Below are 56,985 nucleotides of genomic sequence, written 5' to 3'. Positions count from 1 at the left end.
GCTGCAGCCACTCGATGATCTGTTCGGCCAGCGACTCGTCTTCCACGCTGGCGCCAGACAGGTTGATCGCGGCCAGACTCAGCCCGGCGCCCACCGGGTGCAGGCGATCGAAATTGGCCAGCGTGGTCTCCACCACCCAGCGGTCGATCGCGGGCATCAGACCATAGCGTTCGGCCGCCGACATGAATACGCCAGGCACCACCAGTTCACCGGATTCGTCGCGGAAGCGCAGCAACATTTCGACGCGCACGTCGCGCGCTCCGGTGGTCAAGGGCAGCTCGCGGATTTCCTGGTAGACCAGGACCAGACGCTGCCCATCGATGGCCCGGCGCAACCGGTGTACCCATTCCATCTCACCGCGGCGCTGCGCCGCGCCGTCGTCCCGCCGCGAATGGAACTGGACACGATTGCGACCCAGGTCCTTGGCCAGATAGCAGGCCGAGTCGGCATCGGCCAGCAGGTCTTTGGCGATCAGCCCGGGCAGGTCGATCAGCACTGCCCCGATGCTGGCGCTGATCGAGTAGCTGTAGTGCTCCCACAGGAACACATAGCCGTCGACGCAGCGGCGCAAACCTTCCGCGATCGCCACGGCCTCGTCACGATCTGCGAGATCGACGGCCAACACGCCGAATTCGTCGCCGCCCAGGCGCGCCAGCACGTGGCGCGTATCCAGCTGTCGACGCATGACGATGGCCAGCTGGGCCAGCAACTGGTCGCCGGCTGGATGACCGGAGGTGTCGTTGATCAGCTTGAACTGGTCCAGGTCGACGTACAGCACCATCGCCAGCCGGGAGCCTGGCTGCATCGCAAGCAGGGCCTCGTCCAGCCGACGCTCGAATTCGCGCCGGTTGACCAGACCGGTCAGGGCGTCGTGGCTGGCCTGATAGCTCAGCTTCTCGGTCAATTCGCGTTGCTCGGTGATGTCGGTAGCCACCATCAACAGTTTGCGCTGACCATCGAGCACCACATGGGCTATCGCCACGTCCGCCCAGAACCGGGTGCCGCTCTCGTGGTGCAACCAGGCCGTGGTTCGTTCGCTGGAGCGGACTTCCACGTCCCGCGGCAAGCGAGGCAGGTCCCGCTGCGCAAACAGGTCCGGCAGCCCGCGCTCGCCCACGCTTTCGCCCAGACGTTCGCGACAGGCCTGGTTGGCGTAGGTGATGCGCCCGCTGGCGGCATCGGCCAGCAGCACCAGTGCCGGCAGCAGGTCATTCAACGCGCGAAAGCGCTCCTCGCTCTCGCGATAGCGGCGGCTCATCTGGCTGCCGAGATCAAGCGCACGCTGACGCGTGCTGGCAATGGAGAACAGCAACAAGGCCAGCAGCACACTCGCCAGCAATCCGGTCAACAGGGCAGGGTCACGCCACTGGATACCGCCGGGTCCGCTGTCGAGCGGGTGCATCGCCACACTCCACACGCGTCCGCCGTAGTCCAGGCGACGCTCAAAGCGAAAATCCGACGATGACGGCACAAGCCCCGGATGCGAATCGAACAAGGCCCGATCGATACCCTCGGTGACATCGCTGACGCGCAAGTGCAGCGCATGCAGCGCCCCACCCGGCAGAGGGTTGCGGATCAGGTCGTCGATCCGGAACAGCAGCGCGAGCGAGCCGCTTGCACGGGCACGTCGCTCGCTGAGCGATTGCGGCGTGGTGCCGGGACTGTACGTCGCCAGCCGCAGCACCACGCCATCAACCGGTTCCCGCCCGGCAACCTGCGCGCTCAACGGATAAGGTGCCGACAGGGCCACCCGACCGCTGTCGCGCGATTGCACCAGGGCGGCCATGTTGCGGGGGTCCGCCTGCACGTCGAGGCCGATCAACCGCTCGTTGTCCCGCCGCGGTTCAACCCACCGGGTCAAGTAATGCTCGCCGCCGGCAAGCACTTCACGGCTGGCGTAAGTCAGTGCCTGCAGGCTGGGCAAACGGTTGCGCGGGCGCAGATTGGCGTAGAAGTCGCCGAACTCGGGCGCCGTTACCTGATCGGAGGTGAGAAACAGCGTCTGCGCGGCGCGCAGCAGCAGCTCGGCCGAATCGAGCTGGGTCTGCAAGGCCGCGTAGCTCTTGTCGGCCAGCTCGGCGTGCCTTTGCGCCTGTTCGGACTGCAGGCGCGCGCGTTGTTGCACATGCACCGCCGCCGTCAATACCAGTCCCAGCAGCAGCGCGGACAGGCTCCACAAGTATGCCATCAGCGGTCGCGGGGAAGGCCGCGCAACGGGTTGATCGACACCGCGGCGACCTTTCCACGCCGCTGGTGCGGAATCGTTGGAATCCTTCGATCGACGCAAGGGATTCACCGCGGCAGGGCTGTGAGCCTGAATCATACATGCCGAACCGTAAGCCGGCGTTGGCGTCGGCGCTGACGGCCAACCAAAGTCCGACAGACTGCTAGACCATCCCGCCGTTCACCCCGATCACCTGGCCATTGATATATGCCGCCGCATCGCCGCACAGGAAGGCGACCAGTGCCGCGACCTCTTCCGGTTTGCCGGCCCGTTGCGCCGGCACCATGTCGCGGATGCGTTCGGGCGGAAAGGCCGCGTCGGCCATGCGCCCCTCGATGACACCGGGCGCAACCACGTTGACGGTGATGCCGCGTGAGGCCATTTCGCGTGCCAGCGATTTGCTGGCACCGTGCAGCGCCGCCTTGGCCGCGGCGTAGTTGGTCTGCCCCCGGTTGCCGAGCAAGGCCGCGACCGAACTGACCGACACGATGCGCCCGAAGCGTTGCCGCGCCATCGGCAACAGCAGCGGCTGGGTCACGTTGAAAAAGCCGTGCAGGGAGACATCGATCACGCGGTGCCACTGGTCGGCACTCATGCCTGCCATCGGCGCGTCGTCGTGGATGCCCGCGTTGTTGATTACCGCGTGGATCGGGCCTTCATCGAGCAGCGCCTCCAGCGCCGCGCGTGTCACCTGCGCGTCACTGACATCAAAGGCGGTGGCCTGCGCGCTTCCGCCGGCTTCCCGGATCGCCTCGACCGTTGCCTCGGCACGATGCAGGCTGCGGTTCGCATGGACGATGACGTGATGACCGCTGGCGGCGAGCGCCAGGCTGATCGCGCCACCGAGTTCGCCGCTGCCGCCGGTAACCAGGGCACGACGGTGAGAAGGATTGACGGACATGCAGAAGACCTCGGTTCAGCAATGGCCGGCGGGCAGTGCCCGCCCCACGGCGCATATTGTAGGGCGGGCACCGCCCGCCGGCTCTTCGGCATCAATACAAGACGTAATCATGAACACCGGCTCACAAACGTGGATGAATCACCGCGGCACGCCCGCTGGCCAGCAGCCGGCCGCGGTGCTCGACACGGAATGCATACTGGGCGCCGCCATCGTCGGCGTAAAGGCATTCGGCATGGACGTCGAGTTGCCCATCCAGCCGATCGACGTATTCCTCGAACAACTGCACCTCGCGCAAGCTGACCAGGCGACCCGGCCGCACGCCGTCGACGCCGCGCGAACGCGCCAGCAGCCCGCCATGCACGGCCATCGCCTGCGCGCCGTATTCCGCCAGGTGCACCGCATGCAGGCCGTGTTCGCTGCGCAACGGGTTGTCGGCGCGCGCATGACCGGCGCTGACGGCGTGAATCGTGCGTTCGTCCCACGCCTGCACCGCATCGAGCAGACACATGCTGCCGGCGTGCGGAATCAAACAAACCCAATCAGTCTTCGGAAGCATGCGGCGCCATCAGGATCGACAAGCAGAAGTGGAAAGCCACGCCCAGGCTCACGGTAAGCCCGATCGCGCGCAGCACCGGAATGCTGGCCCACGCCAGCATGCCGAATACCAGCAACGCGGAGAGCACGCAGACGATGGTGGCGTGCAGGGTGCGGCGCTGTTCGGCTGGATTGCCGGTGTCGCGTTCGAAGAACAGCGCGTAATGCAGACCCAGCCCACCGGCGAGGATCAGCGCGACCAGATGGAACAGCGAGATCTCGATGCCGGCCACACGCTCCACCGCGAGCACCAGGAAGGTGGCCAGGGTCATCGGCGCCAGCACGTGCCAGGCACGACGCAGGCTGCGCAATGCCATCGTGATGGTCAGCACCAGCAGGAGGCTGGCGACCAGCAGCGCCTGCAGGATGCGCGTGCGGTAGGCGGCGACCAGCGATTCGGAAGCGGCCTTCAGGTCGAGCAAACGCACCTGGCCGCCACTTTCTGCACCCAACGCCTGCAAGGCTGGCACATCGTGCACGCCGCTGACCGTGCCCAGGCCAAGCCAGTGTCCGTCACGCTTGACCAGCATCGACGCGAGGCGCTGGCCCAGCGGCGTCTGCGCGTAGCGCTCCGGCGTGAGCGGCGGCAGCCTGCGCGCCGTTTCCACGTCGTCGACGAAAGGCTGGAACAGGTCGGCGCGGAACGGCAGGCCCTGCAAGGCCTGATGCAGTGCCTCTTCGAGCGTGCCGCGATCGGGCAGCTTCTGCTGTCGCTGGAGCTGCAGCGCGACCGTGGGCAGGTAACGTGACGGCAGTTCCACCGCGTCGACGGCGTGCTGCTTTTCCAGCGCGTCGACCTTGGGTTGCAGCTGTTGCGACAGCGCCAGCACGCCTTGCTCGGTCGGCGCTTCGAGGATCAGCAGGTAGCGCACGTCCGGTGCACCGAGCGCCTCGCGCAGGCGCGCGTCGTGCAGCAACATGTCCTGCGGCACCGGCGTGAGCGCGGCCAGGTTGTTCTGCCAGAACGGCCCCGGCGCCAGCGCCAGCATCATCACGATCGCCACCGACACCAGCAACGGAATCCAGCGCGGCCGCGGCAGCTGGTCGACCCATCGCCGCGCGGTGATCAGCCAGCCCATGTCGGCCACGTCGCGCACCCGCCGCGGCAGCAGGTGCGGCAGCAGGTAGCGCGTGCTGAAACCCGCCACCAGCAGGCCGACGATGGTGAACACCGCCAGCTGCTTCAGGCCGTTGACGCCGGAGGCGTAGAACGCGAGGTAGGCAATGCAGGCCGAGGCGATGGCGGTCAACAGCAACGGCCACAGATCACGCACGCTCTGCACCGCATCCTCACCCGCGCGCCGATGACTGAGCACGCGGATCGGGTACTCCTGGGCCACGCCGAGCAAGGTGAAGCCGAACGCCAGCGTGATGCCGTGGACTTCCGAAAATGCCACGGTCAATGCGGCGATGCCGGCCAGCGCGGCGCTGGCAATCGGCAGCGCCGACAACAGCAGGGAACTGATGCTGCGATACGCCAGCAGCAGGAGTGCGATGAAGCCGATGGTGGAAATGCGCCCGATCCAGTCCGCCTGGTGCCGCGTCTGCGCACCGATCACCACGCTGAAATAGCCCGGCCCGCTCAGATCGAGCCGGGCCCCGGCACTTCCCGGCAGCGCGTGGAAGGCCTGCCGGATACCATCGATCGCCTGCTCCTGCGGCCCCGGATCGAAGCCGGCCGCCACGGTCTGCACCAGCAGCAAGGCTTCATGGCGTGGCGTGAACCACACGCCATCGCGCAGCTCGGGCGATTTCGCCGGCGCCCAGCGCTCGGCCAGTTTCAACATCTCCAAGGTCGGGTCACGTGGCAGCAGACCCTTCAGCATGCTCGCCGCCGGCGAGGAGAGATCATCCAGCCGCTGCTGCAGCTGATCGCTCAGGTAGGCCTCATCCAGCGGCTGCGTATCCAGCGTGGGCGAGAGCAGGTAGCGATACGGCAACAACTGCGGATCGAGCGAGGCCAGGTCGAAACTGCCGTTGAGCACCTGGCTGTAGCGCGGGTCGTGCCGCAACGCCTTGAGCAGGCCCTGGCTCAGCGTGGCCAGCTGTGCATCGGAGGCGCCGGAGATGGACAGCAGCAGCAGCCGCGAACCCGGCCCGTCGCCGACCTGTTCCATCAACAAGCGCTGATCCGGGGTGGTCGGCGCCGGCATGAAACTGCGCAGGTCGGTGCTGATCTTCAGGCGCTGGCTGACTGTCCAGCCCAGCCCGGCCAGCACCAGCAACCACAGCACCAGCAGCGTGGCCCGCGCACCGCGATGCATGCTCAGTGCGTGCCCTGACACAAGGCCTGCAGCGCCTCGCGGGTGGGCTCGGCGGGCATTTTGGCCGCCAGCGGACCGAGCAGGTCGACCGCGAGATCGCCATCGGACTCCTGCATGTGCATGCAGCGCGACTGGTCACCGACGCCATCGATACGGATGCTGGCCACGGTTTTCGCGACGCGCGCATCGCGTGGCACCAGGGTCAGCGTCCACGCACCCGCGGGATCCCCGCTCTGCTGGATCTCGAAAGCCTGTCGCAATCGCGCGGCGTCGCCACTGAGCAGGGCCACGAAGCTGTCCAGCAAAACCTGCAACTGCGGCGCACGCTTCAACGAGAAGTGGCGTGGATGCTTGCCCTCGCGCTGCTGGGTCACCTCGCCCTCGGCAATGGTGGCGGTTTCCTGCCGCGGATGGTCGACGCGCCGCTGCAGCTTGTCGCCGCCAAGCCAGGACAGTTCGCCCGATACCACCAGCGGCCGGTCGAGCAGCTTGAGAAAGCGTGCCTCGGCAAACGCGGTGTGCGCGGGGGCCGGTTGGCCCAGCGAAGCAATCAACGCCTGCGCCGAGTATGTGGCGGCCGCGGGCTCAGACGCCGACGCGGTGGCCATCCACCACGGCAGCAGCAGGCTCAGCAGCAGGCGTTTCTTGCCAGAAATCATAGAAATTGAACCAGTTGTAGGGAGCGATCCGGATGTAGTGCTCCAGCCGTTGCGCATAACGCGCGATCAGCGCATCCAGGGTCGGCACCCGATCATGCCGCGGGATCTCCACCTTGTCGCTGAACGGCTCGAACACCAGTCGATAGCGATTGCCGCCCAGATACAGGCCGAAACACAGTACCACCGGCACCTGCAGCGTATGCGCCAGCAACCACGGGCTGACCGGAAACGGCGCCGGCGAACCGAGCAGGTCGGCGCGGCGCAGCACCTCGTGACCGCGACCGCGATCGGCCAGCATGGCCACCACGGCACCCTGCTGGCAAGCCTCGGCCATGGCCAGCGCAATGGACGTGCCATCCTGCGCGGCGTCGATCACGCAGGCGCCCACCTCGGGCGCCAGCGCTTCGAGCAGTTCGGTCATGGCCGGGGTTTTCTGCTTGTCCAGCACCACACGCAGCGGCATGCTCGGTCGCCGCGCACCGACCGCGCGCAGGGCCTCGAAACTGCCCTGATGCGAGCCGAACAACAACACGCCACGACCCTGGGCAATGCGCTCATCCAGCAGATCCAGCCCCTGCGTCTCGAACGCGAATGGCTGTTCGCCATGCGCCAGCAGGAAGACCCGGTCGAGAATCGTGGCAGCGAACGCATGGATGTGCTTGAGGACCTGCCAGCGCGTGGCAGGCCGGCCGAACACCCGCTGCAGATACTGTGCCGAGGCGCGCCGTTCCGGCCCGCGGCGCAGGTAGAAATAACCGGTGATCGGATACAGGCACAAGCGTGCCAGGCGGCGCCCGCCGTACAAGGCAATCGCGCGGATCAGCCAGATCGCGAAGCGGCCACCGCCTTCGGGTCGGCTCTGCCAATGTTCGTTTTCGCTCATGCCGCTCCCTCGACGATGCCGCGCGCCAGCACCGTGCCGTCGCACTCAACCTGGAAACCTACCCGCGTCGTATCGGCACGAATCGGGCTCAACTGTAACTGAGCCGATTGGCCCGGCAGCAGCGGTGCCATGAATTTCGCCTCCAGCACCCGGGCCAGGCGCTGGCCGCGCCATGCCCGCAAGGCCAGCGCGACCTGCTCCAGGATCAGCACGCCGGGCACCAGCGGCTGCCCCGGGAAATGACCCGGCAAAGACGGATGCGCCGCATCGAAATGCACGCGCTGCGAGAAGCCGCTCATGGCGCCACCGTGCTGTTGCCGCGCAACAACCGGGGCCAGTGCAGCGCCAGTTGCAGCAGCGCCTGGTGCAAGCCGGGATGGCTGAGGTGGCGCAAGCGCCAGCGGCGGTAGGCGTATTCCAGCGCAAACGCCACGCCGAGCAATACGTAGCACCCCAGATGCAGCCACAGCGCAGCCCAGTGCTCCGGTATCCGCAGCGGTGGCGTCACGCCGAAGCGCAGCAACAGACCGCTTTGCGACGCGCACAGCAGCAGTACACCGAGCACCACCGCCTGGCCCGCCAGCAACAGTGTCCAGAACCAGGTGAGCTGGCGGGCATAGCTCGCCACTCCGGGCAGGCGCAGGCGCTCCGCACCCTCGATCGCCACGATGAACCGCGCAATCAGCGGCTCGGCGCTGCCCAGCGTACGGCCAAACCAGCACGCCAGCAGTCCGTTGATCAGGATCGGCACCGCTTCCAGCAACAGGCCTGCCACACCGTAGCGTGCCAGCAGCCACACGCCGGCAAGCATGGCCAGCCACGCCAGCCAGGGCATCACGCGATGCGAAAGCAGCCGCGGCAGCATCACCGCGCTCAGCAACACCACCAGGGCCAGCAGCGGGAAGACCTGGCGATGCGTGATCGCGCCGACGATCGCCAGCACCGGGTAGGCAAGCAGCAACGGCACGGCATAGCGCCGAGCAGTGGTTGCATGGGTGGACGAGACCTCGCTCATGCCGGATTCCGCGCTACCTCGGTCGAAATCGCGAGATTGCCACGGAGCGCGCAACATGGCGTGACGGACCGCAGCTTGCCGCCGGGACGACCCGTCAGGCTCAGCCGGCGCGGTTCTGCTCGACATGTTCGGACAGGCTGCCCAGACTGGCGAAAATCTGCCGGTTGTCGGGGTTGTCCGAACGCAGCTGGAACCCGTAGTGCTTGGAAATCGCCAGGGCAATCTCCAGCGCATCGATCGAATCCAGTCCCAACTCGCCGCCAAAGAGGGGGGCGTCTGCATCGATCTGGGCCGGATCGACATCCTCGAGATTCAGACACTGCACGATAAGGGTTGCCAATTCGTGCTGCGCCGCTGTCTGTTCCGCCATGCTCGATTCCATACGCCAAGTACATTGCCTCCCCCCGGTGGCAGTGGCCGCGGAGTGTAACATAGCGCCCTTGTCGTTCCCGGTTGTTCGAGCATGATTCAGGGATGTGAAACCCCATTGATGGAAACGCAGCTGCGGCGGGCGCCGCAGGTGTCCTACCGCGCCGGCGAGCTGGCGGCCGTGCTGGACGAACCCGGCACCCTGGCCGTGTTCGGCTTTTCGGTGAGCGCACCGGCCAGCGAGGATCCGCGCCATCTGCAGGTGGCGCTGGACAGCTTCGACGACGCCGCGCCGCTGGAAGTGTGGCAGGTGGCCGGACCGGTCACCCATGGTTTCGATGGCGCCTTGCGCTGGTCGGCTGGCGGCGGCTGGCTGTTTGCCGCCATCGAGCTGGACGAGGATGAGCACGGCGGGCCCTGCGCCACGGCGAAACTGGCCTATGAAACACTGCATCGCTTCGTGGCCGGCCGGGATGCGCGGCACGTGCTGCGGATATGGAATTACATGGGCGCGATCAACAGGGGCGAGAACGACGCGGAGCGCTACAAGCTGTTTTGCGAAGGTCGTGCCGTGGGCATGGGGGATTTCTTTTCCGATGGATTCCCGGCCGCCACCGCGATCGGCCATCGCGGCGCCGAGCAACGCCTGCAGGTCTATCTGCTGGCCTGCGAGCAGCCCGGCGAACGGGTGGAGAACCCGCGCCAGATCAGTGCCTGGTGCTATCCACGACAGTATGGCCGGACCCCGCCCAGTTTCGCCCGCGCCATGGCCCTGCCGGCACGCGACGCTCTGGCCATTTCCGGCACGGCGGCGGTGGTGGGCCACGCCTCCGCCCACCACGACGACCTGGACGCGCAGCTCGAGGAAACCCTGACCAACCTGGACGCCCTGCTGGCCAGCGCCGACATGCGCGCCGGCTTCGACACCCACTCGCCGCTCAAGGTCTACCTGCGCCACGCCAGCGATGCCGCCCGCGTACGCGAAACGCTGTTCAAGCGCCTGCCGGGCGTACCCGTCCTGCTGTTGCACGGCGACATCTGCCGCCGCGAGTTGCTGGTGGAGATCGACGGCTGGCGCTACGTTTAGGGCTAGGCTGAACAAATCCCGTGAGTCAAAGCGCCCCCATCCGCCCTGTCGGGCACCTTCCCCCGCTGTGCGGAGGAAGGCAAAGCTGAGGGCTGCACGAAACAACCCTTCCCCCGTTTACGGGGGAAGGTGCCCGACAGGGCGGATGGGGGCAGCTCTTCAACGCAACGCTGAATGAGCCAACTCCCTGCGTGGTCGCCCGACGCGATGTCATGACTCTGCCCGCTACTGGATCAGCGGAACCTCAAGCACGAAACGAAACGCCGGATCCAACCTCATCAGGAATTTTTCGCCGCCGCTCCCAGGGAGTCCAGCAAGCCGATGGCCTGGGAACGAACGTAGGGATTCGACGTTTTCCCATGGTCGGCGCTTTGCTGAACCCGCACGGGCGAACGCATGAGCAGTTTGCCGGTAGCCGCTTCGAATACCGAGATCACGGCGCGGTAACCGACCGTTGGCGCGAAAGACTCACTGGCTTGCTGGTAAGACGTTGTCGAGTAGCCAGCCACGATCGTCGGCCGGTAGTCGATCGCCACCCGATAGGGCAACGCTCGTTCCGCGGTGCGTGCCGTGGCGGTGCTGGTAAATGCCGGATCATCCGGGTCCACGATATGCGCAACCACACCGTGCCCGCTGGCCCAACCGAGAAACGCGTTGCCGACGTTGATGCAATTGACGCTGTCACTGGTGCACGCCATGTACAGCGAGAAATGTGGGGTGCTGTCGGCGGCGAACAGATGCAGCGACTGCAACTGTTGCTGCTGGGCGCCACTCATCGCCGGGCCGGTACTGGCGCATCCGTGAAGCGCCATCAACAAAGTCACGATCAGACCATTCAACCATCTTTGCACCGCATGGCTCCTTGAGAGTCCCGGTCAAGTCGGGTGTGCGGCTCGGCGCGAGCGTGCCGACGCTTCCCGCCTGCCTCACTGCTTACTTCGGTTTCACCGGCCGCCGCCAGCCCTCGAACGTCTGCTGCCGCGCGCGCCCCAGGGTCAGCTGGCCGTCCGGCGCATCGCGGGTGATCACCGAGCCGGCGCCGATGGTGGCCTGCGCACCGATCGTCACCGGCGCCACCAACGCCGTGTTGGAACCGATGAACGCCCCGTCGCCAATGCGGGTGGGAAACTTGTTCACGCCGTCGTAGTTGCAGGTGATGGTGCCGGCACCGACGTTGACGCCACGACCGATCTCCGTGTCGCCCAGATAGGTGAGGTGGTTGGCCTTGCTGCCTTCGCCAATCCGGGTTTTCTTGGTTTCGACGAAGTTGCCGACATGCACGCCGGCGGCCAGTTCGGTGCCCGGCCGCAGACGCGCAAACGGGCCAATCGTGCACGGGCCGTGCGTCACCACGCCGTCGAGATCGCAGTGCGGCAGCAGCACCGTGCCGGCCGCCAGATTCACGTCCTTCAGTCGCGTGAACGGGCCGATGCGCACGTCGTCGCCGAGGACCACCTTGCCCTCCAGGATCACGTCGATATCCAGCTCGACATCGCGACCGGCCTCGACCGTGCCGCGTACATCCACGCGCAACGGATCGCTCATGCGCACGCCATCACGCAGCAGCGCATGCGTGATGCGCCGGCGCCAGGCGGCCTCCAGCTCGGCCAGTTGCAGCGGATCATTGGCGCCGGCCGCCTCGACCGGATCAGCACATTCCACGCTGAGCGCGCCGCGCCCCTCTTTGGCTGCCATGCGGAAGATGTCGGTGAGGTAGTACTCGCCCTGCGCGTTGTCGCGATCGAGCTGCCTGATCCAACCGCGCAGCGCCAACGCGTCGGCAGCGAGGATGCCGGTATTGACCAGCTTCACGGCGCGCTGCGTGATCTCGGCGTCCTTTTCCTCGACCACCTCGCGCACGCGGCCATTGCCGTCGCAGATCACCCGACCGTAGCCCTGCGGATCCTCCAGGCGCGTCGTCAGCAAGCTGAACTTGCCTTCATCGGCCTGCAGCAGTTGCTGCAAGGTCTCCACCCGGGTCAGCGGCACGTCGCCGTACAGCACCAGCACGCGCGCGGAGCGCGGGACCTCGGCGATAGCCTGCTCCACCGCATGCCCGGTACCCAGCCGCTCGGCCTGCAATACCCAGCGCAGGTCGGTCTGCTCGGCGAAGGCCGCCTGCACCTGCTCGCCGCAGTGCCCGTAGACGATGTGGATCGCAGCCGGCTGCAACGCCCGCGCGGTATCCAGCACATGGGCCAGCAGCGGCTTGCCGGCCAGCGGCATCAACACCTTGGCCCGGCTCGATTTCATCCGCGTACCGGCGCCTGCGGCCAGCACGATCACATGCAGGTTTGCATCACCCATGGCGGCCCCACTCTCCGTTCAATCAAATCCTGAAGAGGATACAGGTTGTGGCCCGATTCGGTGGTCGGCGGGAGCAGGTTTCAGGTTCTCCAGCCGGGGTTCGCGCGAGGAGCGTGGCCCGTGGGCATCCTCGACCAGACTCACCGCGGCTTTCCCCGCGTGGCACGCGAGGCGGAACGCGTAGATGCGCTGGAACGGCTCGCTGGTGCTGTCCACCACATGGCTGTTTCCGTCGACATCGGCTGCCCAATGGGTAACGTGCAGAGGATTGAAGCGCCAGCGCATGACTGCCGTGCGGGCGGCGAGAAAATACGCGTGCCAGTGGGTGGCAGCGGTTGCATCGACGCCGGCGCCCGAGACCTGATCGACACGTCCGGCCCGATTGACCCCCACCCGCACCCGCACCTCGACCGGGGCGGGACAGCTTGCCAGCAGCGCCGTCGGATAAACCGGCAGGATGCGCTCGACCGCGGTCCCACCGCTGGAGATGTCGCCCATCGGCAGTGACAGCCGGCTCATCGCCACCGATGCCTGTCCGCGCCCGGCGTCGTTCGGTCCAGCGGCCGATCCTGTCCGCGTGCCCGGCACAGCGCAGCCGGCCAGCAGCAACAGCGGCCCACACCACCACAGCAGCAAACGGGAAGGACACGCTGCCACCACAAGCCCTCCGACAGATCCGGCATCGCATGCTGCCGCAGCCGACCTGTGGCGACAAGACATGTGGTTCCCGCGCCGGCAGCAACATGCTCTCCGCGCGCACTCGGCGCGCCGGGCGGCACCGACCGCACACGAAACCACAACGCTACTCGTGCCAAGCTGCGCCTTGGCAGCGGGAGTACCAGTCGAGGTGAGGCATCATGAAAGGCATCACGATATTTGACCGACATGCCATCGTCGTGGTCTTGACCGCCGGGTTGAGCCTGGCCGGCGTTGGGCCAGTCTGGTCGGCGACATCCGCGGCGACGCAAACGCCCGCATCGGCTACGCCAGCGCCAGCGGCAAGGGTCTCGGTGACTTACGCGAATCCGGATGACTTCAGCGAGGTGCGCCAGTTCGGCCAGCAGGATCGCTTCAATGGCATCAATTACCTGGAGCCGTTGAAGGCCCACCTGATCAAGCAGGCGACGCGCATGCTGCCGCCGGGCGACCGGCTGGAAGTCACGATCACCGATATCAAGCTCGCCGGCGCGTACGAACCCTGGCACGGTGCCAACTTCAGGTATGTGCGCTTCATGAAGGACATCTATCCGCCGCGCATCGACCTCACGTTCAAGTTGATCGACAGCGACGGCAAGGTGCTGCGCGAGGGCCCGCGCAAGTTGCGCAATCTCGGCTACCTGTATGGCGGCGTGACGACCCCGGGCAATACCGACCCGTTGCGCTACGACAAGGCGCTGCTCGACAGCTGGCTGCGCCGCGGCCCGAACGAACTCTAGGAATCTGCCGGACCTGGCCTGGCCGGCCGGCGAATCCGGTCGTCAGTGCTTGAGGTTCTTGCGCAGGCGCTCCAGCGCCTGCAGCTGCGCCATGGCCTGGGTCAGGCGCGTCTGCGCCTCGGCCAGCTCGATGGCATCGCTGCGGTTGGCCAGCGCCTCGCGCGCTTCCTTCATCGCACGCTCGGCCGAGGCCTGATCCAGGTCGGCGGCGCGGGCGGCGGTGTCCGCCAGCACGGTCACGACCTGCGGCTGCACCTCGAGAATCCCACCGGACACGTAGAACTGCTGGCGCTCACCGCTTCCCAGCAGCACGTCGACGTGGCCGGGCTTCAGGCGGGTGATCAGCGGTGCATGGCGGGGCGTGATGCCCAGCTCGCCCAGCTCGCCGGTGGCCACGACCATGGTCGCGTCGCCGGAGAAGATCTCGGCTTCGGCACTGACGATGTCGACGCGAATGGTTGTCATGATTCTCTCTCGCTACGCTCGTTCGAACGGGATTGGGGAATGGGGATTCGGGATTCGGTAGAGCGGCAGGCCGCGATTCTGCCGAATCCCGACTCCCGTCTCCCGAATCCCGGAAGCCGGCTTACGCCGCCTTCTTCGCGCCCATTTCCTCGGCCTTCTTGATCGCCTCGTCGATGCCGCCAACCATGTAGAACGCCTGCTCCGGCAGATGGTCCACGTCGCCGTCGACGATCATCTTGAAGCCGCGGATGGTTTCGGCCAGCGACACGTACTTGCCCGGCGCGCCGGTGAACACTTCGGCCACGTGGAACGGCTGCGAGAAGAAGCGCTCGCACTTGCGCGCGCGGTACACGGCCTGCTTGTCTTCCTCGGACAGCTCGTCCATGCCCAGGATCGCGATGATGTCCTTGAGTTCCTTGTAGCGCTGCAGCGTGCCCTGCACGCGGCGGGCCACGTCGTAATGCTCGGCGCCGACCACCTGCGGGTCCAGCTGGCGGCTGGTCGAATCCAGCGGATCCACCGCCGGGTAGATGCCGCGCGAGGCGATGTCGCGCGACAGCGTCACGGTGGAGTCCAGATGCGCGAAGGTGGTCGCCGGCGACGGATCGGTCAAGTCATCGGCGGGCACGTAGACGGCCTGGATCGAGGTGATCGAGCCGGTCTTGGTCGAGGTGATGCGCTCCTGCAGCACGCCCATTTCCTCGGCCAGGGTCGGCTGGTAACCCACCGCCGACGGCATGCGGCCCAGCAGCGCGGACACCTCGGTACCGGCCAGGGTGTAGCGGTAGATGTTGTCGACGAAGAACAGCACGTCCTTGCCCTTGCCGCTCTCGTCCTTCTCGTCGCGGAAGTACTCGGCCATGGTCAGGCCGGTCAGCGCCACGCGCAGGCGGTTGCCCGGCGGCTCGTTCATCTGGCCGTAGACCATCGCCACCTTGGACTCGGGCAGGTTGTCGATCTTGACGACGCCCGCTTCCTGCATCTCGTGATAGAAGTCATTGCCTTCGCGGGTACGCTCACCGACGCCGGCGAACACCGACAGACCGGCGTGCTGGGTGGCGATGTTGTTGATCAGCTCGAGCATGTTCACGGTCTTGCCCACGCCGGCGCCGCCGAACAGGCCGACCTTGCCGCCCTTGGCGAACGGGCAGACCAGGTCGATCACCTTGATGCCGGTTTCCAGCAGGTCGTTGGACGCGGCCTGCTCGTCGTAGCTCGGCGCCTCGCGGTGGATGACCCAGTGATCCTTGGCCTCGATCGGGCCGACCTCGTCGATCGGGTTGCCCAGCACGTCCATGATCCGGCCCAGCGTGGCCTTGCCGACCGGAACCTTGATGCCTTCGCCGGTGTTGCGGGCTTCCAGACCGCGCTTCAGGCCCTCGGTGGTGCCGAGCGCGATCGCGCGCACGATGCCGTCGCCGAGCTGCTGCTGCACTTCCAGCGTGATGTCGGTGCCGTCGATCTTGAGTGCGTCGTACACCTGCGGCACCTGGTCACGCGCAAACTCCACGTCGACGACCGCACCGATGATCTGAACAACTTTGCCCTGGCTCATTTTGTAACTCCGAAGACTCTGAATTTTTTCATCTCGATTTCCGCACACGCGGAAATCTGTTGTCGTTCTTGCAGGAGCGCACCCTGTGCGCGAAGCTCCTGGATGGATCGGAGCGAAAAGCATCGCGCACAGGGTGCGCTCCTACATGTATCCATGGAGCTAGACCGCCGCGGCACCGCCGACGATCTCGGAAATTTCCTGGGTGATCGCTGCCTGGCGCGCCTTGTTGTAGGTCAGCGTCAGCGTGTCGATCACCTTGTTCGCATTGTCGGACGCGGCCTTCATGGCCACCATGCGGGCGGCGTGCTCGCTGGCGAGGTTTTCCAGCGCGGCCTGGTAGACCACCGACTCGATGTAGCGGCCGAGCACGTGTTCCAGCACGGTCTGCGCGTCCGGCTCGTAGAGGTAGTCCCAGTCGTGCCCGACTTCCAGCTTGACGCCAGCGTAGGCGGACTCGCCCGCTTCCTGGTGCGCCTCCATTTCCGCCGCCACCAACGGCAGCGGCAGCAGCGCGTCGATCGTCGGCTTCTGCGTCATCGTGTTGACGAAGTCGCTGTAGGCAAGAAACACCCGATCCAGCCCGTTGGCCGTATAGGCGTCCATCATCACCTTGATCACGCCGACCAGCTGCTCCAGCTTGGGCTTCTCGCCCAGATGGCTGACCGTGCCGACCAGGTTCACGCCCTTGATCCGGCGGAAGAACGAGATCGCCTTCTGGCCGATCGCCACCACGTCCACCTGCACGCCCTGCTTCTGCCACTCGGCGATCGCCGGCAACAGCTTGCGGAACATGTTGGAATTGAGGCCACCGCACAGCCCGCGATCGGTCGACACCACGATGTAGCCGACCCGCGCCACGTTCTCGCGCTCGGTCAGGAACGGATGGCTGAAGTCGGTGCTGGCCTGCGCCACGTGCGCGATCACCTTGCGCATCAGGCGCGCATACGGGCGCGAGGACTTCATCAGGTCCTGCGCACGACGGATCTTGGCCGCCGAGACCATTTCGAGCGCGCGCGTGACCTTGCGCATGTTCTGCGTGCTCTTGATCTTGGTTTTGATTTCGCGTCCGCTGGCCATGCTTTACTCGCTCGCTTTGCTCACTCGTGGGATTCGGGATGAAGGGATTGGGGATTCGTCAGAGCGGGAGCGCGCTACGCTTTTGCGCCTTTGCGAATCCCGAATCCCGAATGCCAAATCCCGGCTCCACTACCAACTACCGGTCTTCTTGTACTCGTCCAGCGAGGCCTTGAAGGTGGCTTCGATGTCGTTGTCCCAGGCGCCGGTGGCCACGATCTTCTTCATCAGTTCCGCGTGGTTCTGGTGCATGAAGGCGTGCAGGCCCTTCTCGAACGGCAGCACTTTGTTGACCGGCAGGTCGTCGAGGTAGCCCTTCTCGGCGGCATACACGGACAGCGCCAGTTCGGCGATCGACAGCGGCGTGTACTGCGCCTGCTTCATCAGCTCGGTGACGCGCTGGCCGCGGTCCAGCTGGGCGCGCGTGGCCGGGTCCAGGTCCGAGGCGAACTGCGCGAACGCCGCCAGTTCGCGGAACTGCGCCAGCGCCAGCTTCACGCCGCCGGAGAGCTTCTTCACGATCTTGGTCTGCGCCGAACCACCCACGCGCGACACCGAGATACCGGCGTTCACGGCAGGACGGATACCGGCGTTGAACAGGTCGGTTTCGAGGAAGATCTGACCGTCGGTGATCGAGATCACGTTGGTCGGCACGAACGCCGAAACGTCGCCGCCCTGGGTCTCGATGATCGGCAGCGCGGTCAGCGAGCCGGTCTTGCCCTTCACTTCGCCGTTGGTGAACTTCTCGACGTAGGCCTCGGACACGCGGGAAGCGCGCTCGAGCAGACGCGAGTGGAGATAGAACACGTCACCGGGATACGCTTCACGGCCCGGCGGACGCTTCAGCAGCAGCGAGATCTGGCGGTAGGCCACGGCCTGCTTGGACAGATCGTCATAGACGATCAGCGCGTCCTGGCCACGGTCGCGGAAGTACTCGCCCATCGCGCAACCCGAATACGGTGCCACGTACTGCAGCGCGGCCGACTCGGAAGCCGAAGCCACCACCACGATGGTGTTCGCCAGCGCGCCGTTCTCTTCGAGCTTGCGCACCACGTTGGCGATCGACGAGCGCTTCTGGCCGATCGCGACGTAGATGCACTTAATGCCGGAATCCTTCTGCGCGATGATCGCGTCGATCGCCAGCGCGGTCTTGCCGGTCTGGCGGTCGCCGATGATCAGCTCGCGCTGGCCGCGGCCGACCGGGATCATCGCGTCGACCGACTTGTAACCGGTCTGCAGCGGCTGGTCGACCGACTTGCGCCAGATCACGCCCGGCGCCACCTTTTCGACCGGCGCGGTGAGCTTGGCGTTGATCGGACCCTTGCCGTCGATCGGGTTGCCCAGCGCGTCAACCACGCGGCCGAGCAGCTCCGGACCGATCGGCACTTCCAGGATGCGGCCGGTGGTCTTGGCGGTATCGCCTTCGCGCAGATGCTGGTACTCGCCCAGCACCACCGCGCCGACCGAGTCGCGCTCCAGGTTCAGCGCCAGTGCAAACGCGTTGCCCGGCAGCTCGATCATTTCGCCCTGCATCGCATCGGCCAGGCCATGGATGCGCACGATGCCATCGGACACGCTGATGATCGTGCCCTCGTTGCGTGCTTCGGCGCCAAGCTTGAACTGCTCGATGCGGCTCTTGATCAGTTCGCTGATCTCGGACGGATTCAGTGTGGTGCTGGACATGGTGTTATCCCAAGATTGAATGCTTTTTCACTACGCGAAGTTTTTCGCGTGAAACTAATTCACCAGCGCGCCGGCCAGCTTGGCCAGGCGCCCGCGGGCGGAACCGTCGATCACTTCGCTGCCGGTATCGATCACCGCGCCCGCCAGCAGCGAGGCGTCGACCTGGGTTTCCAGTTCGATCTCGCGCTTGAAACGGCGCTTCAGCGAAGCCTTCAGCTGCTCGGTCTGGGCGGCGTCCAACGCCATCGCGCTGGTCACCTTGACCAGCAGCTGCGACTCGGACTCGCGCTTGAAGTTCTCGTACAGCTCGGCCACTTCCGGCAGCAGGGCCAGACGCCGCTGCTCGGCCATTTCCGTGAGGAAGTGCCCGAACGGCGCATCCGCCGCGATACCCGCCGGCAGATGCAGGGCAACAAGCTGCTCCGGCACCACCCGCGGATCGTTGCCGAGACCGGCGACGCGCGGATCGGCCGCCACTGCAGCGGCAAAGGCCAACGCCTGCGACCACGCTTCCAGCGAACCGGCGGCGTGCGCCACTTCAAAAGCGGCGCGGGCGTAGGGACGAGCGAGGGTGATTGCCTGGGCCATCGATCAGATCTCGGCCGCGAGCTGGTCGAGCAGCGCCTTGTGGGTGGAGGCATCCACCTCGCGCTGCACGATCTTGCTGGCGCCGGCCACGGCCAGCGAGCCGACCTGGTCGCGCAGCTGGTCGCGTGCGCGCTGCGCCATCGAGGCAATATCGTCCTGCGCCGAAGCCTTCAGCCGGTTGATCTCGCTGACTGCGTCGCCGCGGGCCTTCTCGATGATCTGGTTGGCCTGCTGCTGGGCCTTGTCGATGATCTCCGAAGCCTGCACGCGGGCCTGCTTGATCTCGGCCGCCACCTTGGAGTCGGCGTCCTTCAGCTCGGCATGCGCGCGCTCGGCGGCATTCAGGCCTTCGGCGATCTTGATCTGGCGCTCTTCGATGGCCTTGTTGAGATGAGGCCAGATGAAGTGCACACAGAACCAGATCAGGATGGCGAACGAAATCATTTCGCCAATCAAGGTCGCGTTGAAATCCATCGCTGCGTTACCTGCAAATACGGGTTGAACCGAACCCGGGCATCAAGACACCCGGGTCGAACCGGCGGCGCCGCAGCGCCGCCACGAGGCTTACGCGCCTGCCAGCTTCGACAGCAGCGGGTTCGCCACGGCGAAGTACATGGCCAGCGCCACGCCGATCAGGAACGCGGCGTCGATCAGGCCGGCCAGCAGGAACATGCGGCCCTGCAGCAGCGGCACCAGCTCGGGCTGACGGGCAGCGGCTTCAAGGAACTTGGAGCCCATGACGCCGATACCGATACAGGCACCGAGGGCGCCCAGGCCGATGATCAGGCCCAGCGCAATGGCGGTGAAGGACTGGACTTGAGCAATTTGAGTGATGAGTTCCACGACGGTCTCCTGAGAAAATCAAACTTGAGTAGGCAAAACGGATTGAAACAAGGGGTTCGACAACAGCCAATCAGTGGTGATCGTGCGCCATCGAGATGTACACGATCGTCAGCACCATGAAGATGAACGCCTGGATCGAAATGATCAGGATGTGGAAGATGCCCCACACCGTGTAACCGATGATGCCGGCGCCGTACAGCGCCCAGCCGGCCAAACCGGCACCAGCGCTGAACAGACCGGCGATCAGCATGAACACCAGCTCGCCAGCGTACATGTTGCCGAACAGTCGCATCGCCAGGCTCACCGGCTTGGACAGCAGCTCGACCACGTTGAGCAGGAAGTTGGGGAGCCACAGCGCCGGATGCTTGCCGAACGGCGCGGTGAACAGCTCACCCATGTAGCCGCCGAAGCCCTTGGCCTTGAAGCTGTAGAAAATGATCAGCGCGAACACTGTCAGCGACATCGCGAACGTCATGTTGATGTCGGCGGTGGGCACGGCGCGGAAGTGGCCGATGCCGAACATTTCGGTGATCCACGGCAGCAGATCCACCGGCAGCAGATCCATCGCGTTCATCAGGAACACCCAGATGAACACGGTCAGCGCCAGCGGACCCAGCACGCGACGGTCGCCATGGAACACGTCCTTGACCTGGCCATCGACGAATTCGAGGATGATCTCGACAAAGGCCTGCCCCTTGCTCGGCACACCGGCCGTGGCCTTGCGCGCCTTGAGCCAGAACCACAGGCAGAAAAACACACCCAGCGCCAGCGACACGGTGATCGAGTCGACATGCACCGCCCAGAACCCGCCCTGGCTGGTGTGTGGGGTCAAGTGCTGCAGGTGATGCTGGATGTATTCGGTAAGCCCGCCCGACTCGCTTGCCATGCTTCAACCCTTGAATCTGAACGCCAACAGATAGACCGCGTAAGCAGCCACCAACCCCGTGATGGCGGCCAGTGGCGGCAATTCGAATTGGAACAGAATCATGACCAGCCCACCGACGATCACGATCCATTTCAGGAACATGCCCGTCAGCAACCGACCCAGCGCCAAACCTGCGCCGCCAATGTCGCTGAACATCCGCACCGTCATCACCGCGGTACCCAGCGCCACCAACACCGCGCCCGCCGCGGCTGACACCGCTTCACGACGCCCCAGCGCAAGGAAAACGCCACCCGCCAACGCCGCCACAGCGAACTGCAGCAACACGATGCGCAAGGCGAGGCGCCGACCCGAGGCCAGGTTGTTGAGCAAGTGACGTCTCCGCGCGGCCCGTATCAGGCGGCACCGTTTCAGTCACCCGCCACGATCCAATCCGCAAAAGTATATCAGTGTGCCAATTGCGCGGACAAGCTGCGAAACCGGCAAATTGCCGCATCTCGTTGGCAAACCCGAGGTTTCTGCCGGGCACCCACCAGCGCTCGCGCCGCACGATCTTGCGACGCTGCACACAAGCAGGGCCGGACACATGTGCCCAGCCCTGCTTGTGTTACGACATTTCGCGATGAACCAGCGAAATTACTTGGCGGCAGCCTTCTTCTTGGCGGAAACCGGCGCGGTCACCGCGTCGTTCGCGGCCTGGCGCTGCTCCTGCACGAGCGCATTCAGCGACTCGGCGGTCTTCTGGGTGATGGCCAGCACTTCCTGCGACACCGCCACAACGTGCTCTGCATTGGCGCGGCTCAGCTCGCTGCCACGCTCCCACAAGCCACGAAGGCCGTTGACGTCGCGGGTCTCCATCGCCTCGGCGATGAACTCGGCCGACACCTTGGAGCTCTGCTCGAGCGCCTGAAGCTGCAGGTCAGCGACCTTCTCCAGACCCTTCAGGGCCAGGGACTGCGCCTTGAACGCGCTATCGGTGAACTGCTTGGTGAAAGCGAACATCTGGTTGTTGATCTGCTGATTCATGGCTTGGCTCCTCGTGGAGGATTGGGTAGTTGCAGCTACTCTACCAAGGCCAGTGTTGCATTGCAACATGGAATTTCAAAAAAGATCAGACCATTCGGAAACTGTTCAGTCAAAACATGCATTTGCGCGAACGCGGCCTCTAACGCAGCGCGTCACAAACTCGCCTTGCTGCAGCTCGCTCCCGACGTGCAGGTCTCATGCACCACCACCTTGTCCAGGCCCGCAAGCCGCGGCTCCAGACGTTGCCAGATCCAGCGCGCCAGCGTCTCGCTGGTCGGATTCTCCAGCCCCTCGATGTCATTGAGGTAGTGGTGGTCCAGTTGGTCATACAGCGGCTGGAACGCCGTTTTCAGATCCGCGAAATCCATCACCCAACCCAGCCGAGGATCCGGCTCGCCGCTGACGTGGATCTCGACACGGAAGGAATGACCATGCAGCCGTGCGCACTTGTGGCCTTCCGGCACGTTGGGCAGGCGGTGGGCGGCTTCGAGGGTGAAGGATTTGAAGATGTGCATGGCGACATTCTATAGGGGCGACCTGCCTGACTGCCGTTTTCCGTGGCAGACCGGCTGCCGCCACAAACGCAATCAGACAGATTCGCGATGACGAAGGGCCGCGCCAAATCATGTCGCGACTCTCGGCGGCAGGCCCCGCTTCCAGGTGTTTCTGCCGTGTCCCAACCGCTTGAAAGAGTCGTGGATCGTCACAGCCAAGGCGCTAATCAGCCGACCAGTTGTCAGCCAGCAATTCGGCCTGCGCGATGACCTTCTCGATCGCCTCCGCCTGCTTGTCCGGCGGGTATTTGTGCTTGGCCAGCAGCACCTTGATCATCGCCATCATGCGCGCACGGGAATCCTTGCGATTTTGCCAGTTGATCGTGGCCGACCGGCGCAGCTTGTCGGTCAGCTCCAGCGCCAGCGCACGCAGCACCGGGTGGCCAAGCTCGCGCACGGCGGACTCGTTCTCGATCAATGCCTGATAGAACGCGAACTCTTCGTCCGTCATGCCGTCAGGCGGACGAGCGGCATTGATCTCCTTCGCCAGTTTGATCAGCTCTTCAATAACCTCGACCGTAGTCAGACCACGGTTCTGGTATTTGGTGATCGCTTCTTCCAGCTTCTTGGTGAACTCCTTGCCCTGCATCGCATTCTTCTGACCACGTGCCTTGACCTGATCGGCCAGCAGCCGCTCCAGCAGTTCCGCCGCGAGATTCTTGGTTGGCATCTCGCGAATCTGCTTGAGGAACTCCTCGTCCAGTAGCGAAATATCTGCCTTGCCCAGGCCGAGCGTGGCGAAGATGTCATGGACACCATCGACCAGCACGCCTTTGGCAACCAGTTGCCGCAGCGCGGCCTCCTTTTCCAGCCGCGAGCGGCCTTCGCCGGCGCGGGTCAGCTTGATCAGACAAACTCGCACGGCCTGGAAAAAGGCAATTTCCTCGCGTACGGCCATGGCTTCGGGGCGTGTGCCGGCCAGAGCCTGCGCGGTCGTCAATCGGGCGACCATATCCATGTAGCTGCGCACACCAAGGTTGCGGCCCTTCTCGTCCACTTCCGGATTGAACTTGAGAATGTGCTCCATGGCGGGTCCCAGCAGCGCCAATGCCCGCTTGGGATCGCTGGAGCCGCTGTAGTCGAAGCCATGGAAGAACTCCTTGCGAATCACGTCCAGCGTATCGAGCAGCACATGCAACGCCGCGCCGGAGGTATCCACCGGTTCGCGATCCGCCCCGGCATCCTTGGTGTACTGCTTGATCGCCTTCTTGAGCTCCTCGCCGACGCCGATGTAGTCCACGATCAAGCCACCGGGCTTGTCTTTCCAGATGCGGTTGGTACGTGCAATGGCTTGCATCAGCCCGTGGCCTTGCATCGGCTTGTCCACGTACAACGTGTGCACCGGCGGCGCGTCGAATCCGGTCAACCACATGTCACGCACGATCACCATTTCCAGCGGATCGCCGGCGTCCTTGAAGCGCTTCTCCAGCAGCTTGCGCTGTGGCTTGTCTGTTCGATGTGGCTGGAAGTGCTGCGGGTCGGCAGACGTACCGGTCATCACGATCTTGATGCGGCCGGCATTGATGTCATCGCTGTGCCATTCCGGGCGCAGCTTGACGATGGCGTCGTACAGCCGAATCGCGGCCTCGCGGGAGATCGCCACGATCATCGCCTTGCCCGCCACCGATTCGGTGCGCGCTTCCCAATGCGCAACCAGGTCGGCGGCCAGCACCTCCAGCCTGCCCTCAGCCATGGCCAACGCCTCCAGCCGGGTCAGTCGGCTGACGGTCTTGTTCTGCTGGCTTTCGTCTTCGTCCTCGGTCACTTCGAGGAACTCGTCCATCAAGGCCTGCTTTTCGGCCTCGTTGAAGCGCAGCTCAATGATCCGCGACTCGTAGCTGACCGGCACTACCGCCTGATCTTCCTGGGCGGCGATCATGTCGTACACATCGACATAGGTGCCAAACACCGCCTCGGTGTCACGGTCATCCAGGCTGATCGGCGTGCCCGTCATGCCCAGATAGATCGCGTTCGGCAGCGCATCGCGCATGTACTTGGCCAGGCCAAAGCGCGTCTTGCCGGTCTGCGTGTTGAGGTCGGCCTTGAAGCCGTACTGCGTGCGGTGCGCCTCGTCGGCAATCACGATCACGTTGGAGCGCTCGCACAACACCGGTACCTTGGTCTGGCCGGACTCGGGAGCGAACTTGTTGATAGTGGTGAAGAAGATTCCGCCGGCCTGAACCTGCGACAGCTTGTTGCGCAGATCATCGCGGCTGTCCGCCTGTTCCGGCGTGGCACGCAGTGACCACGCGCAGTCCGCAAACGTCTCGTAGAGCTGGCCATCCAGATCGTTGCGATCGGTGACCAGCACGACCGTCGGATTACGAAACTCGGGACGGTCGCGCAGCGCCATCACGTAGAACAACGCCAGCAGCGACTTGCCGGAGCCCTGGGTAAACCAGATCACGCCGCCCTTGCCATCCTTGCGATGCAGCAGCGCATCGGCGGCGCGCGCCACCGCCTTTTGCACGCCGTGGTACTGGTGCCATTGCGCGATGATCTTGAAGCCGGCCCCACCATCGGCGCCCCCAAACGCGACGAAGCCGTGCAAGAAGGTCAGCAAGGTCGACGGATCGAACAGGCCGAGAATCAGCACATCCAGTTCCAAACGTCCCTTGGCCACCTTCTCGCCGCCCAGCAAACGCCAGCGCGAATAGCGGCCGAGGTCCGCCGTCAACGATCCATACCGCGCCACGGTGCCGTCGGAAATCACATTCATCAGGTTGAAGTAGAACAACTGCGGGATGTCGGCCTTGTAGGTCTGGATCTGGTTCCAGGCCGCTTCGACGTCGGCATGCAGATCCGCCGGATTCTTCAGCTCGATCACCACCAGCGGCAGGCCGTTCACGAACAGAATCACGTCCGGCCGCCGCACTTTCAAACCCTGCACGGTGAATTGCTGCACGGCAAGTAAGTCATTGCTGCCAGCGAAGTCGATTACCCGCGCACGCAGCACCGTGCGGGTGCCATCGTGTTCTATGCGTTGCACCGGCACGCCATTGCGCAACCAGTCGTAGACTTCCTTGTTGCCGTCCACCAGAGACTGCGCGCCGTAGTCAGCGAGCTTGGAAACCACGTCATCCACCTCTGTGATGGAGAGGGCGGGGTTCAATTGCACCACCGCTTGGTGCAACCGCGGCACAAGCACGACGTCGGCATAACGGCTGCGTGCTTCCTGGTCACCACCGGGCGACACATCATCACCATGCAGGCAGGTCCAGCCCAGGCCAGCAAGCCATTCGAGGCACGCCGATTCCAGATGGTCTTCTTTCACGTGTTTCCCCTGTGTGCCACGCCGTCCCTTTGCAGACTTCCCAGCGTTTCCTCAAGCTTGCGGTAGTCAGCTTCGCGCTTTTTGTCCGAGCGCGCATTCAAATTGTCCAGCTTGCGCCGAATGGCCGGCAAGGTGGCGGCCTGCGGCAAGCCGATCAAGGTGAAATCCGGCGCCTCGCGCTCCACCGACAACAAGAAGCGGCAACTGGTGTCATCCAGCAGCACCGCCATTTTCCGTAACAGGCGGCCGCGTATTGCCAGTAGTTGATCGGCGCTGGTTGGTGTGGCGGTCATCCCGCGGAAGTGGGCAGCAAATATCTCAGCAAAGCCCTGCGGCTCGCCGGGCGCCAGCATATCAGCGGCAGGCTTGGGACTGGAGGTCAGGTAGACGAGGAAGGTTCGCCACAGCTCGGCGTCGAGCTGATCTTGCTCAAGCAAGGGCCCCATATCGAACAGGTCGCGCGGGTGTTGCCGCGACACCGTGGCCGCCAGCTTGCCTGCGTACAGATCCGCAGAATGCAGCACCTGCGCTTGCGCAAACCCAAACTCGTCTTCCACCGCCGGCTGCACAGTCATCGTCCGCACCGGGTGGACAGCGCCACGCATCACCGGTGACGTTTCGATCTGCACACGCGCGCGACCGCGACTGGCAATGATCCGGTTGACTGGCGCTCCCTGTGCCGCCGAGGTCTGTACTTGCAGGCGTAGCGGCGCCGCACGAAGCGCATCCGCGAGCGTGCTCAAGCCCTCGGCAATCAGCCTGCTGTCTTCGGCAAACTCGCCGCATGACAACCAGGTCAGGTCGATATCGACCGACAAGCGCGGCAAGTCACGCTCGAACAGATTGATTGCCGTGCCGCCCTTGAGCGCGAACCGTGGCTCAAGCGCCAGGACCGGCAGCATCTCCACCAGCAAGGCCACCCGCTCCGCGTAGCGCCTATCCCAGTTGCTCATCGAGATCTGCCGGCAGCGTTATCTGATAGGTCGGATGCAGGCGGCCACCGGGCACCAGGGCGCGCTTGCCGCTGCCCAGATTCACACCTTCAAGATCAACTCGCGACAGCCAGGCGTGATGATGCCGTTCGGCCAACGCGAGAAACAAGCGCTTGGCCTTGATACTCCGGCACTCCCGCAACAACGCACGAAGCAATCCGGGACGCAACGTGGCGAGTCCCTGCATCAGCGCATCGGCCTCGTACACCAGCGCCGCCGAAGGCGGCTCGTCGCACAGTTCCAGGAGCGCGCGTTCGGGCATCGCCATCACCACCGGCTTGGTGTCGGCAGCGATCGTCATGCGTTTCAGTCCGCGCTTCTGCAGCACGTCGTCCGGCACGGTGACGAAATCATTGTCGCAAACGGCAAACGGGCCGGTGCCGCGGTAGTCGAAATGTTCGGGCAAGGCCAGCTTGCCAACCCAACCAGGCGGCTTGGTCGCGCCATACACCGTCACCGTCGCGGCCTCGCCCAGACGAAGGGAGTGTTCATGGCCTTGCCAGGAAAGCGCGAACCGCCCGCCCACATGCACGGCCAAGGCCTCTGTCAACTGCAACGTGTTCACCACCCCGTCCCAACGCAACACGCCACCCGCACGTTGATATACCCCGCGTGCCGGCGATACCAGCCAGCCACTGGCGACGTAGCGGGCTACCAGGTTGCGGGCATAACCGTGTTCGCCCAGCCAAGCGCTGGTGACCAAGGCGGTATCACCCAACAGACCCAGGAGTCGGTTTACCTTTGTGGCGTTTTGCTCACTCATGGTGAGCAAAATAGTGTTTTCATAAACCAAGTGCAAGGCGATCAAGGTTTACCAACCAAAGGAAATGCTCACTTATGGTGAGCTTCCTTCCCGCCAGGTAAACCAACGCTCTAGGAAGAGCTCATCATCTGAAGCCGCTCCCCCCGTCGCTAGAGAGTGAGTGCGTTTGCCCTTGACTGATAGCCGCTGGATCCCGGCTCTCTATTCAACAGCGCGACCCACGCGATGATCACACCACGATCAAACTTCCTAATATGCATGATCATATTGACAACGCGCAGAACGACGAGTAGCGTTCTCTCAACGTCCTAACAAGCATATGCAACTAATGAAACGAACAGAACTCACACACGCCGCATCCTCCGCCGCCGATGGCTTGATCGAGGCCGTCGAAACGGTCCTTGCCATCCTAAAGGGCGAGGCTGGTGCTCCAGACCTCAAGACGCTCCTTCAGGACCTTGCCCTCTACGCATGGTCTGGTGTCACGCATGAGGACCCCAACTGGCTGGACGAATCGCTGCACGCGGCCTGTGTGCCCGTCGAACTGCTTCGCGGCAATCTGATGGATCCCATGGGTACAGATCTCATGACCAAAGATGCCATCGACTTCATCAATCGATTGGTGCACGCCGCTCACGCGCGGAAATCGATCGATGACGGGGGGCAGGTCACCATCGAATGGCTGGCCGCGCTGGCCAAAGTTTCCGAACGCACCATCCGCTCAGCCACAAATGCCAGCAACCCCAATGCCATACCAATCATCAAGGACGGCCACTGGACCTTGATCGAAGCCGCCCATGCGCTGCAATGGCTTTCCCGGCGAAACGACTTTGTTCCAACCGAGTCCCCGGACAACGGTCCCCGATCCGACGATCTGCAGCGAGCGTTGCCGCCAGGTGACGTGTGGCAAAAATGGCGTCACAGCCGGAATCTGACGGCGGAAGATTTAGGCGCTGCTCTGGGTTGGAGCGTAGAGCAAGCGACCCTGTACAGCAGGATCGAGGCCGGAAACTTTGACGATGGCAGCCTGACCTTGTCGCCTCAATTCTGGCGCGAACTGGCCGCCCATCTTGGCTCCAAGGAGCCGGACGACGTGGCTGCGGCCACCTATCGATCGCTGGCTGCTGCCTACGCCAACTGGCGGTTGCAAAGCGACCTTCCACCGCACCACTGAATCGCCGTCTGTTCAACGTGACCAGACTTGCCGTCTTGCGGCAGGTAGCGGCCCCGCTTTGCCCGCTCTGCGGCCACCCGATCAAGACACCGAGGAAAACCTCCATGAATATCGCCATCGCTCCTGTCCAGACAACGTTTACGCCACCGCGCTTCTCCCACCGGCTGGCACGCGGTCTGCGCAGGGAGCTATTTCGCGAATTCCATGATCGCGATCGTGAGTGGCAAGCACTCACCCCAACGATCTCCCTGGTGACAACCGCCAAACTTGCAACCCGCGAACGCATACGAAGCCTGCGTCGTCTGGTACCACGCATGCGCACGTCTCTTGCGGCATTTCACCAGTACAGCTGCCGTAACACGCTGCTCGCTACCGGTACGAGCGTACGGCCTGTCAAGCAAACCGGTGCTGGCGAGGAAACCGAGGACGCCCTGCGGATCAGTGATGTCCATGTGCGTGTCGATGGTGGGTGGGCGGGCTTCTCCAACAAGCCCGTGGCATTGCTCAGTCAGCATGCGATCGAACGACTCTTTGAACGACTGGCCACAACAAACCACGCTGAGATACGAGCCGAATTGGCAAGCGCCCTCGCTTGGTTCGATCTGCTTCATTCGGCATGTCAATCGCTTTCGGAGCGAGCCCGGCCCATGCAGTTCGCCGTCCCCACCGAAACCGGCGCCTTCCTCGGACAGTGCTGCCACGCCAGCGGTCTGCTGCAAATCAGGACCTGGGTGGCCACGGGCAGCAACAACCGCATTGACCGCACCTTGGCCGCGCTGCACGCGTGGCGCGCAACACCAACCAGCAACATCGCGAATACCTTCCGTTCACTGCTTGCGCAGCCGTGTAATCAATGGATGGGCCAGCCTTATTTCCGCGGCTACTGATCATTCTCAAAACAGAAAAGGAGCAAACCATGAGCGACACATCTTCTCATCTGCTGAGCGTATGGGCGTTCGACAAGGAGGGCCACAAAGTCCATCCCTACAAGGGCAAGTCGGGTTCCAAAAAGGGCTTGTATAACGTCAATTTCACCAATGACACCAAAAAGTTCCAGGGCATGAGCGAGGACGAGTTGCTTCAGGCAATCAAGCAAGGCAAGTTCCGCGAGCGCGGCACCGTTCGCATGTGTCGCGTGACGGCAACCAGCGGCTCAAACGCCTTCGCCCCCGCCATGTACGAAGGCAAGCGAGTCAAGGACTTCTGAACCCTGATATCGCACCAAACGCAGCCATTGGCCACCCCGACGTGCTCAGCGCCGGACAAATTGAGGTCTGATTTTCCACTTCAGAAACAGGGGCTCCATCCATGAACAACGACTTTGAGCACTTTCGAAACACCATTCGCGATAATCCACAGATCGATCCACACGACCATCGTCTACTGATCGAGCGGCACGATCAATTCACCTGCTGCTACGCCCCATTCGAGCACGTCAACTCGAATGCCCGAATCGTACTGCTCGGGATCACTCCCGGCGCACAACAGGCCCGCAATGCGATCAATGCATTGCGTGCGGCGATGCGCACCAAAATCAGCGCGGAAAGGGCGCTTGAGCAAGCCAAGCAGAGCGCCAGCTTCTCCGGCCCCATGCGCAGCAATCTCGTGGCCATGCTTGATCGCATCGGCATGCAGCAATCGCTCGGCATCGAGACCTGCGCCCGCCTGTTCGACAATCGCGCTGACCTGGTGCACTTCACCTCGGCGTTGCGTTACCCCGTATTTCTTGATGGCAAGGACTACTCCGGCTCGCCACCAATACTCGCCACTCCTGTGCTGCGAAGCATGACCCAGCGTTGGCTCGGTGTGGAAATCGCACAGCTCAGGGACGCTTTCTGGATTCCCTTGGGCAAGGAGCCCGCAGCCGTATTGGCAGACTGCGTCTCCCGCGGCCAGCTTGAAGAAGACCGCGTATTGGCAGGTATGCCGCATCCTTCCGGCGCCAACGCCGAGCGAATCGCATATTTTCTGGGTACCAAGAATCGGGAAGATCTTTCGGCCAAAACCAATCCGGGACAGCTTGACGCCGCCCGTGAGCGGCTGGTTCGCTCGGTCACTCCGCACTGGACACTTCCCTGTCCCACTCAGACGGCACAACAGACCGTCATGCCAGCTACGCCATCCGCGCCAATTCCCAATACAACGACAACGCCATCAACCGCAAGGGTCATCAAGGGTGCTGGCTCGCTTAGGTCGCAGACCGTCGCTCAGGCCGAGGCCCTGATTGCTGCCCAAATGCCGCGTATCAAAGCGGGCAACAAGAAGGTCGCAGGCTTCGAAACCAGCAAGGGTCGACACCTCGCCATCCAGCGGGATGTCCAGGGCATCAACGTCTGGGCGGAAGACTTGCACCCGCCGAGCGCAATCGCATCTTTCGAGCGCTACCCCGCGGATCGACGACGCCACTCCAATCTGGACGCACAAGCACCGCGCGTGGGTAATGATCGTGATGCCCGTTTGTGGAAGATTGCCAACCCTGACGACCTAGTTGCTTTACTCCACTGGTACGATCAGGCTTGATGCTGCGTTGCACAAATATTCATTGCAGGGTAATGATTCCCTCTGTATCATCCAGTCCAGCTCATCAACCATGTGTTGAAGGAGTAACGAGGCCGTCCTTCGGGGCGGCTTCAGCTTTTTCGGGCCTTCCAAAACGCCTCGTACGCTTTGCGGCGCTTCCTGCGCTGATGTTCGTGCTCCACGACGAAAGCGGTCCATGGCAGCACGAAATCACCTCGATCGGCCACGACGACGACGTAGCTGAAGTCCGGCGTGGCGAGCAAATACCTCTCCTCGCGGTCCCGCATCTCTTTCCACCAGATCAATCGGCAGTCACTAGTTCCTGGCTGGGCTTGATCGAACTCGTCCATCATCGGTCGGGGCCATCCGATCCGCTCGCACCGTCTGAAATCCGGTAAGCGATCCGCTTCCGCTCTGCCGTCGGAAATCATGTGCCAAAACGTTGCGCTTCTCCCGTCGTATTCGGGATGGCGCTTCAGACCAACCCGCTTGTTGGGCCAATGTGGCAATGAGTCGACAAAGTCGGCAACGAATTGACGATGCACCCGTTCGATATAGCTGAACCAATCGCCTTGCGAATCCTCAAGCAACAACAATTCGGGCAACCAGTTGTCACTCATGCGCTGACCCCGAACGACCGCCCGTGCCACAGGAAAAGGTTGAACTTGGGTTCACGCAACAGCGTGGAGCGTGTCAACGCATAGCCAGTTCGCTGCTTGATTCGCGCAATCAAAGCATCCTTGCCGGCATTCCCTGAAAGCCCACGATTGACGTATCCCACCGCGCCCATCAGCAAGTCAGCCAACTGGATCTGTTCCACGGCATGCGACTCAATGACCTGCACGCGCTCGATCACTTGTCGATCGAAATCAAGCACGCTGCTACACAGCACCTCATGCAGCTTGGTGACCTTTTGGGCGCTGCGCGTATCTTTCTTGTCCAGGTAGATTCGGAAACATGCGTCGGGCCGGATCACGTGTTGCACCAACTGGTACATCATCTTGTAGTACCAGTCGTCGTGGTCTTGGCCGAAGGCGTCGTGCTGAAGGCCGGTCTTGTCTGCGACAACGGCGCGAAAGCTCAGATCATCGTCATCGAAGAAATAGTCCAGCCAGTCCATGTAGAACGCGACCTGGCCCTGGGACACCTTGTTCCACTTCACCTCGAAGCCTTCCGCCATGCCATGTCTGCGCTTGATTTCACGCAGGCGGACAGCGATCTCGCGTGTCTTGCCCAACGGACAGGCAACCAGACCGAGCACCATCAACGGCTTGCCGTCGTTGGGCAGGTGGCAACTTTCGTCGCAATAGAGGTTGACGGTTTCACTCATGCGATGACGTCCTCAAGGGCTTCCTCGGCGTCGGGCAGGCGCAGCTTGCCGGAGATCAGGCGGGGGAGAAGGGTGTCGCGGAGTCGAGCGAGCGACTGAGCGATCGAACGGTTTTGCTGAACCCGCTTCAGCAAGGGCCCCACGAATGTTCCGAAAGCTTGCGTCAAGGCAACGGGAGGAATGATCGTAGGAATTGACTTCAGATGGTCGGGCTTGACGCGCTGGTGGCTATTTGATGTACCGGTCACCAGCTGCTTCATGGCTGTGTTGAACGGCACCGAGACGGCAAGACAGAACACGTATTCAGGCGTTATGCCTCGGGCTGGGGTCCACACCAGAAACTCCGTCGAGCAAACGGCATTCGCGTGGACTTTGCCGGTGAACCAGATGCGTGGGATATGCGGGTTGAGCTTAGAAATGAGTATCGCGTCGTTGGGCACCGGCGTCTTGTTACTCTTGATGGCCTCGCCCAACTCGTGCACTGGCATCAGGCCCGCGTCGAATGCAGGCAGGCTGTAGTGTTCGTGCTCGGTCTCCGGCGATTTCAGTGGGGACACGCTGCCTTTCGACTGAAGGGCGATATCGGCAAAGGTGCCTACATTCCACCCCTTTGGAATCAACCCCAGATCCGACTCCTCGAACTCGTTGGGGAACAGGGCGGCAGTGGTCGCGTCCATGCCTTCCGGCTCGCGGCCTTCGGCCTTGGCGCGCACGGGGTCGAAGTCCACGAACCAGGACTTGAACAAGGCTTGCGCGATGGCTTCGAGGGTGGTGTTGGTTTGGCGCAGGAGGTCGATGCGGTCGTCGAGCGCGTCCAACAACCCGCAGATGCCTCGCCGAATCGACTCCGGCGGCATAGGAATATGCATCGCCCGAAGGTCTTTCAAATTGACCGTTGTTTGAACCGTCGTATTAGCTGCGACACCCATCCGATGCTGCGCGAGGGGGGAGCGTAGGAAATGCGCGATCCAACGAGCAAGCGCAATCGAGCGAGGGCGGATCAGCGCCACGGCGCGAGCAATGTTCCAGCCTGCCAACTCGGAAGGGACAACGGCTACCTGACCGACCGATCCGACGACCGTGATCAGGACATCATTTGCGCGAATGCGCGTTCGCTCGTACTTCCGCTCAACGTCGTGCGAAATTCGCATGACGTCACAGAGATTCAATGTGTGACCGCTGAAATTATTAACCCGTATCATCGGCACGCCGTCCGGAACCGCAGCGCCGGGCTGAACTACGCCATACGTGACGTTGGCGGAGGTCAACTCCGAGAGTGGAACTTCATCCCAGGCGACCTCGGTGAAGGCGTCAGAACAATCACACCCCATAACCCAACGCCCCCAACTTCTCCCGAATCACCGCATCCAGCTCGCCGCCCTTGGCCATCTGCTCCGCCAACAGCGCCGTCAGCCGCTCCATCTTCTCGGCAAACGCCTCGTCGTCATCATCTTCGACCACGGCACCAACGTAGCGCCCCGGAGTCAGCACGTAGCCGTGCTTTTCCACTTCGTCCAGCGCGGCGGAATGGCAGAAGCCGGGTTCGTCGGCATAATCGGCGCCGTCGCTGAAGTCGGTGCCGCGCCAGCGGTGGTAGGTCTGGCTGAGACGCTCAAGATCCTCGTCGGTGAACTCGACCTGGGTACGCGAGATGCGGCCGCTGACCGCCTTGCGCGCGTCGATGAACAGGATCTGCCCGCGGCGGTCGATTTTGCCGTTTTCACCCGCCGCCTTGTTGCGCGACAGGAACCACAGGCACACCGGAATCTGCGTGTTGGAGAACAGTTGGCCGGGCAGCGCGACCATGCACTCGACCACGTCCTTGCGCACCATGTCGGTGCGGATCTGGCCTTCGCCGGATTGCTGCGAACTCATGGAGCCGTTGGCCAGCACGATACCGGCGCGGCCGCGCGAGGACAGTCGCGCCAGCATGTGTTGCAGCCAGGCGAAGTTGGCGTTGCCCTTGGGCGGGATGCCGTGAACCCAGCGCGGATCGTCGGTGAGCTTGTCGCCGTCCCAGTCGGAGATGTTGAACGGCGGATTGGCCAGAATGTAATCGGCGCGCAGGGTCTTGTGCTGGTCGTTGGTGAAGCTGGAGCCGTAGCTCTGGCCGAGGTCACCGTCGATGCCGTGCACGGCAAGGTTCATCAGGCACAGGCGGCGCGTCTGCGCCATCAGCTCCTGGCCGTAGATCGCCAGGTCGCCCTTCTTGCCCAACGTCTTCTGGTGCGCGTCCTTGAACTTGGCCGACTGCACGAACATGCCGCCGGAGCCGCAGGCGGGATCGTAGATCTTGCCCTTGAACGGGGCGAGGATTTCCACCAGCAGCTTGACCACGTTCTTGGGCGTGTAGAACTCGCCAGCCTTGGCACCCTCGTTCATGGCGAACTGGCCGAGGAAGTATTCGTACACCTCGCCGAACACGTCACGACTTCCGTGCCGCGCCGGGTCGAAGCTGAGCCGCGCGATCAACCCCATCAGATCGCCCAGCTTGCCCGGTTCCAGCGCGAGGCGCGAAAACTCGCGGTACAAAACGCCTTTCAGCGTCGGGTTCTCGGCCTCGATCTCGCCCATCGCTCGATCCAACCGCTGAGCCAGATCCGGCGCGGTGGCCTGCGCCAGCAAGACGTCGAAGCGCGCCGTGCGCGGCACCCAGAACACGTTGTCCTGGTCGTAGAAGGTCTTGTCGTCGACGAAGGCGGCCTCGCTGTCCTTGCGGATGGCCGCGTCGCCAATGAAGTATTCCGAGGCCGGGTCAGCGATGCGATGGCGGATCACCTCTCCTTGCGCCTGGAACATGTCCGACACGTACTTCAGGAACACCATGCCCAGCACGGGGTACTTGTACTCCGCCGCTGACACCGACCCGCGCAGCTTGTTGGCCGTGTCCCACAGCGTCTTCTTGAATTCTTCGTTGGTCATGCCTGCCCCTGATTCATCCCGGTACTTTACTTCCGGTTGGACGCCGGCGCAGGCCATGGGCGCGGATCACCACCAGGCTGACCGCCAGCCCGCAACCATGCGCGCACGGAATGCGCCCTTCAGACGGGTTGGAGGAATTTCTGGAGACTACGGAACGCGCGAGAGGGCGTTTGGTGGCTATGGGTGGACTCGAACCACCGACCCCAGCATTATGAGTGCTGTGCTCTAACCAGCTGAGCTACATAGCCATCGGGAACCCGCCGCGGGGCGATCGGGGACGATCGCGGACGGGGCGCGGAAGTGTAGTGGGCTGGGCGTTTTGGTTCAAGTGGATGGCTTGCTGCCTGGGGCTTGCCGTGGTTGAATCGGGGACGAGGCTACGCGGCCGTTTTGGCCGCAAAGTCACGGGGTTAAGCCCCAGGAGACGACATGATTGATGTAGATGGCTACCGTCCGAACGTGGGCATCGTGCTGCTGAACGCAGACGGCCAGCTGTTCTGGGCGCGCCGGGTCAATCGTGATGGCTGGCAGTTTCCGCAGGGTGGCATGCGCACGGACGAGACGCCGCTGGAGGCGATGTACCGCGAGCTGGAGGAGGAAACGGGGCTGGCGGCGCACCATGTGGAAGTGATCACCTCCACCCATGGCTGGTTGCGCTATCGGCTGCCCGAGCGCTATGTGCGCCGGCACCAGCGGCCGACCTGCATTGGCCAGAAGCAGGTGTGGTTCCTGCTCAAGCTGGTCGGCGGCGAGGAGGCGCTGAAGCTGGACGCCAACGAGAAGCCGGAGTTCGACATCTGGCGCTGGGTGGATTTCTGGTACCCCGCCGCGCATGTGGTCAACTTCAAGCGGGATGTGTACGAACGGGCGCTGCGCAATTTTGCGCCGCTGGTCGAGGAGCTGTTCGGCGTGGAAATCGGCACCACGCCGCCGCGTGGCGAGTCCGGCCCGTTGCCGCCCGGCCCGGGTGACGGGCGCGCCGCTGCCTGAACGGACGGCAGCGGTCGAAAAACCGATTGTTGACAATCATTCGCATTCGCGTTCTTATACGCGCCATGTATATCTGCATGTGCAACGCCGTCACCGACCATGACATCCGCCGCGAAGCGGCCGATGGCGTGCAGACGTTTGCGGAATTGCAGGCACGCACGGGTTGCGGCGATTGCTGCGGCTGCTGCCAGGACGAGGCACGCGCGACGCTGGAACAGGCCAGGAAACAGGTGGTTTGCCAGTTGCCGATGGTTGTGGCCTGAGTTGATTCCCTGAAGGCCGGCGGGCGGAGCCCGCCCTACGGTCTTTCGCCGTCGCGTAGGGCGGGCTCTGCCCGCCGCTTTGGCGGCCGCGTTCGGCCTGAATGCGAGGGACACCCCCAGCGCCGATCAGACCCGCGCCAACCACGGCCTTTCGACCCCGCGCCACGACAAAACGTCACCATTCTCATTCCGCCGGCCGCCGCGCGGAGTTTGTATAGTGGACTGTCTGTCGTGAAGGAGAAACGCCATGAAAGGTGATGCCAAGGTCATCGAGTTCCTCAACAAGGTGCTCTACAACGAGCTGACCGCGATCAACCAGTATTTCCTGCACGCGCGCATGTACAAGGATTGGGGCTACACCGAGCTGGCCGAGCACGAGTACGCGGAGTCGATCGACGAGATGAAGCACGCTGATCGCCTGATCGAGCGCATCCTGTTCCTGGACGGCTTGCCGAACCTGCAGCATCTGGGCAAGTTGCGCATCGGCGAGAACCCGGTGGAATGCCTGCAGGGTGATCTGGACCTGGAGCTGGCCGCCACCAAGGACCTGCGCGAGGCGATCGCCCATAGCGAAGGCATTGCCGACTACATCAGTCGTGACTTGTTCAAGCACATCCTGCACGACGAGGAAGAGCACATCGACTGGCTGGAAACCCAGTTCAACCTGATCAAGGACATTGGCGCCGAGCGTTACCTGCAGAGCAAGATGCAGAGCTGACCGCGCGTCACGTTCCGCGCACGCCGCCACGCCGGATCCGCACCGGCGTGCGCCCGTTCCTTGACGCTTTCGTCACGCGCGGGCTATACCTTGCCTTTTGCCGGAACGCTCATCCATGGGTTCACGACCACCACCTCGCTTCGTGGTGCGAAGGCACGACGACGTCGGCAATCGCTGGCGCCGCCTGTGGTGGGGGTTGGCGTGGCTGGGCAGCCTGGTCGCGGTCGGCGTGCTGGTGTTTTTCCTGAGCAGTCGCGTCGCCCCGACGGTGGTCGACCACAAGCAGCAGCGCGCGCTGCAGGCTGAAGTGAACGATCTGAAGCAGCAGGTGGAGAACCTGCAGCGTGCCGGCCAGGTCAACGAAGTCGCCACCAAGGCGCTGCGCGGCACGCTGGCGCAGCGCGAGAAGGAGCTCAGCGCCCTGCGCGCCGACCTGGGTTTCTATTCGCGGCTGGTGGCCGGCAATGGCCAGCGCCAGGGACTGAAGCTGCAGGAAGTGAAGCTGCAACCGATCAACGGTTCGCGCGGCTGGACGCTGTTTCTCAGCCTGACCCAGAACGCCAGGCGCGGTGGCGAAATCAACGGCCATGTCACGGTAAGCGTGGAAGGCATGCGCAAGGACAAGGTGGTCACGCTCGACTGGCCGGCGCTGGGCGATGGCGCCCAGAAGGACGGCTTGCCGTTCCGTTTCACCTATTTCGAGCAGTTGCAGGGCACGATCCTGCTGCCGGCGGATTTCCAGCCCACGCGACTGCGCATCAAGATCCAGCCGGAGGGCGGCGAAGCGGTCAGCCGCGCCGTGGCCTGGAGTGCCGCGCTGAGCGGCAACATCACTACCGCCGAGGGAGACCGAGATGCTCAACCGTAGACGCAGCGACCGCAAGAACGGCAGTTCCGAAACCAGCCTGATCGCCCGTGGCACGGTCATCCGCGGCGACCTGCGCTTTACCGGCGCGCTGCATCTGGATGGGCGCATCGAAGGCGCCGTGCTGGCCGAGGGCGACGATGCCATGTTCACCCTGAGCGAGCACGGCGAGGTGCAGGGCGAAGTCCATGTGCCGCAGGCAGTCATCAACGGCCACATCACCGGCGACGTGCATGTGAGCGTACGGCTGGAACTGGCGCCGATGGCGCGGATTGACGGCGACCTGCGCTACCACACGCTGGAAATGGCCGCCGGCGCCCAGGTCAACGGGCGCATTTCGCGCCAGCTTGAAGGAGAACAGCGCGCACTGACCGGCCCCGATACCGGTGTGGTCGATGCAGACAGTGAGGCAGCGCCCGGCTGACGCGGTATGCTTGCACTCACCTGCCACGCCCCCATCTAGATAGCCATGGAAACCATCGTCGCAATCCCCGATTACCGCAGCAGCGGCGCCCCGCTCGAATTCACCGCGGCCGCCGCGCACAAGGTGCATGAGCTGATTGCCGAGGAAGGCAATCCGGAGCTGAAACTGCGCGTGTACATCAGCGGCGGTGGCTGCTCCGGTTTCCAGTACGGCTTCACCTTCGATGAAGCGCAAGCCGACGACGACCTGGCGATCGAGCGCGAAGGCGTCACCTTGCTGTGCGATCCGCTCTCCCTGCAATACCTCACCGGCGCGCAGATCGACTACGCCGAGAATCTCAGCGGTGCGCAGTTCGTGATCAGCAACCCGAACGCGAAGACCACCTGCGGCTGCGGCTCCTCGTTCACCGCCTGAGTACGGCGCCATGGACCAGGCCAGGCTGCCCCGCCCCAACACCTTTGCCGGGCTGAGCCTGGTATTGGACCGCACCGCCGAACACCGCGACGACGGCACCTGGATCGCCGCGCAGGCGAACGCCGGGAATGCGCGCTACCTGCTGCTGGATGCCGCCGGCGATGCGTTCCTGCGCACGGACGGCGAGGCGCTGCGCTGGCTCGATGCCGGTGAACGCGAGCAGTGGTTTGCCGACGCACCCGTCAGTCTGCTCGGCATCGCGCATGACCGGCCGCACTTCCTGCTGGTGGCAAACGACCCCGCACGCATCGGCGTGCTGGAAGGCGCACTCGACGCGCGGCGGGTGAGCCTGCGCCATGCCGGCCTGCTGCTCGGCGCGGATGAAGCGGGCCTGTTTGCCTACGCCAAGGGGCTCGCCCACTGGCAACGCGAGACCCGTTTCTGCGCGCACTGCGGCTCGCCGCTGCAGCTGATTTCTGCCGGGCACCGCGCGCAGTGCACCAATTCCGATTGCGCGCGCCTGCATTTCCCGCGCACCGATGCGGCGGTGATCATGCTGGTGGAGCACGACGGCGCCTGCCTGCTCGGCCGTCAGCCCGGCTGGCCACCCCATCGCTATTCCACGCTGGCCGGCTTCGTCGAGCCGGGCGAGGCGCTCGAGGATGCGGTGCGACGCGAGGTCGCCGAGGAATCCGGCGTGATCGTCGACGAGGTGCATTACCACTCCTCGCAACCGTGGCCGATGCCCGCCTCGCTGATGGTCGGCTTCATTGCCACGGCGGTGTCGCGACAGATCCACATGCGCGACCATGAGCTCGAGGAGGCGCGCTGGTTCACGCCCGAGCAGATCGTGGAGGGGATTGCCGACGGCAGTTTCGCGCCCTCCTCGGCGCTGTCGGTGTCGTACCAATTGCTGGCGCACTGGTTGCAACTGCGTGCGGGGCTGGACCTGGGCACGCTGGTGCGCTGAGCGATTCACCATGCAATGGGGCAAGACCGAGTTCATCACCGCGCAACGGATGGAGCAGCAGCGCTAACGTCATCACCGCGGCCGCGGGGATGGCGCCTGCGAAGCGATCGGCGGCTCGCATACAATGGCATCACTGTCCGAGAGTTTCGCTGCCATGGCCATTCGTCTGCTTGTCGTCCTGATCGCCCTGGGTCTGTTGCATGTGGCTCCGCAACTGGCCAGCTGGCGCGGCGACGGCCTGTTCAGGCGATGGGTACGCCAGTTGTCCGATACCAGCGGTGCGGGGCGCGTGCTGCTGGCACTGCTGCCACCGCTGGCGATCTGTGCGCTGCTGGCATGGCTGTTCGGTCATACCTTGCTGGGCGAACTGCCGCGACTGCTGTTCGGTCTGGTCGTACTGCTGTACTGCATTGGCCCGCGCGAGTTCGAGCGCGACCTCGAAACCATCCTGGCCGCGCCCGATGACGTGAGGCGCGAAGCGGCTGCACAAGCGCTGGCGGATGATGGCAGCACGGTGGTCTGGAACGCACCGGCGCTGGGCGAGGCAATTGTCTACGCCGCGTTGCGCCGACGCTTCGCGGTGCTGTTGTGGTTCTTTCTGCTCGGCCCGGTCGGCGCGCTGTTGTACCGACTGGCGCAGACGCTGGGTCGGGACGACGCGCTAATACTCGATGTCGACAGCCAGCGGGTCGCCACCCATGTCGCCAACGCACTGGACTGGCTACCGGCGCAGTTGCTCACCTTCACCCTGGCCGTGGTCGGCCATTGGGACGCGGTGATCGACGCCTGGCGACGCTGGCACATCCAGGCCTCACCGACCAGTTGGTACGAACGTGGCCCGGGCTTTCTCGGCGCCGCCGCGCAGGCTGACGTTTTGACCGACATCGAAGCGGGCGATGGTTACGCCGAGGAACACAGCGACCCGCTGGACGAACTGCGTCGCCTGCGCGGGGCGCTGCTGCGTGCGTTGCTGGCGTGGCTCAGCGTGGTGGCGTTGCTGGTGATCGGCGGCTGGGCCGGCTGACCGGGGTAGTTCGCGGCTGATCGGCAAGGTCTGGCTCCGCGGTAGGGCGGGCTCTGCCCGCCATATGGTCGGCGCGCGACACAACCACAAAGCGGCGGGCATAGCCCGCCCTACGGCGATGCTGTGTGCGTGATTGGTGGTTGGCGGCCGGGTGGGTTGACCGAGGAGATTCCCGCCTAAGCGGCAAGGTCCGGCTCCGCGGTAGGGCGGGCTCTGCCCGCCGAAGGGTCGGCGCACGACACGGCCACGAGCGGCGGGCATAGCCCGCCCTACGGCGATGCTGTGTGCGTGGTTGGTGGTTGGCGGCCGGGTGAATTGACCGAGGAGGTTCGCGGCTGATCGGCAAGGTCCGGCTCCGCGCTAGGGCGGGCTCTGCCCGCCTTATGGTCGGCGCACGACACGGCCACGAGCGGCGGGCATAGCCCGCCCTACGGCGATGCTGTGTGCGTGATTGGTGGTTGGCGGCCGGGTGGGTTGACCGAGGAGGTTCCCGGCTGGTCGGCAAGGTCCGGCTCCGCGGTAGGGCGGGCTCTGCCCGCCATATGGTCGGCGCACGACACAACCACAAAGCGGCGGGCGGAGCCCGCCCTACGGCGTGTGCCTTGTCGAACGTTGGCGGCTGATCAGCAGGGTCCGGGCTCCGAGGTAGCGCGGGCTCTGCCCGCCACACGACGCAACCACAAACGGCGGGCATAGCCCGCCCTGCATGCTTGGGTTGCGTTGGTGCGGAGGATTCGGGTTGCGGCGTGGTTTACGGTCGGTCGCCGCGCAGTTCGCGTACGCGGGCCTCCAGGCTTGCGGCGGTGGCCTGCTGCGCAGACACGGGCATGTCGACGACCAGTTCGACGCGGGCGCGGAATCGACGTGGCAAGCGCGAGCGGTGCAGCATCGAATCGCGTCGGCTCCAGACGCTGCCCCACAGTCCACGCAGCGCCATGGGTATCACCGGCACCGGACGCCGCGCCAGGATCTGTTCCACCCCCGGCCGGAATGTGGAGATTTCGCCATCAGACGTCAGTCCGCCTTCAGGAAAGATGCACACCAGCTCGCCATCGGCCAGCGCGACATCGATCGCGTCCCAGGCTTGCTGCAGCACCTCGGGGTTTTCCTTGTGCCCGGCTATCGGGATTGCCTTGGCGGTGCGGAACACGAAACTCAGCAGCGGCGTGTTGAAGATTTTGTAATACATCACGAAGCGCGCCGGGCGGCGCAGGTTGGCCATCAGCAGCAGTGCGTCCATGAAGCTGACGTGGTTGCACACCAGCACCGCCGGGCCCTCCTCGGGCAGGTGCTGCATGCCGTCGACGCGAACCCGGTACAGCGTGTTCACCAGCACCCAGGTGATGAAGCGCATCAGGAATTCGGGCACCAGGGTGAAGATGTACGCCGCCACCAGCACGTTGAGCAACGCCGCCGCCAGGAAGATCTGCGCCGCATCCAGCCCCAGCGCGCCCAGGCCCATCCCGAAGCCGGCGGCCAGCACGATCAAGAGGGCGTTGATGATGTTGTTGCCGGCAATCACCCGCGACAGTCGCTCGCTCGGCGTGCGCGACTGCACGAAGGCGAACAGCGGCACCACGTAGAAACCGGCGAACACGCCGATCGCGGTGAGATCCATCACCACGCGCCAGCTGCCGGCGCCATGCAGGAAGGCCAGCCAGTCCTGCCCGCGCGCCGCCGCCATGCCATGCCGGGCCAGGTAGAGATCGATGCCGAACGCGGTAAGGCCGAACGCGCCCATCGGCACCAGACCGATCTCCACCCGCTTGCCCGACAACTTCTCGCACAACAGCGCGCCGACGCCGGTGCCGATCGAGAACAGGGTCAGCACCAGGGTGTTGACCGAGCCGTCACCGCCCAGCGTCTCGCGCGTGTAGATCGGCAACTGCGCGATCAGCACGGTGCCGAAGAACCAGAACCAGGAGATGCCCAGCACGGCGTTGAACACGGCGCGGTCGGCGCGGGTGATGCCGAGCACGCGGGCCGTTTCGCTGAACATGTTCCAGTTGAATTTCAGGTCCGGCGCGGTGGCCGGAGCAAGGGGAATACGCCGGCTCGCGAGATAGCCGGCAGTCGCCACCGCGATGGTGGCTCCGGCGGCCAGCAGCGGCCCGACGCCAGCTACCAGCATCAGCGAGTTGCCGACGATCATGCCGATCAGCATGGCCATCTGCGTGCCCATCTCGACCAGACCGTTGCCGCCGACCAGCTCCTCGCGCTTCAGCGCCTGCGGCAGGATGGCGTATTTGATCGGGCCGAACATGGTCGAGTGCATGCCCATCATGAACAACACGATCAGCAGCAGCGAGGTGTGATGGGTGTAGAAACCGTACGCGGCCAGCAGCATCGCCGCGATTTCGAACAGCTTCACGTAACGGATGATGCGACTCTTCTCGTACTTCTCGGCCAGCTGGCCGGCGGTGGCGGAGAACAGGAAAAACGGAATGATGAACAGCGCCGGCGCCAGGTTGGTGTAGATCCCCACGGTGCGATCGTCCAGCCCCATCTGGAACGCCACCAGCATCACCAGTGCATTGCGGAAGGCGTTGTCGTTGAACGCACCCAGTGCCTGGGTCCAGAAGAAGGGCGCGAAGCGCCGTTTGCCAAGCAATCCGAACTGGCTCATGCGATGTCCTGTGATGGTCCCCCGGCCCGTTACGGCCGGCGGCGCCAGCGTGAAGGTAGCAGCAGGGCGCGACCGGAACAAAGCCGGGCAATCCGCGGAAACTCTGCGGCGCCGACGGTGTCAGAGCGGTGTCGTCAACCTGTTGTCGGGCAAGGCCGTTACTGCAGAACAGCCGCGCGGAAGCGTCGCGTCGAGGCCGGCCCGGGGCTTGCACAGTTGGCACAATGGCGGCGACAGGCGCAAAATGCTGCGTGGACGGAACGGCTCCCATCGTGGTGACGCCCCGTTTTCGCAATATGTTGCGCCGCGGCGCGGTTTCTGACTCCCAGTACACGGCCATTCTCATGAGCATGCAGCAACCCTCCCCCCAAAGCAGTGGCAGCACCTTCTCGGATCGCATCCGCCTGTTGATCCAGCGCGTCGGCAGTGCCACCGAGATCGCCCGCATGTGCGGATTTTCCGAAGGCGTCGTGCGCAGTTGGCGCGACGGCAACACCGACCCCTCCCGCGCCCGCTGCGTTACCCTGGCGCGCACGCTCGGCATCTCGCTGGTGTGGCTGGTGGCGGGTGAAGGGGCGATCCAGATGGATCCGTCCACCAATCTGGTCGACGAGCAGTACAGCAGCGAAGTGGTGCGGTCGCACGGGCCGCGTACCAAGCTGGATTCGGTCAAATCGGGTACGGTGACCCGGATGCCGTTGACGACCCACGCCAACGGCCTGGATCCGCAGCGATTGAATACCGCGATGCAGATGCTGCAATCGGAACTGGAGCTGACGGACAGTCCGCTGACCCTGGCCGATAACACCGACCTGCTCACCGAACTTTATGAAATCCTCGGTCCGGGCGGCGTCAATGTGGATTCCAGCGCGATGATGGCATTCAATCGCCACCTGGCCGAACGCGTGAAGAACAGCCGCCGCAACGCCTGATCGCGACTCGAGCCATGCAGTGAAAACGGCAGCCAGATGGCTGCCGTTTCTGTTTCGGCGTAGCGGTGTTCAGAGCAGGGCGATATCGGCGACGGTGCTGAACTGGGACTTCAACTGGTTCAGCAGCGCCAGCCGGTTGGCACGCACGGCGGGGTTGTCCGCATTCACCAACACGCTGTCGAAGAACGTATCCACCGGCTGCTGCAGCTGCGCGAGCCGCGCCAGCACCGCCGCATAGTCGTTGGTGGCCAGCGCCTCGGCGCTGTCAAGCTGGGCCGCCGCCAAGGCTTGGGCCAGATCGCGCTCGGCATCGGCTTCGAAGTGGGCCGGATCGACCGTGCGGCCAATCGGCGGCGCGCCCGCTTCCTCGGCCTGCTTGCGCAGGATGTTGGCCACGCGCTTGTTGGCCGCCGCGAGGCTGGCCGCTTCCGGGCAACGACCGAATTCGACGACGGCGCGCAGTCGTCGGTCGAAATCGGCCAGACCGGTTGGCTGCACGGCGAGCACGGCTTCGAAATGCGCGTGGGCGAAGCCCTGCTCGGCGTAATAGCCGCGCAGGCGGTCGAGCACGAATTCGACTAGTTCATCGACCAGGATCGCGCGGCGCTCGCCGGCGTTCAGGCTGGGTCGTTTGCCGTCCTTGCCCGGCTTGAGCCCGGCCGCCAGGGCGTCCTCCGGCAGCAGCTCCAGCGCCTCGACGAAACTGCCGCGCAAATCCAGATCCATCCCGCCCTCGATCAGGGTGCGGGCCAGCCCCAGCGCCGCGCGGCGCAGCGCGAACGGATCCTTGTTGCCGCCCGGCTTCATGCCGATGGCGAAGATGCCGGCCAGGGTATCCAGCCGTTCGGCCACGGACAGCACCTGGCCCAGCTTGTCCGCGGCGATGCGGTCGCCGCCGAAACGCGGCTGGTAGTGACTGTCGAGCGCCTCGGCCACCGCCTCCGACTCGCCGTCGTGACGGGCGTAGTAGCGGCCCATCACGCCCTGGAGTTCGGGGAATTCACCGACCATGCGGGTCAGCAGGTCGCACTTGGCCAGACTGGCCGCCCGCGTTGCCTCGGCGGCATCGACGCCGACCCGGTTGGCGACGATCCGCGCCAGCTCGGCCACGCGCACGCTCTTGTCCCACTGGCTGCCCAGCGCCTGCTGGTAGGTGACGTTCTTCAGCTGCTCCTGATAGCTGGCCAGCGGCGTCTTCAGGTCTTCGTCCCAGAAAAACTTGGCGTCGGCGAAACGCGGTCGGATCACCCGCTCGTAACCACGGCGGATCTCGGCCGGGTCCTTGCTCTGGATGTTGGCAATGCCGATGAAATGCTCGGTCAGCTTGCCGTCGGCATCGAACACCGGCACGAACTTCTGGTTCGCCACCATGGTGGTGACCAGTGCCTCGGGCGGTACGTCGAGGAAGGCGCGCTCGAAGGTGCAGGCGATCGCCGCCGGCCATTCGGTGAGATTGGCCAATTCGTCCAGCAACCTGTCGTCCAGCCGCGGGGTGCCGCCGATATCGGCAGCGACCTGATCGATCTGGTCGCGGATGCGCCGGCGCCGCTCGCGCGGATCAGCCAGCACTTTCGAGGCGCGCATGGAGTCGAGCCAGCCATCGGCGTCGGCCACGTGCACGGGTTGCGGGTGCATGAAGCGGTGACCGCGCGATTTGCGCCCACTGACCAGGCCCAGCACCTCGCCGTCGATGATTTCGGCGCCGTGCAGCATGACCAGCCAGTGCACCGGGCGCACGAAGCTGTAGTCATGATCGGCCCAGCGCATCGGGCGCGGGATCGGCAATGCCTTCAGTGCCTCGTCCACGATCTCCGGCAGAAGGGCTGGCAGCGACTGGCCGGCTTTCACCGTGCGCCAGACGAACCAGGCGCCCTTGTCGGTTTCCAGCTTTTCCAGCTGGCTGACGTCGACACCACAGGAGTGCGCAAAACCGAGCAACGCTTTTGACGGCTGGCCTTCGGCGTCCTGCGCGGCGGCCAGCGCCGGGCCGCGACGCTCGATCTCCTGATCCGGCTGGGAACCGGCGACGGCGGGAATGAAGGCGGCGAGACGGCGCGGCGAGGCGTAGGCCACAGCCTGGTCCAGTCCGGCGGCGACCCCGCGTTTGGCCAGGCCATCGCAGATGCCGCGCAGGAAGGCGGCGGACAATTCATCGAGCGCCTTCGGCGGCAGTTCCTCGGTACCCAGTTCGATCAACAGCGACTTGCCGGCGTTCATGCGGCCTGCTCCTGGCTGCCCGCGGCAACCGACTTCAGGCCCGGGAAGCCGAGCTTTTCACGTTGCACCACGTAGGCCTCGGCGACGCCGCGGGACAACGCGCGCACGCGCAGGATGTAGCGCTGGCGTTCGGTGACACTGATCGCCCGCCGCGCATCGAGCAGGTTGAAGGTATGGCTGGCCTTCATCACCTGCTCGTAGGCCGGCAGCGGCAGGTTGGCTGCCACCAGCTTGTTCGCCTCGCCCTCGCACACGTCGAACCAACGCAACAGCTCGGTGACGTTGGCATGCTCGAAGTTGTAGGTGCTCTGCTCGACCTCGTTCTGCAGGAACACGTCGCCGTAGCTGACGCTGCCACGCGGGCCATCGGTCCAGACCAGGTCGTAGACGTTGTCCACGTTTTGCAGGTACATCGCCAGCCGTTCCAGGCCATAGGTGATTTCGCCGGTGACCGGACGGCATTCGAGGCCGCCGGCCTGCTGGAAGTAGGTGAACTGCGTCACCTCCATGCCGTTCAACCAGACTTCCCAGCCCAGCCCCCAGGCACCCAGGGTCGGCGATTCCCAGTTGTCCTCGACAAAGCGCAGGTCGTGCACCAGCGGATCGAGGCCCAGCTCCTTCAGCGAACCGATGTACAGCTCCAGGATGTTCTCGGGGTTGGGCTTCAACACCACCTGGTACTGGTAATAGTGCTGCAGGCGGTTGGGGTTCTGACCGTAGCGGCCGTCGGTGGGTCGGCGCGAAGGCTGCACGTAGGCCGCCGACCACGGCTCCGGGCCGAGCGCGCGCAGGAAAGTCGCCGGGTGGAAGGTGCCGGCGCCGACCTCGGTGTCGAGCGGCTGCAGCAATACGCAGCCCTGTTCCGCCCAGTAGCGGTTGAGGGTCTGGATCACATCCTGGAAGGTGCGCGCAGACATGGCTTTCCGTGAGCTTGGCTAAAGCGCGTTAGTATAGCCGCAGCTTGCTTTGCGGCTGGAAATCCCGGCCGGCGCGCTGCTGCGGAGGACGCTATACGGATGGCCGCTTCACCCCAAATCGCAACCCTGCTGGGCAGTCGTGGCCGGCTGGAACTGGACGAAGTACTGGCCGCACTGGTGGTCGACGGCTACGTGCTGGGCGAGGATGCCAAGAACGTCCGCATGGGCGCACGCGCAGGCCGCAGCACGGTGGAGTTGAATCCGCTGGTGCTGATTGCCAACGCGAAGCTGGCGAATCAGCACGAACCCGGCCGCCCACTGAGCCTGGAGGCGCTGACCGAATGGTTGGCGGGCCACGCCGGACTGCCGTACCTGAAAATCGATCCGATGAAGATCAACGTCGCCACGGTCACCCAGGTGGTGAGCCTGGCGTACGCGAAACGACACCGCATCCTGCCGATCGCGGCGAGCGTCGGCGAGGTGACGTTTGCCACCAGCGAGCCGTTTGATGATGGCTGGGCGCCCGATCTGGCGCAGATGCTTCGGCGTGACATCAAGCGCGTCGTGGCCAGCCCGCTCGACATCAACCGTTATCTGCAGGAATTCTACGGCGTCCAGCGCTCGATCCAGCTGGCGCAGGACGCCAAGACCGGCAGCGACAGTTCGGCGGCGATCCTCAACTTCGAGCAACTGGTCGAACTGGGCAAGAGCGGCGAGGTCGGTGCCGACGATCGCCATGTCGTGCACATCGTCGACTGGCTGCTGCAGTACGCGTTCGAACAGCGCGCTTCGGATATTCATCTGGAACCCCGGCGTGACACCGGCTACATCCGCTTTCGTATCGACGGCGTGATGCAAAAGGTGTTCGAACTGCCGGCGCCAGTGATGACCGCGGTCACCGCGCGCATCAAGATCCTGGCGCGCATGGACGTGGCCGAGAAGCGCCGTCCGCAGGATGGCCGCATCAAGACACGCTCGGCCTCCGGTCGCGAAGTGGAACTGCGCATCTCCAACATGCCCACCGCCTTCGGCGAGAAGGTGGTGATGCGTATCTTCGATCCGGACCTGGTGGTGAAGGATTTCGCCCAGCTGGGCTTTTCACCGAGCGAAACGGCCAACTGGCGCGGCATGGTGGAGCGCCCGCATGGAATCGTTCTGGTCACCGGCCCGACCGGTTCGGGCAAGACCACCACGCTGTATTCCACCCTCAAGCACCTGGCCACGCCTGAACTCAATGTGTGCACGGTCGAAGACCCGATCGAGATGGTCTCGCCGGAGTTCAACCAGATGCAGGTGCACGCGGCGATCGATCTGGATTTTGCCGCCGGCGTCCGCACCCTGCTGCGGCAGGATCCGGACATCATCATGGTCGGCGAAATCCGCGACCTGGAAACCGCGCAGATGGCGGTGCAAGCCTCGCTGACCGGTCATCTGGTGCTGTCGACCCTGCACACCAACGACGCGCCCAGTGCGGTCACGCGCCTGCTCGATTTGGGTGTGCCGCACTACCTGATCCAGTCCACCCTGACCGGCGTGGTCGCGCAGCGCCTGGTGCGCACGCTGTGTCCGCACTGCAAGCAGGTGACCACGCAGGACCCGCAGTCGTGGAACATCCTTACCCACGGCTGGAAGATGCCGGTGCCGGAGCAGGTGTGCAAACCGGTGGGCTGTCTCGAATGTCGCAACACCGGTTTCATGGGACGCACCGGCATCTATGAAATGATGCGATTGTCGCGCCGGTTGCGCAGCATGATCTCGGCGCAGCTCGATCTCAGCGGTTTCGGTCAGGCGGCGCTGGCCGAAGGCATGCGGCCGCTGCGGATATCGGCAGCCGACCAGATCGCGGCCGGCCTGACCACGGTGGAGGAAGTACTCACCGTGCTTCCGCCGATCGACGGTTTCGATCAGGATCAATCGTAACGAGCCACCACCCTTCCGCGGACCCCTTGCATGAAACCCGTATTGATCATCCGCACCGGCCGGGCGCCGGACGCCATCCGTGCCCGCCATGGCGACTTTCCGCACTGGTTCCGGGTCGTTGCCGGGCTGCGCCCTGAGCGCGTGCAACTGGTCGACGTGGCCGCCGGCGAGGCGCTACCCGCCCCGCAAGCGGTGGCCGGTGCCATTGTCACCGGCTCCGCCGCCATGGTGACTGAAAAGCTGCCCTGGAGCGAAGAGACCGCCAGCTGGATTCGCCATGCGATGGACGAGGCGTTGCCGTTGTTCGGCGTCTGCTACGGTCATCAGCTGATGGCCCATGCCTTGGGCGGGCGCGTCGGCTATTTGCCGGGCGGGCGCGAAATCGGCACGCAAACGATCGAGGTTTCGAGCCACCACGAGGGCGATCCGCTGATGCGCGTCCTGCGCGGCGGCTTCCGCGCACACACCACTCACGAGCAGTCGGTGCTTGAGCCTCCTCCGGGAGCAAGCGTCCTGGCCAGCTCGTCGCGCGACCCGCACCAGATTCTTCGTTACGGTCCCCATGCGATCAGCGTGCAGTTTCATCCCGAGTTCAACGCCGAGGTGATGCGCGCCTACATCCGGCGCAAGCGCGCCGATCTTCGTCGCGAAGGAGCCGATCCCGAACGGATTTTCAAGGAGGTAGCCGCGACCCCCGTGGCACGCCGCCTGTTGCGCCAGTTCGCCCGCCAGCATGCATGGAGTGCGGGTCCCTGACGCTCGTGCCCTTCAACCTCGCAATCGACGCGCAATCGCGTCGCGCGAGAACAGCGCGAAGATCACGCCAAACACGAAGCCCGCGATGTGCGCCCACCATACATAGGCACCGTAGCTGGGCCCGGCGTAACTGAACAGCAATTGCAGCAGCACCCACATGCCGATCAGCAGGAACGCCGGCACGCGCACGAATTGCAGATAAAGGCCCAACGGCAGCACAAGGCCCAGCTTGGCCCGCGGAAACAGCGCCACGTAGGTGCCCACGACCGCGGACACCGCGCCACTGCAGCCAATAATCGGAAGCCGTACACCTGCCAGCGACAAGGCACCCATCAGGTTGGCCACGATGCCGCCGACCACGAACAGCAGCAGGAATCGGAACGAGCCCAACGCGCGCTCACCCGGCAGCCCGAATATCACCAGGAAGAGCAAATTGCCCAACAAGTGCAGCCAGGTAACGTGAATGAACAAGGCCGTGAACAAGCGCAGCAGCGCCGGGTCGGTCAGTTGCGGCAACACGGCATCATGCGCGTTGAAAATGTTCGCCGGCACCGTGCCCCACTGCAGCAACAGCACGACTCGCTGTGAGGACGGCATCATGGCCAGTCCCACGAAACACACCACGCAAACACTGACGATCAGCAAAGTTGCCCAGTGCCAGCGAGGTTTGCGGCGTGTTTCGACGTGGACGAACAAAAGGGATGTCTCCATGGATGGCAGCGAACTGCCTGGTCGGTCCATCATAGGCGAACACAGCCACCGCGCCCTGATCCAGTCGCGTCTTCGGCTGCCGCCCAAAAAGAAAAACCCCCACCGTTTCCGGTGAGGGTTGATCAGGATAAAGCCCCTGGCGGTGACCTACTCTTGCATGGACGAGCCACACTACCATCGGCGCATGCGCGTTTCACTTCTGAGTTCGGGATGGGATCAGGTGGGACCACGCCGCTATGGCCGCCAGGGAAGGGGTGGGAGCAGCGCGTAGGCGCCGGCTCCACATTGGTTGAAGAGTCGGCCTGGCAGCCGGCTCTCCCGCGGAGATTCCCTCGGAGAGTTGAAGAGTCCGCCATGGACGGCGGGGTGTTGACTCTTCTTCTCGTGAGAAGGATCTCACGTGAAATAAGTTGTAAACGAGTGACAAGCGTCGAGGTCGATCGAACTATTCGGCAAATGCTTCGGAACGATCGCTCTTTCGATGAGTCCAGCCATGGATGGCTGGGCTTTTCGCAGAGGGATCTGCACGTGTGAAGCCACTTGGGGTTATATGGTCAAGCCGCACGGCTCATTAGTATCAGTTAGCTCAACGCATTGCTGCGCTTCCACACCTGACCTATCAACCACCTGGTCTTGATGGTGCCTTAAGGAGAGTCAAGCTCTCGGGAGATCTCATCTTGGGGCGTGCTTCCCGCTTAGATGCTTTCAGCGGTTATCACTTCCGTTCATAGCTACCGGGCAATGCCATTGGCATGACAACCCGAACACCAGCGGAACGTCCACTCCGGTCCTCTCGTACTAGGAGCAGCCCCCCTCAAATCTCCAACGCCCACGACAGATAGGGACCGAACTGTCTCACGACGTTCTGAACCCAGCTCGCGTACCACTTTAAATGGCGAACAGCCATACCCTTGGGACCGGCTACAGCCCCAGGATGTGATGAGCCGACATCGAGGTGCCAAACACCGCCGTCGATATGAACTCTTGGGCGGTATCAGCCTGTTATCCCCGGAGTACCTTTTATCCGTTGAGCGATGGCCCTTCCATACAGAACCACCGGATCACTAAGACCTACTTTCGTACCTGCTTGATCCGTCGATCTCGCAGTCAAGCACGCTTATGCCTTTGCACACAGTGCGCGATGTCCGACCGCGCTGAGCGTACCTTCGTGCTCCTCCGTTACTCTTTGGGAGGAGACCGCCCCAGTCAAACTACCCACCATACACGGTCCCTGATCCGGATTACGGATCGAGGTTAGAACGTCAAGCACTTCAGGGTGGTATTTCAAGGATGGCTCCACCAGAACTGGCGTCCTGGTTTCAAAGCCTCCCACCTATCCTACACAGAAGAACTCAACGTTCAGTGTAAAGCTATAGTAAAGGTTCACGGGGTCTTTCCGTCTTGCCGCGGGAACGCTGCATCTTCACAGCGAATTCAATTTCACTGAGTCTCGGGTGGAGACAGCGCCGCTGTCGTTACGCCATTCGTGCAGGTCGGAACTTACCCGACAAGGAATTTCGCTACCTTAGGACCGTTATAGTTACGGCCGCCGTTTACTGGGGCTTCGATCAAGAGCTTCGCCTTGCGGCTGACCCCATCAATTAACCTTCCAGCACCGGGCAGGCGTCACACCCTATACGTCCACTTTCGTGTTTGCAGAGTGCTGTGTTTTTGATAAACAGTCGCAGCGGCCAGGTTACTGCGACCCTTCAATGCTCAGTCACGCACGTGACCACATCGAAGGGCGCACCTTCTCCCGAAGTTACGGTGCCATTTTGCCTAGTTCCTTCACCCGAGTTCTCTCAAGCGCCTTGGGATTCTCACCCTGCCTACCAGTGTCGGTTTACGGTACGGTTCTTCTATAGCTGAAGCTTAGTGGCTTTTCCTGGAAGCGTGGTATCAGTCGCTTTGCCCAATAGGGCTCGTCTCGGTGCTCGGCATAAAGGGTCCCGGATTTGCCTAAGACCCATGCCTACCGCCTTTCCCCGGGACAACCAACGCCCGGTAGACCTAACCTTCTCCGTCCCCACATCGCACTATAGAAAAGTGCAGGAATATTAACCTGCTTCCCATCGACTACGCATTTCTGCCTCGCCTTAGGGGCCGACTCACCCTGCGCCGATGAACGTTGCGCGAGGAAACCTTGGGCTTTCGGCGTGGGGGCTTTTCACCCCCATTATCGTTACTCATGTCAGCATTCGCACTTCCGATACCTCCAGCATGCTTTACAACACACCTTCACAGGCTTACGGAACGCTCCTCTACCGCGTACACACAAGTGTGCACACCCCGAGCTTCGGTGCATGGCTTAGCCCCGTTAAATCTTCCGCGCAGACCGACTCGACCAGTGAGCTATTACGCTTTCTTTAAAGGATGGCTGCTTCTAAGCCAACCTCCTGGCTGTCTATGCCTTTCCACATCGTTTTCCACTTAGCCATGACTTGGGGACCTTAGCTGCGGGTCTGGGTTGTTTCCCTTTTCACGACGGACGTTAGCACCCGCCGTGTGTCTCCCGGATAGTCTGTCCTGGTATTCGGAGTTTGCCATGGTTTGCTAAGTCGCGATGACCCGCTAGCCATAACAGTGCTCTACCCCCAGGAAGATTCGTCCGAGGCGCTACCTAAATAGCTTTCGAGGAGAACCAGCTATCTCCGAGTTTGTTTAGCCTTTCACTCCTATCCTCAGCTCATCCCCATCTATTGCAACAGATGTGGGTTCGGTCCTCCAGTGCGTGTTACCGCACCTTCAACCTGGCCAAGGATAGATCACTCGGTTTCGGGTCTACTGCCTGAGACTATGCGCCCTATTCAGACTCGATTTCTCTTCGCCTCCCCTATACGGTTAAGCTTGCCACAGACAGTAAGTCGCTGACCCATTATACAAAAGGTACGCAGTCACCCTTGCGGGCTTCCACTGCTTGTACGTATACGGTTTCAGGGTCTATTTCACTCCCCTCTCCGGGGTTCTTTTCGCCTTTCCCTCACGGTACTAGTTCGCTATCGGTCAGTCAGGAGTATTTAGCCTTGGAGGATGGTCCCCCCATGTTCAGACAAGGTTTCACGTGCCCCGCCTTACTCATTTTCATATCAAGTGCCCTTTCGTCGACTGGGCTATCACCATCTATGGCCGGCCTTTCCATGCCGTTTGACTAGAACACAAGATACTTTTGGGCTAGTCCGCGTTCGCTCGTCGCTACTGACGGAATCTCGGTTGATTTCTTTTCCTCCGGGTACTTAGATATTTCAGTTCCCCGGGTTCGCCTTGCATGACTATGTATTCATCATGCAATACCGCTTGCGCGGTGGGTTTCCCCATTCGGACATTGCCGGATCAAAGCTTGTTGCCAGCTCCCCGACACTTTTCGCAGGCTGCCACGTCCTTCATCGCCTCTGACTGCCAAGGCATCCACCGTATACGCTTAGTCGCTTGACCATATAACCCCAAGTCGCCTCGGGGCACGCCCCCTCCTCAGGGGCAGCCAAGTTACTTCGTTTTCGTGCCTTAACACTTGCCTCGGTTCGGTTTCGAACCAAGACGCTTGTCACTCGTTTACGTGTTTTCAAAGAACATCGTACCGGCCTCAATGCCGGACGATTTCAAAAATCTTTGGTGTGCTGATACTTCACGCGTCCGAGTCCTTGGTGGAGCCTATCGGGATCGAACCGATGACCCCCTGCTTGCAAAGCAGGTGCTCTCCCAGCTGAGCTAAGGCCCCAAGGAACCCTTGGAATGGTGGGTCTGGGTGGACTCGAACCACCGGCCTCACCCTTATCAGGGGTGCGCTCTAACCACCTGAGCTACAGACCCATGAAAGGTGAACCCCAGAACCCGCGAGCCAATCACTCTAGTTACCCCTTCGAAGCGGTCGTTAGCTCCGTTCGAAGCGGCTGTTGTGAAGAGTCCGGCCATGGATGGCCGGTCTTGATGTTCGCTCTTCGCAACAGGGAGGTTGCGTCAAGCAAACCCTTCGCGTGAAGTACAGGTGTCTTGTGTGGACGTCTTGCAACTTTACGTTGCGACTGCCATTTCTTGAAAGGAGGTGATCCAGCCGCACCTTCCGATACGGCTACCTTGTTACGACTTCACCCCAGTCATGAACCACTCCGTGGGCGTCGTCCTCCTTGCGGTTAGACTAACGCCTTCTGGAGCAACCCACTCCCATGGTGTGACGGGCGGTGTGTACAAGGCCCGGGAACGTATTCACCGCGGCATAGCTGATCCGCGATTACTAGCGATTCCGACTTCACGGAGTCGAGTTGCAGACTCCGATCCGGACTGGGATCGGCTTTCTGGGATTGGCTCCACCTCGCGGTTTCGCAACCCTCTGTACCGACCATTGTAGTACGTGTGTAGCCCTGGCCGTAAGGGCCATGAGGACTTGACGTCATCCCCACCTTCCTCCGGTTTGTCACCGGCAGTCTCCTTAGAGTTCCCGACATTACTCGCTGGCAACTAAGGACAAGGGTTGCGCTCGTTGCGGGACTTAACCCAACATCTCACGACACGAGCTGACGACAGCCATGCAGCACCTGTGTTCCGATTCCCGAAGGCACTCCCGCATCTCTGCAGGATTCCGGACATGTCAAGGCCAGGTAAGGTTCTTCGCGTTGCATCGAATTAAACCACATACTCCACCGCTTGTGCGGGCCCCCGTCAATTCCTTTGAGTTTCAGTCTTGCGACCGTACTCCCCAGGCGGCGAACTTAACGCGTTAGCTTCGACACTGATCTCCGAGTTGAGACCAACATCCAGTTCGCATCGTTTAGGGCGTGGACTACCAGGGTATCTAATCCTGTTTGCTCCCCACGCTTTCGTGCTTCAGCGTCAGTGTTGTCCCAGATGGCCGCCTTCGCCACTGATGTTCCTCCCGATCTCTACGCATTTCACCGCTACACCGGGAATTCCACCATCCTCTGACACACTCTAGCTCGCCAGTATCCATTGCCATTCCCAGGTTGAGCCCGGGGATTTCACAACAGACTTAACGAACCGCCTACGCACCCTTTACGCCCAGTAATTCCGATTAACGCTTGCACCCTTCGTATTACCGCGGCTGCTGGCACGAAGTTAGCCGGTGCTTATTCCTCAGGTACCGTCAGCCCCATAGGGTATTAACCCGTGGTATTTCGTTCCTGATAAAAGTGCTTTACAACCCGAGGGCCTTCTTCACACACGCGGCATTGCTGGATCAGGCTTGCGCCCATTGTCCAATATTCCCCACTGCTGCCTCCCGTAGGAGTCTGGGCCGTGTCTCAGTCCCAGTGTGGCTGATCATCCTCTCAGACCAGCTAGCGATCGTCGCCTTGGTAGGCCATTACCCTACCAACTAGCTAATCGCACATCGGTCCGTCCAACCGCGCGAGGCCCGAAGGTCCCCCGCTTTCTCCCGTAGGACGTATGCGGTATTAGTCCCGGTTTCCCGAGGTTATCCCCCACGTCTGGGTAGGTCCCGATGCATTACTCACCCGTCCGCCACTCGCCATCAAGAGAGCAAGCTCTCTCATGCTGCCGTTCGACTTGCATGTGTTAGGCATGCCGCCAGCGTTCAATCTGAGCCAGGATCAAACTCTTCACTTAAGTTTTCGACAACCTCACCCTTGCGGGCTTGGCCATCTATCTTTCTGAAGCGTATGTTCCCAACCAATCAAAACTCATTACTGACTTTTTACTTGGTGGGACGCTTGCATTGCTTGGACAGGTCGTAACCTTCCATCGCAAGACGTCCACACAATTCACCTGCGCACACTGTCAAAGATCTTCTCGCTTGCAGCCTGTTTCCAGCCTGCGCCCCGTGACCTTTCGTCCCGGGTGAGCCGCCCATTCTACATCGCTTTTCGGGGTCGTCAACACCTT

Annotated in this window: 51 protein-coding genes, 3 tRNA genes and 3 rRNA genes (1 of these 57 only partly in view); 17 read left to right on the top strand and 40 right to left on the bottom strand. The window is 63.3% G+C overall.

The window, feature by feature from the left end:
* The 9 genes from AC0L58_RS00285 to AC0L58_RS00245 form a co-directional block, all read right to left on the bottom strand.
* A protein-coding gene (locus AC0L58_RS00285; RefSeq protein WP_473685522.1) for a bifunctional diguanylate cyclase/phosphodiesterase crosses the window boundary here: on the bottom strand, positions 1-2,188 show its 5' portion. Its footprint begins 404 nt before the window's first position; only the first 2,188 of its 2,592 coding nucleotides appear in the window; its start codon is at positions 2,186-2,188; its stop codon lies beyond the left edge, outside the window.
* Positions 2,189-2,387: 199 nt separating this feature from the next.
* Complete coding sequence (gene fabG, locus AC0L58_RS00280) at positions 2,388-3,125, bottom strand: 3-oxoacyl-ACP reductase FabG (RefSeq protein WP_473685520.1); 738 nt, start codon at positions 3,123-3,125, stop codon at positions 2,388-2,390.
* Positions 3,126-3,246: 121 nt separating this feature from the next.
* A complete protein-coding gene (locus tag AC0L58_RS00275) occupies positions 3,247-3,681 on the bottom strand; it encodes a hotdog family protein (protein ID WP_473685518.1) in 435 nt (144 codons plus the stop codon).
* Positions 3,665-5,983 (bottom strand): MMPL family transporter, encoded by a 2,319-nt coding sequence (locus AC0L58_RS00270; protein ID WP_473685516.1) that lies wholly within the window; start codon positions 5,981-5,983, stop codon positions 3,665-3,667. Before AC0L58_RS00270 ends, AC0L58_RS00275 begins: the two co-directional genes overlap by 17 nt.
* Before the next feature lie 2 nt (positions 5,984-5,985).
* Positions 5,986-6,642: a LolA-related protein gene (locus tag AC0L58_RS00265; protein WP_473685514.1), complete on the bottom strand. Its 657-nt coding sequence runs from the start codon at positions 6,640-6,642 to the stop codon at positions 5,986-5,988.
* Positions 6,569-7,525, bottom strand: coding sequence for an LpxL/LpxP family acyltransferase (locus tag AC0L58_RS00260; protein ID WP_473685512.1), 957 nt, complete (start codon positions 7,523-7,525; stop codon positions 6,569-6,571). Before AC0L58_RS00260 ends, AC0L58_RS00265 begins: the two co-directional genes overlap by 74 nt.
* On the bottom strand, positions 7,522-7,824 hold the full coding sequence (locus AC0L58_RS00255) for an ApeI family dehydratase (protein WP_473685510.1): 303 nt from the start codon (positions 7,822-7,824) through the stop codon (positions 7,522-7,524). The genes AC0L58_RS00260 and AC0L58_RS00255 overlap by 4 nt, the downstream gene beginning before the upstream one ends.
* A complete protein-coding gene (locus AC0L58_RS00250) occupies positions 7,821-8,540 on the bottom strand; it encodes a COG4648 family protein (protein ID WP_473685508.1) in 720 nt (239 codons plus the stop codon). Before AC0L58_RS00250 ends, AC0L58_RS00255 begins: the two co-directional genes overlap by 4 nt.
* Before the next feature lie 100 nt (positions 8,541-8,640).
* Entirely contained in the window at positions 8,641-8,910 is a 270-nt protein-coding gene (locus tag AC0L58_RS00245; RefSeq protein ID WP_473685506.1) for a phosphopantetheine-binding protein, read from the bottom strand.
* Positions 8,911-9,003: 93 nt separating this feature from the next.
* On the opposite strand from AC0L58_RS00245, the gene AC0L58_RS00240 reads away from it, so the two are divergent.
* The gene (locus AC0L58_RS00240) at positions 9,004-9,996 is read left to right on the top strand and encodes a chorismate transformation FkbO/Hyg5 family protein (RefSeq protein ID WP_473685504.1); all 993 of its coding nucleotides are present in this window, start codon (positions 9,004-9,006) and stop codon (positions 9,994-9,996) included.
* A gap of 278 nt (positions 9,997-10,274) precedes the next feature.
* On the opposite strand, the gene AC0L58_RS00235 is transcribed toward AC0L58_RS00240, so the two are convergent.
* From AC0L58_RS00235 to AC0L58_RS00225, 3 genes are all read right to left on the bottom strand, one after another.
* Positions 10,275-10,847 (bottom strand): hypothetical protein, encoded by a 573-nt coding sequence (locus tag AC0L58_RS00235; protein ID WP_473685502.1) that lies wholly within the window; start codon positions 10,845-10,847, stop codon positions 10,275-10,277.
* A gap of 82 nt (positions 10,848-10,929) precedes the next feature.
* A complete protein-coding gene (glmU, locus tag AC0L58_RS00230) occupies positions 10,930-12,303 on the bottom strand; it encodes a bifunctional UDP-N-acetylglucosamine diphosphorylase/glucosamine-1-phosphate N-acetyltransferase GlmU (RefSeq protein WP_473685500.1) in 1,374 nt (457 codons plus the stop codon).
* Positions 12,304-12,321: 18 nt separating this feature from the next.
* Positions 12,322-12,801, bottom strand: a complete 480-nt coding sequence (locus AC0L58_RS00225) for a hypothetical protein (RefSeq protein WP_473685498.1) — start codon at positions 12,799-12,801, stop codon at positions 12,322-12,324.
* A 359-nt stretch (positions 12,802-13,160) separates the two neighbouring features.
* On the opposite strand from AC0L58_RS00225, the gene AC0L58_RS00220 reads away from it, so the two are divergent.
* Entirely contained in the window at positions 13,161-13,739 is a 579-nt protein-coding gene (locus AC0L58_RS00220) for a DUF3016 domain-containing protein (protein WP_473685496.1), read from the top strand.
* Between the two features lie 42 nt (positions 13,740-13,781).
* Here AC0L58_RS00220 and AC0L58_RS00215 read toward each other — a convergent pair whose 3' ends face one another.
* The 14 genes from AC0L58_RS00215 to AC0L58_RS00150 form a co-directional block, all read right to left on the bottom strand.
* Complete coding sequence (locus AC0L58_RS00215; RefSeq protein WP_473685494.1) at positions 13,782-14,204, bottom strand: F0F1 ATP synthase subunit epsilon; 423 nt, start codon at positions 14,202-14,204, stop codon at positions 13,782-13,784.
* Between the two features lie 121 nt (positions 14,205-14,325).
* Positions 14,326-15,759, bottom strand: a complete 1,434-nt coding sequence (gene atpD, locus AC0L58_RS00210; RefSeq protein WP_473685492.1) for a F0F1 ATP synthase subunit beta — start codon at positions 15,757-15,759, stop codon at positions 14,326-14,328.
* A 159-nt stretch (positions 15,760-15,918) separates the two neighbouring features.
* Positions 15,919-16,836, bottom strand: a complete 918-nt coding sequence (gene atpG / locus AC0L58_RS00205) for a F0F1 ATP synthase subunit gamma (protein WP_473685490.1) — start codon at positions 16,834-16,836, stop codon at positions 15,919-15,921.
* Positions 16,837-16,965: 129 nt separating this feature from the next.
* Positions 16,966-18,516 carry a F0F1 ATP synthase subunit alpha gene (atpA, locus tag AC0L58_RS00200; RefSeq protein ID WP_473685488.1) on the bottom strand — a complete coding sequence of 517 codons (1,551 nt, stop codon included), beginning with the start codon at positions 18,514-18,516 and terminating at the stop codon, positions 16,966-16,968.
* A gap of 54 nt (positions 18,517-18,570) precedes the next feature.
* Positions 18,571-19,104 carry a F0F1 ATP synthase subunit delta gene (locus AC0L58_RS00195; protein ID WP_473685486.1) on the bottom strand — a complete coding sequence of 178 codons (534 nt, stop codon included), beginning with the start codon at positions 19,102-19,104 and terminating at the stop codon, positions 18,571-18,573.
* 3 nt (positions 19,105-19,107) lie between these two features.
* On the bottom strand, positions 19,108-19,578 hold the full coding sequence (locus AC0L58_RS00190; protein ID WP_473685484.1) for a F0F1 ATP synthase subunit B: 471 nt from the start codon (positions 19,576-19,578) through the stop codon (positions 19,108-19,110).
* Positions 19,579-19,668: 90 nt separating this feature from the next.
* Positions 19,669-19,938 (bottom strand): F0F1 ATP synthase subunit C, encoded by a 270-nt coding sequence (atpE, locus tag AC0L58_RS00185; protein WP_395121285.1) that lies wholly within the window; start codon positions 19,936-19,938, stop codon positions 19,669-19,671.
* 79 nt (positions 19,939-20,017) lie between these two features.
* Complete coding sequence (gene atpB / locus AC0L58_RS00180; protein WP_473685482.1) at positions 20,018-20,833, bottom strand: F0F1 ATP synthase subunit A; 816 nt, start codon at positions 20,831-20,833, stop codon at positions 20,018-20,020.
* Positions 20,834-20,836: 3 nt separating this feature from the next.
* A complete protein-coding gene (locus AC0L58_RS00175) occupies positions 20,837-21,202 on the bottom strand; it encodes a hypothetical protein (RefSeq protein ID WP_473685480.1) in 366 nt (121 codons plus the stop codon).
* 264 nt (positions 21,203-21,466) lie between these two features.
* Positions 21,467-21,856, bottom strand: coding sequence for a phasin family protein (locus AC0L58_RS00170; protein ID WP_473685478.1), 390 nt, complete (start codon positions 21,854-21,856; stop codon positions 21,467-21,469).
* Positions 21,857-22,008: 152 nt separating this feature from the next.
* Positions 22,009-22,371, bottom strand: a complete 363-nt coding sequence (gene queD / locus AC0L58_RS00165) for a 6-carboxytetrahydropterin synthase QueD (protein ID WP_473685476.1) — start codon at positions 22,369-22,371, stop codon at positions 22,009-22,011.
* A gap of 202 nt (positions 22,372-22,573) precedes the next feature.
* On the bottom strand, positions 22,574-25,684 hold the full coding sequence (locus tag AC0L58_RS00160; protein ID WP_473685474.1) for a type I restriction endonuclease subunit R: 3,111 nt from the start codon (positions 25,682-25,684) through the stop codon (positions 22,574-22,576).
* Entirely contained in the window at positions 25,681-26,637 is a 957-nt protein-coding gene (locus AC0L58_RS00155; RefSeq protein ID WP_473685472.1) for a nucleotidyl transferase AbiEii/AbiGii toxin family protein, read from the bottom strand. Before AC0L58_RS00155 ends, AC0L58_RS00160 begins: the two co-directional genes overlap by 4 nt.
* Entirely contained in the window at positions 26,621-27,439 is an 819-nt protein-coding gene (locus AC0L58_RS00150; RefSeq protein WP_473685470.1) for a type IV toxin-antitoxin system AbiEi family antitoxin domain-containing protein, read from the bottom strand. Before AC0L58_RS00150 ends, AC0L58_RS00155 begins: the two co-directional genes overlap by 17 nt.
* A 328-nt stretch (positions 27,440-27,767) precedes the next feature.
* On the opposite strand from AC0L58_RS00150, the gene AC0L58_RS00145 reads away from it, so the two are divergent.
* From AC0L58_RS00145 to AC0L58_RS00130, 4 genes are all read left to right on the top strand, one after another.
* Positions 27,768-28,613 carry a helix-turn-helix domain-containing protein gene (locus AC0L58_RS00145; RefSeq protein WP_473685468.1) on the top strand — a complete coding sequence of 282 codons (846 nt, stop codon included), beginning with the start codon at positions 27,768-27,770 and terminating at the stop codon, positions 28,611-28,613.
* 104 nt (positions 28,614-28,717) lie between these two features.
* Positions 28,718-29,500, top strand: coding sequence for a hypothetical protein (locus AC0L58_RS00140; RefSeq protein WP_473685466.1), 783 nt, complete (start codon positions 28,718-28,720; stop codon positions 29,498-29,500).
* Positions 29,501-29,529: 29 nt separating this feature from the next.
* Positions 29,530-29,820 (top strand): hypothetical protein, encoded by a 291-nt coding sequence (locus tag AC0L58_RS00135; RefSeq protein WP_473685464.1) that lies wholly within the window; start codon positions 29,530-29,532, stop codon positions 29,818-29,820.
* 101 nt (positions 29,821-29,921) lie between these two features.
* A complete protein-coding gene (locus AC0L58_RS00130) occupies positions 29,922-31,133 on the top strand; it encodes a uracil-DNA glycosylase family protein (protein WP_473685462.1) in 1,212 nt (403 codons plus the stop codon).
* 110 nt (positions 31,134-31,243) lie between these two features.
* Here the strand turns inward: AC0L58_RS00130 and AC0L58_RS00125 are convergent, their stop codons facing one another.
* The 5 genes from AC0L58_RS00125 to AC0L58_RS00105 all read right to left on the bottom strand — a co-directional run bounded on the left by AC0L58_RS00125 (position 31,244) and on the right by AC0L58_RS00105 (position 35,633).
* Positions 31,244-31,753 (bottom strand): hypothetical protein, encoded by a 510-nt coding sequence (locus AC0L58_RS00125; RefSeq protein ID WP_473685460.1) that lies wholly within the window; start codon positions 31,751-31,753, stop codon positions 31,244-31,246.
* On the bottom strand, positions 31,750-32,463 hold the full coding sequence (locus AC0L58_RS00120) for a DUF3800 domain-containing protein (protein WP_473685458.1): 714 nt from the start codon (positions 32,461-32,463) through the stop codon (positions 31,750-31,752). The genes AC0L58_RS00125 and AC0L58_RS00120 overlap by 4 nt, the downstream gene beginning before the upstream one ends.
* Positions 32,460-33,731 carry a restriction endonuclease subunit S gene (locus AC0L58_RS00115; protein ID WP_473685456.1) on the bottom strand — a complete coding sequence of 424 codons (1,272 nt, stop codon included), beginning with the start codon at positions 33,729-33,731 and terminating at the stop codon, positions 32,460-32,462. The genes AC0L58_RS00120 and AC0L58_RS00115 overlap by 4 nt, the downstream gene beginning before the upstream one ends.
* 52 nt (positions 33,732-33,783) lie before the next feature.
* On the bottom strand, positions 33,784-35,385 hold the full coding sequence (locus AC0L58_RS00110) for a type I restriction-modification system subunit M (RefSeq protein WP_473685454.1): 1,602 nt from the start codon (positions 35,383-35,385) through the stop codon (positions 33,784-33,786).
* A 171-nt stretch (positions 35,386-35,556) separates the two neighbouring features.
* Positions 35,557-35,633: transfer RNA gene (locus AC0L58_RS00105), tRNA-Met, on the bottom strand.
* Positions 35,634-35,814: 181 nt separating this feature from the next.
* Here AC0L58_RS00105 and AC0L58_RS00100 point away from each other — a divergent pair.
* The 8 genes from AC0L58_RS00100 to ampE all read left to right on the top strand — a co-directional run bounded on the left by AC0L58_RS00100 (position 35,815) and on the right by ampE (position 41,053).
* Positions 35,815-36,375, top strand: a complete 561-nt coding sequence (locus tag AC0L58_RS00100) for an RNA pyrophosphohydrolase (protein WP_473685452.1) — start codon at positions 35,815-35,817, stop codon at positions 36,373-36,375.
* Between the two features lie 77 nt (positions 36,376-36,452).
* A complete protein-coding gene (locus tag AC0L58_RS00095) occupies positions 36,453-36,638 on the top strand; it encodes a (2Fe-2S)-binding protein (protein ID WP_473685450.1) in 186 nt (61 codons plus the stop codon).
* A 247-nt stretch (positions 36,639-36,885) separates the two neighbouring features.
* Positions 36,886-37,356 (top strand): bacterioferritin, encoded by a 471-nt coding sequence (gene bfr, locus AC0L58_RS00090; RefSeq protein WP_473685448.1) that lies wholly within the window; start codon positions 36,886-36,888, stop codon positions 37,354-37,356.
* Between the two features lie 115 nt (positions 37,357-37,471).
* Positions 37,472-38,224, top strand: a complete 753-nt coding sequence (locus tag AC0L58_RS00085; protein WP_473685446.1) for a DUF6776 family protein — start codon at positions 37,472-37,474, stop codon at positions 38,222-38,224.
* Positions 38,211-38,645 carry a bactofilin family protein gene (locus AC0L58_RS00080; RefSeq protein WP_473685444.1) on the top strand — a complete coding sequence of 145 codons (435 nt, stop codon included), beginning with the start codon at positions 38,211-38,213 and terminating at the stop codon, positions 38,643-38,645. Before AC0L58_RS00085 ends, AC0L58_RS00080 begins: the two co-directional genes overlap by 14 nt.
* 45 nt (positions 38,646-38,690) lie before the next feature.
* Complete coding sequence (gene erpA, locus AC0L58_RS00075) at positions 38,691-39,059, top strand: iron-sulfur cluster insertion protein ErpA (protein ID WP_473685442.1); 369 nt, start codon at positions 38,691-38,693, stop codon at positions 39,057-39,059.
* A 10-nt stretch (positions 39,060-39,069) separates the two neighbouring features.
* Complete coding sequence (gene nudC / locus AC0L58_RS00070) at positions 39,070-40,029, top strand: NAD(+) diphosphatase (RefSeq protein ID WP_473685440.1); 960 nt, start codon at positions 39,070-39,072, stop codon at positions 40,027-40,029.
* Between the two features lie 154 nt (positions 40,030-40,183).
* A complete protein-coding gene (gene ampE, locus AC0L58_RS00065) occupies positions 40,184-41,053 on the top strand; it encodes a regulatory signaling modulator protein AmpE (RefSeq protein ID WP_473688514.1) in 870 nt (289 codons plus the stop codon).
* 751 nt (positions 41,054-41,804) lie between these two features.
* Here the strand turns inward: ampE and AC0L58_RS00060 are convergent.
* Complete coding sequence (locus AC0L58_RS00060) at positions 41,805-43,694, bottom strand: MFS transporter (protein WP_473688513.1); 1,890 nt, start codon at positions 43,692-43,694, stop codon at positions 41,805-41,807.
* A 329-nt stretch (positions 43,695-44,023) separates the two neighbouring features.
* On the opposite strand from AC0L58_RS00060, the gene AC0L58_RS00055 reads away from it, so the two are divergent.
* Positions 44,024-44,611, top strand: coding sequence for a helix-turn-helix domain-containing protein (locus AC0L58_RS00055; protein ID WP_473685438.1), 588 nt, complete (start codon positions 44,024-44,026; stop codon positions 44,609-44,611).
* Between the two features lie 69 nt (positions 44,612-44,680).
* Here the strand turns inward: AC0L58_RS00055 and glyS are convergent, their stop codons facing one another.
* Both glyS and glyQ read right to left on the bottom strand, forming a co-directional pair.
* Positions 44,681-46,828 carry a glycine--tRNA ligase subunit beta gene (gene glyS / locus AC0L58_RS00050; RefSeq protein ID WP_473685436.1) on the bottom strand — a complete coding sequence of 716 codons (2,148 nt, stop codon included), beginning with the start codon at positions 46,826-46,828 and terminating at the stop codon, positions 44,681-44,683.
* Positions 46,825-47,745, bottom strand: coding sequence for a glycine--tRNA ligase subunit alpha (glyQ, locus tag AC0L58_RS00045; RefSeq protein WP_473685434.1), 921 nt, complete (start codon positions 47,743-47,745; stop codon positions 46,825-46,827). The genes glyS and glyQ overlap by 4 nt, the downstream gene beginning before the upstream one ends.
* A 99-nt stretch (positions 47,746-47,844) precedes the next feature.
* Here glyQ and tfpB point away from each other — a divergent pair, with 99 nt between their 5' ends.
* The gene (tfpB, locus tag AC0L58_RS00040) at positions 47,845-49,665 is read left to right on the top strand and encodes a type IV pilus assembly ATPase TfpB (protein WP_473685432.1); all 1,821 of its coding nucleotides are present in this window, start codon (positions 47,845-47,847) and stop codon (positions 49,663-49,665) included.
* Between the two features lie 30 nt (positions 49,666-49,695).
* Positions 49,696-50,421 (top strand): glutamine amidotransferase, encoded by a 726-nt coding sequence (locus AC0L58_RS00035; protein ID WP_473685430.1) that lies wholly within the window; start codon positions 49,696-49,698, stop codon positions 50,419-50,421.
* 12 nt (positions 50,422-50,433) lie between these two features.
* On the opposite strand, the gene AC0L58_RS00030 is transcribed toward AC0L58_RS00035, so the two are convergent.
* The 6 genes from AC0L58_RS00030 to AC0L58_RS00005 all read right to left on the bottom strand — a co-directional run bounded on the left by AC0L58_RS00030 (position 50,434) and on the right by AC0L58_RS00005 (position 56,709).
* Positions 50,434-51,117: a rhomboid family intramembrane serine protease gene (locus tag AC0L58_RS00030; RefSeq protein WP_473688512.1), complete on the bottom strand. Its 684-nt coding sequence runs from the start codon at positions 51,115-51,117 to the stop codon at positions 50,434-50,436.
* Positions 51,118-51,266: 149 nt separating this feature from the next.
* Positions 51,267-51,380, bottom strand: a 5S ribosomal RNA gene (rrf, locus tag AC0L58_RS00025).
* A 302-nt stretch (positions 51,381-51,682) separates the two neighbouring features.
* Positions 51,683-54,564 (bottom strand): 23S ribosomal RNA (locus AC0L58_RS00020).
* Between the two features lie 207 nt (positions 54,565-54,771).
* Positions 54,772-54,847 (bottom strand) — tRNA-Ala (locus tag AC0L58_RS00015).
* 15 nt (positions 54,848-54,862) lie between these two features.
* Positions 54,863-54,939 (bottom strand) — tRNA-Ile (locus AC0L58_RS00010).
* 225 nt (positions 54,940-55,164) lie between these two features.
* Positions 55,165-56,709: ribosomal RNA gene (locus AC0L58_RS00005) — 16S ribosomal RNA — on the bottom strand.
* The 16S, 23S and 5S rRNA genes sit together here with 2 tRNA genes alongside, the layout of an rRNA operon.
* Between the last annotated feature and the right edge of the window lie 276 nt (positions 56,710-56,985).

It is taken from the genome of Rhodanobacter sp. G2-10, assembly GCF_055809185.1.
The sequence above is the reverse complement of the archived record's forward strand: the minus strand, read 5'-3'. Positions and strand labels throughout refer to the sequence as shown.

What these genes read in the sequence shown, in the direction of transcription:
- AC0L58_RS00225 (WP_473685498.1), bottom strand. Translation starts at nt 12,801, where the DNA reads ATGGGCGACATCTCCAGCGGTGGGACCGCGGTCGAGCGCATCCTGCCG.
- atpD (WP_473685492.1), bottom strand. Translation starts at nt 15,759, where the DNA reads ATGAGCCAGGGCAAAGTTGTTCAGATCATCGGTGCGGTCGTCGACGTG.
- AC0L58_RS00145 (WP_473685468.1), top strand. Translation starts at nt 27,768, where the DNA reads ATGAAACGAACAGAACTCACACACGCCGCATCCTCCGCCGCCGATGGC.
- tfpB (WP_473685432.1), top strand. Translation starts at nt 47,845, where the DNA reads ATGGCCGCTTCACCCCAAATCGCAACCCTGCTGGGCAGTCGTGGCCGG.
- AC0L58_RS00170 (WP_473685478.1), bottom strand. Translation starts at nt 21,856, where the DNA reads ATGAATCAGCAGATCAACAACCAGATGTTCGCTTTCACCAAGCAGTTC.
- nudC (WP_473685440.1), top strand. Translation starts at nt 39,070, where the DNA reads ATGGACCAGGCCAGGCTGCCCCGCCCCAACACCTTTGCCGGGCTGAGC.
- AC0L58_RS00250 (WP_473685508.1), bottom strand. Translation starts at nt 8,540, where the DNA reads ATGAGCGAGGTCTCGTCCACCCATGCAACCACTGCTCGGCGCTATGCC.
- AC0L58_RS00110 (WP_473685454.1), bottom strand. Translation starts at nt 35,385, where the DNA reads ATGACCAACGAAGAATTCAAGAAGACGCTGTGGGACACGGCCAACAAG.
- AC0L58_RS00195 (WP_473685486.1), bottom strand. Translation starts at nt 19,104, where the DNA reads ATGGCCCAGGCAATCACCCTCGCTCGTCCCTACGCCCGCGCCGCTTTT.
- AC0L58_RS00215 (WP_473685494.1), bottom strand. Translation starts at nt 14,204, where the DNA reads ATGACAACCATTCGCGTCGACATCGTCAGTGCCGAAGCCGAGATCTTC.
- AC0L58_RS00095 (WP_473685450.1), top strand. Translation starts at nt 36,453, where the DNA reads ATGTGCAACGCCGTCACCGACCATGACATCCGCCGCGAAGCGGCCGAT.
- AC0L58_RS00125 (WP_473685460.1), bottom strand. Translation starts at nt 31,753, where the DNA reads ATGAGTGACAACTGGTTGCCCGAATTGTTGTTGCTTGAGGATTCGCAA.
- AC0L58_RS00255 (WP_473685510.1), bottom strand. Translation starts at nt 7,824, where the DNA reads ATGAGCGGCTTCTCGCAGCGCGTGCATTTCGATGCGGCGCATCCGTCT.
- AC0L58_RS00220 (WP_473685496.1), top strand. Translation starts at nt 13,161, where the DNA reads ATGAAAGGCATCACGATATTTGACCGACATGCCATCGTCGTGGTCTTG.
- atpB (WP_473685482.1), bottom strand. Translation starts at nt 20,833, where the DNA reads ATGGCAAGCGAGTCGGGCGGGCTTACCGAATACATCCAGCATCACCTG.
- AC0L58_RS00130 (WP_473685462.1), top strand. Translation starts at nt 29,922, where the DNA reads ATGAACAACGACTTTGAGCACTTTCGAAACACCATTCGCGATAATCCA.
- ampE (WP_473688514.1), top strand. Translation starts at nt 40,184, where the DNA reads ATGGCCATTCGTCTGCTTGTCGTCCTGATCGCCCTGGGTCTGTTGCAT.
- AC0L58_RS00120 (WP_473685458.1), bottom strand. Translation starts at nt 32,463, where the DNA reads ATGAGTGAAACCGTCAACCTCTATTGCGACGAAAGTTGCCACCTGCCC.
- queD (WP_473685476.1), bottom strand. Translation starts at nt 22,371, where the DNA reads ATGCACATCTTCAAATCCTTCACCCTCGAAGCCGCCCACCGCCTGCCC.
- AC0L58_RS00245 (WP_473685506.1), bottom strand. Translation starts at nt 8,910, where the DNA reads ATGGCGGAACAGACAGCGGCGCAGCACGAATTGGCAACCCTTATCGTG.
- AC0L58_RS00155 (WP_473685472.1), bottom strand. Translation starts at nt 26,637, where the DNA reads ATGAGCAACTGGGATAGGCGCTACGCGGAGCGGGTGGCCTTGCTGGTG.
- glmU (WP_473685500.1), bottom strand. Translation starts at nt 12,303, where the DNA reads ATGGGTGATGCAAACCTGCATGTGATCGTGCTGGCCGCAGGCGCCGGT.
- AC0L58_RS00080 (WP_473685444.1), top strand. Translation starts at nt 38,211, where the DNA reads ATGCTCAACCGTAGACGCAGCGACCGCAAGAACGGCAGTTCCGAAACC.
- AC0L58_RS00150 (WP_473685470.1), bottom strand. Translation starts at nt 27,439, where the DNA reads ATGAGTGAGCAAAACGCCACAAAGGTAAACCGACTCCTGGGTCTGTTG.
- AC0L58_RS00190 (WP_473685484.1), bottom strand. Translation starts at nt 19,578, where the DNA reads ATGGATTTCAACGCGACCTTGATTGGCGAAATGATTTCGTTCGCCATC.
- AC0L58_RS00265 (WP_473685514.1), bottom strand. Translation starts at nt 6,642, where the DNA reads ATGATTTCTGGCAAGAAACGCCTGCTGCTGAGCCTGCTGCTGCCGTGG.
- fabG (WP_473685520.1), bottom strand. Translation starts at nt 3,125, where the DNA reads ATGTCCGTCAATCCTTCTCACCGTCGTGCCCTGGTTACCGGCGGCAGC.
- AC0L58_RS00240 (WP_473685504.1), top strand. Translation starts at nt 9,004, where the DNA reads ATGATTCAGGGATGTGAAACCCCATTGATGGAAACGCAGCTGCGGCGG.
- AC0L58_RS00140 (WP_473685466.1), top strand. Translation starts at nt 28,718, where the DNA reads ATGAATATCGCCATCGCTCCTGTCCAGACAACGTTTACGCCACCGCGC.
- AC0L58_RS00270 (WP_473685516.1), bottom strand. Translation starts at nt 5,983, where the DNA reads ATGCATCGCGGTGCGCGGGCCACGCTGCTGGTGCTGTGGTTGCTGGTG.
- AC0L58_RS00035 (WP_473685430.1), top strand. Translation starts at nt 49,696, where the DNA reads ATGAAACCCGTATTGATCATCCGCACCGGCCGGGCGCCGGACGCCATC.
- atpG (WP_473685490.1), bottom strand. Translation starts at nt 16,836, where the DNA reads ATGGCCAGCGGACGCGAAATCAAAACCAAGATCAAGAGCACGCAGAAC.
- AC0L58_RS00085 (WP_473685446.1), top strand. Translation starts at nt 37,472, where the DNA reads ATGGGTTCACGACCACCACCTCGCTTCGTGGTGCGAAGGCACGACGAC.
- AC0L58_RS00260 (WP_473685512.1), bottom strand. Translation starts at nt 7,525, where the DNA reads ATGAGCGAAAACGAACATTGGCAGAGCCGACCCGAAGGCGGTGGCCGC.
- AC0L58_RS00100 (WP_473685452.1), top strand. Translation starts at nt 35,815, where the DNA reads ATGATTGATGTAGATGGCTACCGTCCGAACGTGGGCATCGTGCTGCTG.
- glyS (WP_473685436.1), bottom strand. Translation starts at nt 46,828, where the DNA reads ATGAACGCCGGCAAGTCGCTGTTGATCGAACTGGGTACCGAGGAACTG.
- AC0L58_RS00135 (WP_473685464.1), top strand. Translation starts at nt 29,530, where the DNA reads ATGAGCGACACATCTTCTCATCTGCTGAGCGTATGGGCGTTCGACAAG.
- bfr (WP_473685448.1), top strand. Translation starts at nt 36,886, where the DNA reads ATGAAAGGTGATGCCAAGGTCATCGAGTTCCTCAACAAGGTGCTCTAC.
- AC0L58_RS00275 (WP_473685518.1), bottom strand. Translation starts at nt 3,681, where the DNA reads ATGCTTCCGAAGACTGATTGGGTTTGTTTGATTCCGCACGCCGGCAGC.
- glyQ (WP_473685434.1), bottom strand. Translation starts at nt 47,745, where the DNA reads ATGTCTGCGCGCACCTTCCAGGATGTGATCCAGACCCTCAACCGCTAC.
- erpA (WP_473685442.1), top strand. Translation starts at nt 38,691, where the DNA reads ATGGAAACCATCGTCGCAATCCCCGATTACCGCAGCAGCGGCGCCCCG.
- atpA (WP_473685488.1), bottom strand. Translation starts at nt 18,516, where the DNA reads ATGTCCAGCACCACACTGAATCCGTCCGAGATCAGCGAACTGATCAAG.
- AC0L58_RS00055 (WP_473685438.1), top strand. Translation starts at nt 44,024, where the DNA reads ATGAGCATGCAGCAACCCTCCCCCCAAAGCAGTGGCAGCACCTTCTCG.